Genomic DNA, 57,671 nt, shown 5'->3' on the forward strand with positions numbered 1-57,671 from the left:
GTAAAACTTTTAAATTGCTCAGGAGTCGCTGGGTACATACTGCCATCGTAATGTATGTTGTTAATGTATTCTTCATACAATGAGTAGTAGTTAGGTTTTATTTCATAACTTAAATTTACGGTAAAATGTTGGCAACGTTTTAGTAAACGTTTTTGGCTTTTTGATGGTTTAAATAAAGCATTGATCACTCGAATTGACTGGCACGCTTGACACGATACACAATGAGGGCGATAAATATCATTGCCGCTACGTCGAAAGCCTTGCTGCATTAGCCAACTATAATGTTCACTGTCATGTAATAGTTGGTCAACCGCAACCAGTAAACGCTCTTGCTGGTTTGGTAAATAATTACAAGGAAAAGCTTTAGTAATTCCAAGTTTGTAATTTAAATTCATTTATTACCTTAAGTTTACCATTTCATTATTCAGTATAAATTTAACATTTATTTACATGAAAATTGTCACTATTTGTTATCATTATAGCAAATGACGATTGGTAATTTTTACGTGATTTTTGTGTAATCTAACAGTCAAGATATTGTTATTAATGTATAATTTTGCCAGGAATTGTTTTCTATACTAAAGTTTAATTATGTTAAAATTTATCGCCTCAATCCATCAGTTTAATTTAAACAAGGTATTTATTCATTGAAAGAATCTGCGGAATGGAAGGGATACGCCAATGAAATTCAACACACAGTAAATCGTTCTAGCATTCAATGGATGCTTATCTTAGTTGCCTTCTTTCAAGCTATCGTAACTTTATATCTTGTCCTTGATAATGCAGCTTTAAAACTAGGCACTGCAATTAGTTTTTCGCTTTCTATTGTCTGTCTTATATATTCTGCCCAGTATTTTTTAGAGAAGGCGATAAACCATAAGAAATTTTTTTTAGCGTCAATAATGCTATCTATTGCTTGGATTAATTTAGCTTTTATTATTTTTCATCAATGGGGAGAAATTGAATCTGCATCAGATTTAATTGTTATTGGCTTTATTTGTACCATACTTGGATTTTACTCTCACTTTAGCCTTTTACTTATTTCTTCATCTGTACTCACTACGACGTATTTAGCATTGCAAATGCAAGTTTTAGCTATTTCAGCGTTAGACTTGGTTATAACTGTTATCAAGTTTCCTGTATTACTTGTGCTATTTATGCGCACTATTCGTAAACTGTTACTAAAAGGGCAGTATCATGTCGTTAAAAATGAAATGCTAAAACGACAGTTACAACGTCTTAATATAATTGATGATTTAACCCAGATACAAAACCGAAAAGGTTTTAGAATGGCTATGGCTTCTGCATTAGCGAGTGCACACCGCTTTAAATTGGGCTTTTCTTTACTTATTTTAGATGTCGATTTTTTTAAACAGTTTAATGATAGCCTTGGTCATCCGGAAGGAGACAGATGCCTAACTAAAATAGCACAAATATTGACTGATACTTTTCAAAGAGAAACCGACACTGTAACTCGTTTAGGCGGCGAAGAGTTTGCTATTCTAATTCCTGATGTTGATTGGCAAAGCACCAATAATATTTGTCAGCGAATTCAAAGAAATATTGAAAGGGCAGCTATTGTTCATCCTAATTCTGAGGTTTCTAACCAGTTAACCGTTAGTATTGGTGGCGCAATTTATAAAACCGGAGATGACGAGAAATCTATTTATTCTCGTGCAGACAAAGCGCTTTATGAAGCTAAAGCTAAAGGACGCAATTGCAGTGTCGTTTTCGCCAATGAAATACAGGCAGTATCAGCAATAGATTAGGTTAATTGCCGAGCTTGCCAAAAATCACTTGGTATAGTTAGTTGTTTGGCATGTTGTTGTCGCTGAATAAAATGCTCTCGCGTTACTTCAATACAGCCCATAGATGCTAGAAAAGGGTTTTGCATTTGACAATCTATAAAACTCGCCCCAATAAGTTTTAGCAGCTCAGCAAGGTAGACGAGGGCTATTTTCGATGCGTTACTTTCACTGTAAAACATTGATTCACCTGAAAAGTAACCATTAATCGCAACACCATATAGGCCGCCAACGAGTTTATCTTCAAGCCAAACTTCAATAGAATGTGCGTATCCTAAGCGATGTAACTCCTGATATGCAGTTAACATCGGCTGTACTATCCATGTTTCCTCCTTACGAAAAGGAGCATCTGCACAGTGCTCTATCACCTGTTGAAAGTCTTTATTGACAGAGACTTGATAAGGTAGTTTTTTGATAAACTTTCTCAAGGTCTTATTAACCTTTAGCTGATCAATATTGATAATAGCTCGGGGATCAGGGCTCCACCACATTACGGGCTCGCCGTCACTAAACCACGGAAATATTCCGTTGTGATAGGCTTGGATTACTCTGTTTGGGGTAAGATCATCACCAAATGCTAGTAGACCATTTGGCTCTGTTAAGGCACTTGATAATTTAGGGAAAGCAGAGCTATCCACAGATAACCATGGAAGAGCTCTGCTCATTGCCTAGTGGCTGCCTTTAGCGTCAAGATAACGTTCAGCATCCAACGCTGCCATACAACCAGCGCCTGCAGACGTAATTGCTTGACGATAGATATGATCAGCAACATCACCAGCGGCATAAATGCCTTCAATACTTGTTTGTGTTGCATTTCCGTTAGTGCCACTTTGAATAGTTAAATAACCATCTTTCATATCTAGCTGGCCTTTAAATATATCAGTGTTTGGCTTGTGTCCTATAGCGATAAACACTCCCATAACATCAAACTCTTTGGTGTTATCTGATTGCGTATCTTTTAAACGTACGCCTGTAACACCCATATTGTCACCTAGCACTTCGTCTAAGGTACTGTTTAAATGCAAGACAATATTGCCATTTTCGACTTTGTCCATTAAACGCTTAGTTAATATTTTTTCAGAGCGGAAAGTATCACGACGATGAATTAAATGAACTTCTGACGCGATATTTGATAAATAAAGCGCTTCTTCAACAGCGGTGTTACCACCACCAACTACGGCAACTTTTTGGTTACGGTAAAAGAATCCATCACAAGTTGCACATGCTGATACACCTTTGCCCATAAAGGCTTCTTCAGAAGGTAAACCAAGATATTGTGCTGATGCGCCAGTACAAATAATAAGTGCGTCACATGTATAAGAGCCTGAATCACCTTTTAACTTGTATGGTTTTTCACTAAAGTCAACTTCATTGATGTGATCAAAGATAATTTCAGTATCAAATTTTTCGGCATGTTTTTGCATGCGTTCCATTAGTGCTGGCCCTGTTAGGTCATCAGCGTCACCAGGCCAGTTTTCAACTTCTGTTGTGGTGGTTAATTGGCCACCTTGTTGCATGCCTGTGATCATCACAGGTTTTAAATTTGCTCTTGCTGCATATACAGCGGCTGTGTAACCGGCAGGGCCAGAACCTAAAATGAGTAACGGGCAATGTCTTGCTTCGCTCATGAACTACTCCAAAAGAAAATATATTGATGTTTTAATGGTTGGGATTCTAAGGGAATATCTCAAGAGAGCAACAAAGAAATAATTATAAATAATTACCAATTTCGCCAAACTGCAAGCTTAATGTTACGAATTGTTGTACTGTAAAGCGAAAAGAACAGCCAAGCGTGTGTTGTATATGCTGCTATTAGACACAGTAAATAGCAGTAATAAATAAAAAAGCCGTTATTAAAAATAACGGCTTTAGATAACTTATCGAGCTAATTAAAGTGTCGCGATTGCATCTTCTGCTGCTACATAATCATAGCCAAGAACATCAGCAACAGGTTTGTAGGTAATTTTTCCACCCAAAACGTTTAAACCAGCCATTAAATGTTTATCATCTAGCATAGCTTGTTTGGCACCTTTATTAGCTAAGGTAACAGCAAATGGCATAGTGGCATTAGTGAGCGCCATTGTTGATGTACGAGCTACACCACCTGGCATATTAGCAACACAATAATGTACTACGTCATCAACAACGTACGTTGGCTCTTGGTGGGTTGTCGCTTTTGAAGTTTCGAAACAACCACCTTGGTCAATTGCAACGTCAACTACTACTGCGCCTTTTTTCATCATCTTGATATGTTGAGCAGTAACTAGTTTAGGAGCCGCAGCGCCTGGAATTAATACCGCACCAACGACTAAATCAGCTTCAACAATTAGTTGGTCCATTGCGTCTGCGGTCGAGTAAACCGTTTTTAAGCGGCCATCAAACTCTGTGTCAAGTTGACGAAGACGAGGTAATGAGCGATCTAAAATAGTAACATCAGCGCCCATTCCGACCGCCATACGAGCGGCTTGTGTACCAACTACACCACCACCAACAATTAGTACTTTAGCTGGGGCAACACCTGGTACGCCACCAAGTAATGCACCTAAACCGCCTTGGGCTTTTTCTAATGCGTGTGCGCCGGCTTGAATTGACATACGACCAGCAACTTCTGACATTGGTGCCAGTAATGGTAAGCCACCACCGTTTTGCGTAACTGTTTCATAAGCGATACATGTAGCGCCTGATGCAACAAGTAATTCTGTTTGTTGTGGATCTGGTGCCAAATGTAGGTAAGTGAATAATACTTGCCCTGGGCGAAGCATTTTACATTCATTTGGCTGTGGTTCTTTCACTTTTATAATCATGTCAGCAGTTGCGAAAATTTCTGCTGCAGAATCGATAATTTTTGCACCGGCTGTAATGTATTGTTCATTATCAAAACCGATTGCTGCACCACCATTATTTTCAACGATAACGTCATGGCCATTTACAATTAATTCTTTAACGCCTGCTGGAGTTAAGCCAATGCGGTATTCGTGGTTTTTTATTTCTTTTGGTACACCAATAATCATAGTTCTATCTCTCCTCAAAAATATGAAACTAGTATAGTGAGTTTTTTACGGATTAACCTGTCGTTATTTTTATTTTATTAGGATATAATTCTGTAAATAGTGACTAAACTAGTGAATAATATAAATGTCGTCTTCATCTGTAAAAAAACTTGATCGAATTGATAAAAACATTTTAGTTGAACTACAAAAAAATGGTCGATTATCGAACATAGAATTATCAAAGCGAGTTGGATTAAGTGCAACTCCTTGTTTAGAAAGAGTAAAAAGGTTAGAAACAGACGGTTATATATTAGGCTACCAAGCGCGTTTGAATCCACACAAGCTTGAAGCGGCATTATTGGTTATTGTTGAGATTACCTTAACTAAAACTAGCCCCGATGTTTTTGACGACTTCTCTAAGGCAGTACATGAGCTTGACGTTATTCAAGAGTGTCATTTAGTCTCTGGTGATTTTGACTTCTTATTGAAAACACGTGTTGCTGATATGGCTGCGTATCGTGAATTACTCGGAGATACGTTATTAAGGCTGCCAGCAGTGAGTGAAAGTCGAACCTATGTGGTAATGGAAGAAGTGAAATCCTCTAACGCGCTACCAATTAAACGTTAATAACATTTAATTTTTAACTAATGTTTGGTATTTTACCTTTACTATCATGATAACTTTTTCAAGAGTGTTTATTTGTCTTCTCCAACTCCCAAGTTAAATGGCGTTCAGCGTCTTCTCGAAGCAGGGCTGTTAGTGTCTTGTGTTTTTGCTATGTTTATTATGCTAGCGTTATTTAGTTTTGACCCCGCCGATCCTGGTTGGTCGCAAACAGGTTATCAAACCCCAGTTAGAAACATGGGCGGTGCAATCGGCGCTTATTTCTCTGATTTATTATTAAATTTATTTGGGCTCGTTGCATATAGCCTGCCATTTGTAATAGCAATTACTGGCTGGTTATTATTTCAAAAGTATCACCGATTAATCCAATTAGACTACCTGACACTTGGCTTAAAATTTATCGGCTTTATTTTGTTTTATATTGGCATCACCTCAATTGCCAGTATGAATTTTGATGATGTTTTCTATTTTTCTGCCGGTGGAATTCTTGGCGATGTGCTGAGTAATTCCTTGCTACCTTATTTGTCATTTGTGGGTAGTACTTTATTGTTTGTAACTTTTTGTGGCTCCGGCTTTGTCTTATTGACTGGTATTTCATTGCTTAAAATTATTGATCGTATCGGTGAATATACCATTCTTGCATTGGAGTACCTTATTGCACTACCAGCCTTGCTTAAGCATCACTTGGGTACTGGCGGCGACAAACTTGTCAATGGCGAACAATCTCAATCAATAACTAATCAAAAACCACAGGCAGATATTGCCGGATTGGCAAATAACCTTGACGAAAAAATGTCTATTGAAGATAAGGTTACTGAGCATTACATTCCATTTGATGAAGAGCCTGAAGAAGTGAAAGAAGCTTTAGCGGCACTTAGTGAAGAGGAACATGAAAGTTTATTTGCTAAAAGTGAAGATGACAGTGCTTATAACAGCCGTGAACAAGAGCCATTTGTTGATATTGATGAATTAATGGGTGAGCCACTAGCTATTAATGTACAAGAACATGTGAGTGATGATGAAATAGCTGCGGCATTTGAACCAGTTGAAAAAATTGTTGTTAATGAGCCAACAACTCTACATGATAAAATTTATCAGCAATTAGAAAATGATAAGCCAGCAGAGCCAAATTATGCTGATATGCCGTCACTTGATTTACTTGATCGTGCTGATAAAGTTAAAAATCCTATTGACCAAGAACAGCTAGATAAAGTTTCACGTTTAGTTGAAGCAAAGTTAATTGAATTTGGTATTAAGGCCGATGTGGTTGATGTGTTCCCAGGCCCTGTTATCACTCGCTTTGAATTAAATTTAGCACCAGGTGTAAAGGTTAGTAAAATAACTAATCTTTCAAAAGATTTAGCGCGTTCATTGTCGGCAAAAAGCGTTCGAGTTGTTGAGGTTATTGAAGGTAAGTCAGTTATTGGCATAGAATTACCAAATAAGCACAGAGAAACGGTATTTTTCTCAGAAGTTATTTCTAATGAGAAATTTGCGCAATCAAAGTCTCATTTGGCTATGGCTATTGGTAGCGATATATCAGGTGATCCCGTGATTGCTGATTTAGCTAAAATGCCACATTTGCTAGTAGCTGGTACCACAGGTTCGGGTAAATCTGTTGCGGTTAATACCATGATCGTCAGTATTTTATATAAGTCTTCACCAGAAGATGTTCGTATGATCATGATTGACCCTAAGCAAGTTGAACTCTCGGTTTACGATGGCATTCCACACTTACTTTCAGAAGTTGTAACCGATATGAAAGAAGCAGCTAATGCCTTGCGTTGGTGTGTTGGCGAAATGGAACGCCGTTATCAGTTAATGTCTAAATTAGGTGTGCGAAACCTTAAAGGTTATAACGAGAAAGTAACGCAAGCCATTGCTGATGGCGAGCCTATGATTGACCCATTATGGCAGCCAAGTGACGCTTTTACACAAACACCACCAACATTGGAAAAATTACCGGCAATAGTGATTATTGTTGATGAATTTGCCGATATGATGATGATTGTTGGTAAAAAAGTTGAGGAGCTTATTGCACGTATTGCTCAAAAAGCCCGCGCCGCTGGTATTCATTTAGTACTAGCAACTCAGCGACCTTCTGCTGATGTTATTACCGGCTTAATTAAAGCTAATATTCCAACCCGAATGGCATTACGTGTTCAGTCACGTATTGAATCACGTATTATTCTTGACCAACAAGGTGCAGAACAATTATTAGGCATGGGGGATATGTTTTACTTGCCTCCTGGTGAAGCAGTGCCAATTCGTGTTCATGGTGCGTTTGTTGATGATCATGAAGTTCATGCGGTTGTTAGCGACTGGAAGTCACGCGCAGAGCCAAATTATATCGAGGAGATATTATCTGGCGATACCGAACAAGAAATTTTATTACCAGGTGAACAACCAGAAGGGGGCAGTGAAGAAGAGCTAGATGCACTTTATGATGAAGCCTTAGCTTTTATTACTGAATCACGCAGGGTATCAATCTCCAGTATTCAACGTAAATTTAGAATTGGTTACAATCGCTCAGCGCGCATTGTTGAACAAATGGAATTACAAGGTGTCGTAAGTAGACCGGGTAATAATGGTGCTCGAGAAGTTTTAGCGCCACCGCCAATTAAGGAAAACTAAGGTGCAAAAAAGAATGAATTTGATAAAAAATGGTGTTGTTGTTGCAACATTATTTAATGCCGTATTATCAACACCAAGCCTAGCTACTGAAAATTCAGTTGCGAGTAATGTTGAAGCAAAAAATGCAATGACGACAATTGAAAGTGCAAATGCAAAGCTAGATGCTGTGCAAAATAATAGTTCAGATAGCAAAACGGCATTAATGGCTAAACTGGCAAAAATAGACTTTTTTAGTGCCAAATTTAGCCAAAAAATATTTGATGAAAATGGTACCGAATTACAACAAGGTAGTGGCCAATTGTCAGTCAGTAAACCTAATTTGGTGAACTGGGAAACTAAGTTACCTGATGAGTCTATAATTGTTTCTGACGGCAGCAACTTATGGTTCTATGACCCATTTGTAGAACAAGTTAGTGTTTATACCTTAGAAAACGCAATTGCCAATACCCCGATTTTATTGATCACCAATAACGACCCAAAACTATGGCAAGATTATAATGTTAGCCAATTGGCTGATAATCGCTATTTGATACAAGCAAAGAATGAAAACTCTCGTGTTAAGTCTTTAGAATTAGCGTTCGAAACTGGCAATAACTCAGAGAAACTTATTGCCTTTAATATTCTTGATGCCACAGGGCAGTTAAGTATTATCTCATTATCAGAGCATAACCATAAACCTAATGCTGATTTGTTTAGTTTTTCCGTGCCCGAAGGTGTTTACTTAGATGACCAACGTTAATGGCTCGCTAGATTTAGCATTTGCCGAAAACGACACCTTTAAACCTTTGGCCGCGAAAATGCGGCCAAAATCACTAGAGGAATATGAGGGGCAAGAGCATATTCTTGGCGAAGGTATGCCGCTACCAACGGCAATTAAGCAAGGTAAAGTACATTCCATCATTTTCTGGGGCCCACCAGGCACAGGTAAAACAACTATTGCTGAAATCATTGCTAATCATGCCAATGCTGATATTGAACGTGTTTCTGCTGTTACCTCAGGCATTAAAGAAATTCGTCAAGCCATTGAAAATGCCAAAAGTAGAGCCATTCACCAGCAACGCCGCACAGTATTGTTTGTTGATGAAGTACATCGTTTTAACAAAAGCCAACAAGATGCTTTTCTTCCTCATATAGAAGACGGCACCATTATTTTCATTGGCGCAACAACCGAAAACCCGGCCTTTGAACTTAACCAAGCGATTTTGTCGCGAGCGCGGGTTTACACTTTAAAAAAACTCAGTGAAGACAACCTAAGTAATGTTTTAGCAAGGGCACTCAATTATCAAAAAGAAAGTAATCAAGTTGACGTTGATATTTCTGCTGAAACTAAAAAACAATTAATCGCACTCGCTAATGGTGACGCTAGGCGTTTATTAAACTTGCTGGAAAATTGTTTAGAAATTTCTCCTGTCAACGACAACAAGCAAACGTTAACCAAAGAGCAGTTAATTCAAGTCGCCGGTAACAAAATAGCGCTATATGATAAAGGTGGTGATGCCTTTTACGATCTGATCAGCGCTTTTCATAAATCTGTTCGCGGCTCAAACCCTGACGCTGCCTTGTATTGGTATGCAAGAATACTAACTGGTGGTGGCGATGCTTTGTACGTTGCACGTCGGTTATTAGCGATTGCCAGTGAAGATATCGGTAATGCTGACCCAAGAGCGATGCAATTAGCCATTAATGCTTGGGATACTTTTCAACGCGTTGGCCCTGCTGAAGGGGAACGAGCTATAGCTCAAGCTACAGTTTATATGGCGCTGGCGCCAAAAAGTAATGCCGTATATAGCGCATTTAGCCAAGCAAAGGCTCTAGCTAAAGCCACCAGTGATTTAGATGTACCAATACATTTGAAAAATTCTACCAGTGCAATTACCAAAGAGCTTGGTCATGGTAGCGAGTATCGCTACGCGCATGATGAAGTTGGGGCTTTTGCCGCCGGTGAAAACTATTTTCCTGAAGATATTGCTAATACCGTATTGTATCAGCCAACAGACCGTGGTTTAGAAAAACAATTACGTGAGAAGTTAAATTATTTGAATCAGTTAGACCAACAAAGTAGTAAACGTCGTTATGACTAATCCCGTCAGTAACTTTACCTTGTACTTATTAATTGCCATAGGTGGTGCCAGTGGTGCAAGTTTACGATTTTATTTTTCACAATTAATTTTAAATTGGCTCGGAAAAGGTTTCCCTTTTGCGACGTTGGCGGTTAATATTTCCGGCTCCCTGATCATGGGGGCACTTTATGGGTTAATTGAACAAGGTATCATTGAAGTTGGCGTATATCGAACGCTAATTGGTATTGGCTTTTTAGGCGCATTTACCACTTTTTCAACTTTCTCATTAGACACCTTGTTGTTAATTCAGCAAGGTGATGTAATAAAAGCGTCAGTAAATGTTTTACTAAATGTCAGCTTATGTATATTCGCAGCGGCATTAGGAATGTTTATTGTATCTATTTTTAATAAGTAAATAACAAAGAAAACACGTGACATATCATGCTTGATCCAAAACTACTTAGAACAGACATAGAAAACACAGCAGCTGAACTTGCCAAAATAGGCTACACGTTAGATACCGCCCAACTAGTTGAGTTGGAGGCACAACGTAAAGCTATTCAAATGAAAACGCAAGATTTACAAAATCAGCGTAAAATTCGCTCTAAGTCGATAGGACAAGCTAAAGCGCGTGGTGAAGACATTCAACCTTTACTTGCTGAAGTAAGTAAATTTGGTGATGAATTAGAAGCGGCGAAAGAAGCGCAAAGTGAAATTCTTGCAAAAATTGATAATATCGCTTCAGCTATCCCGAATTTGGTTCATGAATCAGTGCCAGTGGGTGCTAGCGAAGACGACAACGTTGAAGTTAAACGTTGGGGTACGCCTCGTGAATTTGATTTTGAAGTAAAAGATCACGTTGATGTTGCTGGTGCTCTTGATAAAGGTCTTGATTTTGAAAGTGGCGCTAAGCTTGCTGGTACGCGTTTTGCGGTAATGCGTGGCCAAATCGCTAAACTTCATCGTGCACTTGCGCAATTTATGCTTGACGTACACAGTGAAGAGCACGGCTATCAAGAAATGTATGTGCCTTACTTAGTGAATCAAGATTCATTATACGGCACAGGCCAACTACCGAAGTTTGGTGAAGACTTATTTCATACGGATTTAAACAGTAAAAAATTCTCATTGATCCCAACTGCAGAAGTGCCACTTACCAACTTAGTGCGTGACGAAATTGTTGAAGAGCAAGAACTGCCGATTAAGATGTGTGCACACACGCCATGTTTTCGTAGTGAAGCCGGATCATACGGTCGTGATATTCGTGGATTAATTCGCCAACATCAATTTGATAAAGTTGAAATGGTGCAAATCGTTAAGCCAGAAGACTCTTTTAAAGCCTTAGAAGAGTTAACCGGTCATGCTGAAAAAATTCTAGAAAAATTAGAATTACCGTATCGTACCGTTGTACTTTGTACTGGTGATATTGGCTTTAGTGCCACGAAAACTTTCGATATTGAAGTATGGTTACCTGCACAAAATACTTACCGTGAAATCTCATCTTGTTCAAATATGGGTGACTTCCAGGCGCGCAGAATGCAAGCAAGATTCCGCAATAGCGAAACTAACAAGCCAGAACTTGTGCATACCTTAAATGGCTCAGGTTTAGCAGTAGGGCGCACACTTGTTGCGGTATTAGAAAACTACCAACAAGCGGACGGTAGCGTTAATGTACCTACAGTGTTACAACCATACATGAATGGTTGTACTAACATTAGCTAGATTTAATATTAACGGCTAGTTAAAACTTAAAATCCAATACTTAGGTATTGGATTTTTTGTTTAAAGTACCTGAGCTATATTTCATAAACGATTAAATTTTTATTAAGAATAATGAACAAAAAAATCACTAATCAGGTCTTAGTAAATATCGTTTTTATCTTTTAGGATGTATTCGCTTTTGATTCGCAGCATTTTAATTCAAGTTATTGTTTTTTTATTTATTTTTAATGCCGTTGCCATGTTACGTGAAACCAGCATGTTGTCATCGAGTAATGATGTTGTGCCAGTAACACATCAATTAAAAACAATTATGGATAAACCAATCGACTTACAGGCTAATGGTAAAAAAACCATTGTCTATTTTTTTGCTCCTTGGTGCCAAGTATGTAATTTAAGTATTGATAATTTGCAAAATGTTTATCAAAAAACGCCCAACTTAGATGTTATCGCGGTCGCATTAGATTTTGTTGATGTTGAGCAAGTAAAAAAATTTACCATGAATCATCAATTGACCTTTCCTGTGGCATTAGGAAATGAAACGGTAAAAAGTGATTATAAAGTCATGGGTTACCCAAGTTACTATGTTTTAGATGAAGAAAATACAATCATTGCACGTTCTCTTGGCTATTCTTCGGAAATTGGCCTGTATTTAAGGAGTTTTTAGTCTTCTGATCTAATCCGTGTTTGTGTACACTAAGGCTATCAAAATAATAGTGAGCAGAACACCTTATGCAAATTTCAGCAAATTTCGACTCAGGTAATATCGAAGTCATTTCAGCGCAAAACCCTACAGATATTCAACTAGCGATCAAGAAAGATCGTCAATCAGAATTCTACCAATGGTTCCACTTTAAACTGCATAATACCGAGCATACGGAACATGTAATGAAGTTAACCAATGCAGGTAAATCAGCATATGTTGAAGGTTGGAAAAATTATCAAGCGGTTGCTTCTTATGATCGACAAACTTGGTTTCGAGTTCCTACCGAGTTTGACGGTGAAAATTTAACGATTACCTTCACACCTGAGCATGATTCTACCTATTTCGCTTATTTTGCGCCGTATAGTTACGAGCGTCATCAAGATTTAATTCACGGCGCGCAATTAGACATTGATTGTCAGTTACAAGTGTTAGGGCAAACCATAGATGGCCGAGATATTTCGCTATTAAAAGTTGGTGAAGAAGGCGAAGGTAAAAAAGTAATTTGGTTAACTGCCCGTCAACATCCGGGTGAAACTATGGCTGAATGGTTTATGGAAGGCTTTATTGACCGTTTATTGGATGAAGACGACGGCGTTGCGCGTTCTTTACTGAATAATGCTGTATTTTACATGGTTCCAAATATGAACCCAGATGGTTCAGTACGTGGTCACCTTCGTACCAACGCCAATGGCGTAAACTTAAATCGCGAGTGGCAAAATCCTTCTATGGAAAATAGCCCTGAAGTTTATTTAGTTAGAGAAAAAATGCTTGAAACTGGCGTTGATATGCACCTTGATATTCATGGTGATGAAGCATTGCCGTTTAACTTTGTTGCAGGTTGTGAAGGTATTCCATCTTATGACGAGCGTCATAAAGGCTTGGAAGAAAAGTTTAAAAACATATTATTAGCTATCACACCAGAGTTCCAAGATGATAAAGGTTACGACAAAGACGAACCCGGCCAAGCGAACTTAACCGTTTGTTCGAACTGGGTTGGTGAGCAATTTAAATGTTTAGCGTATACCGTAGAAATGCCATTTAAAGATAATGAATTGTTACCTGATTATAGTGTAGGCTGGTCTGATGAACGTAGTAGTTTATTTGGACGTGACTTTTTAACCGCTATTTATCATGTTGTTGACGACTTACGCTAAGGCGTCATTCGATTTAACAACACTTTACAACGCAAATTTAACTTTAGAAAAATAATAATTATCAGGAGTCTAGCGTGCAAGAAATAGTAAATACTTTAAATGGCATAATTTGGAGCCCAGCATTGATTTATCTTTGTTTGGGCACAGGTTTGTTTTTTTCTGTTATAACCCGTTTTGTACAAATTCGTCATTTTCGAGAAATGTGGCGTCTGTTGTTATCTGGAAAAAGCTCTGAACAAGGTATTTCCTCGTTCCAAGCGTTAGCCGTTTCATTATCTGGCCGTGTTGGTACGGGTAATATTGCTGGTGTTGCTGCGGCCATTGGTTTTGGTGGCCCGGGCGCGGTTTTCTGGATGTGGGTGGTAGCATTTTTTGGTGCTGCAACTGCTTATATTGAGTCAACCAATGCGCAAATATACAAAGAAGAGCAAGACGGGTTATACCGTGGTGGTCCAGCTTATTATATTGAAAAAGCCATGGGACAAAAATGGTACGCATGGATATTCGCTATTGCGACTATTTTAGCTTGTGGTGCGTTATTGCCAACTGTGCAGTCAAACAGTATTGGTGAAGCGGTAACTATGGTTTTTGGTACAGGAAACATGCTAGATACAGCACTGGGTCCAATTGCAATGACTAAATTATATACAGCTGTATTTATTGTCATGATTCTTGGTTTTATTATCTTTGGTGGTGTTAAACGTATTGCCAACTTCACCCAGGTTGTTGTACCGTTTATGGCACTTGCATACATTATTATCGCTTGTGTGATGATTTTCCTACATATTGATCGCTTACCTGATATTTTTATGTTGATTATTGGTGATGCGTTCACACCTATGGCTGGTGTAGGTGCTGCTATAGGTTGGGGCGTTAAACGTGGTGTATACTCAAATGAAGCAGGTCAAGGTACAGGTCCACATGCTGCTGCGGCGGCTGAAGTTGCTCACCCGGCACAACAAGGTTTAGTACAAGCGTTTTCAGTATACATTGATACGTTATTTGTTTGTTCAGCAACAGCATTTATGATTTTAATTACCCAGTCATATAATGTGCAATTGGAAGGTGAGGCAAGCTTTATTGTGCAAAATATTGCTGGTGATATTGCGGCTAACAGTCCAGCTTATACACAAATAGCAGTGGAAAGTATGTTATCTGGATTTGGTAAGCCATTTATTGCCGTGGCACTATTTTTCTTTGCCTTTACCACCATTTTAGCTTACTACTTTATCGCTGAAAATAATGTTTCGTACATTAAACGTACCTTTAACTTCCCAGCACTTACCTTTTTATTAAAGGTGTTGATCATGACTGCAACATTCTACGGTACAGTAAAAGCTGCAGATGTTGCTTGGGGTATGGGTGATGTAGGTGTTGGCATGATGGCATGGTTAAACATCATTGGCATTATCGTTATTTTCTTTATGGCTAAGCCAGCAGTGAAAGCGCTAAAGGATTACGAGCGTCAACAAAAAGAAGGGGTGGAAGAATATACTTTTGATCCAAAATCGTTAGAAATTGAAAATGCAGATTTCTGGCAAAAACGATTAGAACAAAAAAATAATAAATAAATACTATTTATTGAAGAAAAACGCCCGCAAGGGCGTTTTTTTTAGGTAAAATAAACTATCGAAATAAAGGTGAATATATGGCCGTAATTAATTGCCCAAGTTGTAAAAAGAAAATTTCTGATAAAGCAAAAACTTGCTCTCACTGTCAACTTGATATGAGTAATTTAGACGCAGATAAAATTGCACAACTTAAAAAAGTCAGTGCGGTAGAAAAGTCGCAACAACTAATGAATCATTCGTTTATCGCTATGTTGTTATTTTGTGGTGGTTTTCTATTTTTGTATTGGCAGAACGCGCAACCCGGCACTTGGCAATATATTGCTTCAATCACCAGTGCTGTGCTTGGTTTTATTTTATACATAGTAACCCGTGTTCGCTTGATATTGATTAAACGAAGTCGTTAGTTATTTTAAATATATAAATTGTAGTTAAAGAGATTCCCATGGATATCATTCAATTAGTCGACAATATGTCAGAAGAAATGTATTTACGTTTGAAATGCGCCGCTGAAACTGGCAAATGGCCTGACGGAACATCAGTAGACAAAGAACAGCAAATGTCAGCCGTACAAATTACCATGGCATACCAGTCGAAGCATTTAAATTCAGATCAAACATTGTCAATTGGTCCGAAAGGCGAAATGATAATAAAAACAAAAAGTGAACTACGTTCAGATTTCCCACAAGCAGAAGATAGCAATAGTATTGCTAGGTTTTCCGATTTATGATTTTTTCCAAGTTTTTAAAAAAGAAGTGGCAACACAAAGACAGTGTTGTAAGAGTTGAAGCGATAAATAATAGTTTGTCGATTAACACACCTGAAGATTATGACATTATTTCGCAATTAGCACTTTATGATGATAGTGAAAATGTAAGACGTGCAGCACTAATTAAACTGGCAAGTTTTCAATCTTGGTTAATGCACAGCCAAGAGAATTCAATGGCAAAAATAAAGCAGTATGCCCAAAAGAAAGTTGAAGCAATTTTAACTGAACAAGATGCCATAAAAGTTACTGAGCAAGAAAAGTTAGATTATATTGCTAACTATAATTATTTCAGTTTTTTCGAAAACTGGCTAAAGATTGCAGAACAAGCAAAGCTGATCATTACGCTATTTGAAAAATTAGCCAGTAAAACATCGGCGAATGAACAAAAAGCAAAAACAAATTTAAAACCACAGCTGCTAATTAGCTTATTCGAACAAAAGCAAAATGTCGAAGTTCAGCAGTATATTCTTGATAAAGTAGATGACTTAGTCACCTTAGAAAAACTTAAGAAAAAAGCAACTAATGAGGCTATTGCTAAGCAAATTGAAGAAAAAGTTTCAGCGCTTCAGTTTGCACTAGAACAGCCGATAATTTTAACAAAAAAAGTAAACTTAGTTTTAGCTAAGTTACAAGCGCTAAAAGATCAAAGTGATTATGTGCTTTATATTAAAAAGCGACAAGCGCTTGAAAGTGAATGGTTTGCTCTTGTTGAAACCTTTGATTGTTTAGCAAATGAGGTAAGTACAGAGTTTATTAATAAACAGCAGGGCATAATTGAAAGTCTAACGAAACTTTTTGCAGTAAAAGCCGAACAATTCGAACAGGCTGAGCTTGTAAGAAAGTTAGAAGCAGATAAACAAAAAAGTCGAATACACTTTGACAAAACGTTAACGATAGTTGATCAAACCCTGACCACTAGCATTTTTGAAAGTGAAGAGATTGATGAGCAACAATATCAAACGGTGTTCGACAAGCTTACCAGTGAAATTATGGCTTCGCCTTTACATAAAGACGAGCAAAACACTTTCATTGCAAAAATTTGTCAACAGCAGCAAAAGCTACAACAATTGCCCGAAATAGCTCAGTCGGTAAGTGATGCAACCCATTTAATATCTAAAGTTTCGCAATTAGCATTACCAAGCAATATTGAAGAAATGAATGAGCGCCTGCCAACGTATCAAGCTTGGTTAGCTGATTGGCAAAACGCGGAAAAACTTTCCGCAGGTAGTTTGCCAGAGTCAATTAAAAATGCCTCGCAAGAAATTCAGCAAAACTGGCGTAAAGCATTAAAACCACTACAACAAGCGCAAAAACAGGAGTTTTCAGTTACCCAAAAGAAATTGCATGACGTAAAGCGCTTAATTGGCGCTGGCAAATATAATGCCGCTTTTGGGGTCTTTAAAAAGGTTAAGCAACTTTTTTCTGCTTTGTCTGAGCAGCAACAACAAAGACTTCAGCGAGAATTTGATAACGTTAGTGAAAAAATTGCTGACTTGGCAGATTGGGAACATTATATTGCTACACCTCGTAAACAGCAGTTATTGGTTGAAATAAAAGCGATTGTCGAAACACCATTGGATAATCCAAATGAGCAAGCTGAAAAAGTAAAGCAATACCGAAAAACCTGGAATAGTTTAGGTCATGCTGATGATGATGCTGAAAAAGAGCTCAATTTTGAATTTAATCAGCTTTGTGAAACCGCATTCGCACCGTGTCGTTTATACTTTGCAGAACAAGAAAAATTACGTGAACAGCATTTACAGGCAAGAAAGTCGTTGTTAGTGCAAGCGCAAAAACTTGTTGATGACTTGCAAAGTCAACAATCAAACATAGCGACAACAATTGACTTTAAGGCTTTTGATACCGAACTAAACAAATTGCTCAGGCAATGGCAAAGTGCTGGGCAAGTTGATCGAAATGTCTATCAAGAGATCAATCAGCAGTTTAATAGTGCTTTACAGCCAATAAAATTAGCTATTAAGCAATTTCACCATGAGAATAAGCAAGCAAAGTTGGCATTAATTGAAAAAGCTGAAGCTTTATTAGCTGAAGATGACATATACTCTGCGGTTTCACAAGTTAAGTTATTACAAACTCAATGGCGCGATACTGGCTATGCCGGTAATAAAGTCGAAAACAAGTTATGGCAAAATTTTAGAAAAATAAATGATGAAATTTTTTCTAAGCGCGAACAGCAAAATGCCCGTGAAAAAGATGCAACCTCAGCAAAACTTGTAGAGTTTAAAGCGCTACTTGAGAAGCTAGAAAAAGAGCTTGCAGTTGCAGATAACGTAGCTCAGTTACAACAAGTTGAGCAATCACTATCTTCATTAAAACAAGATGTGCAACAACAAAAACCGAAAATGTCAGGTTTAGATAAAGCTATAAGCCAAGCGGAAAAGATAACTGCTGAGAAAATTACAGCGTGTAAAATTTCCCTTGAAAAGCAACAGTGGCAAAATGTTTTTCAGGTTATTGAAGAAAGTGTCTCGCAAGCACAAGATTTTTCATGTCATGAGAATTTTTCTGCCTTAAGCCAGGCATGGCAGAAACGGCTATTGGAATTAACTAACTTGAAAAAAGATGCGCACCGAGATGAATTAACTTTAGAGTTAGAAATACTATCTGGCGTAACTTCGCCAGCAGAACTTCAGCAAAAGCGTATGGCTGTGCAAGTAAACCTAATGCAAGAACAAATGTCATCGGGAAATAGCATAGATTTACCTGCTAAGTTTAACCAATGGCTTATGCTAGGCACGTTGAATAAACAAGATATTGAACAATTGCAAAGAGTTAAGTCTATATTTGTTAATTAATTGCTTTTGGAACGCTAAAATAAAAAGCCAGCTGCAATATCGTTTTGCAACTGGCTTTATTATTTGGAAAGCTAAATTTATTTGTTTACGGTTAATTCACCACGTAAATTTGCTTGTAATAGTTGGCAAATTTCGGCGTGTGAATAGTCTTTGCTTAAAAGATAATGCAATTTTGTTAGCGTTGCTTCAAGCGTCATATCGCTACCACTGATCACACCTATGTTATTTAGCGCCGCACCGGTTGCATAACCACTCATATTGACCGTGCCTTTAATGCACTGGCTACAATTTACAATAACGATCCCTTGCTCATTTGCGTTTTTTAAGCAATCTAACAAGGCTTGATCTTGAGGAGCATTGCCAACACCGTAGCTTCTAATAATCAATGCTTTAACTGGTTGCTTAATTATGTTTTTAATAAGTTCCACTGAAATACCAGGATATAAATGAACAACACCTATGGGTTGTGGGGTAATATTGGCTAGTTTTAACGGCTCTGTACTTGCGTATGAAATTGTGCCTTCGAGCAGTTTAATATTAATTCCTGCTTCGAGTAATGGTGTTAAATTTGGTGAATCAAAGGCGTCAAAACCGTCGGCGTAAGCTTTAATGCAGCGGTTACCTCGAAATAATTTGTTGTTGAAATATAAACCAACTTCGGCAATCGGGTAGTTAGCAGCAATATAAAGTGAATTAAGTAAATTCTCTTGGCCGTCAGAGCGCAATTGGCTTAACGGGATTTGTGAGCCGGTAACAATAACAGGTTTAGTTAAGTTTTCTAACATAAAAGACAATGCCGAACTGGTATATGCCATAGTATCGGTACCATGCAAAACTACAAAACCATCATACTCGTTATAATGCTGCTGTATATCATTGGCGATTCGCTGCCAATCTAAAGGCGACATATTTGAAGAGTCAATTAATGGTTGGTATTCATTAATGGTAAACTCTGGCATTTCTTGACGGTGAAAGTCAGGCATGTTCATAATAGCATCAGTTAAATGCTGTTTCTGGGGAATATAGCCATTTTCACTAGGTTTCATGCCAATTGTGCCGCCTGTGTAGGCGATATAAATGCGTTTTCTCATCATTAAAGTCTTTTGGTGAATCACTTAAATTAGTATCTATGCTAAACGAATAATTAAGCGTTAGATAAAGATGTGCCAATTGTACATAAAGCTGCTACCAACAAGCTAGCGAAAGCTAGTAGCAAGGTAAATTATTTTCTATTTATTGGCTAACAATAGCTATAAAAAAGCCCCGAATATTCGAGGCTGAAAAGGTAAGTTTTTTAATTAATAGTAAGGGTAAATATTTATTCAACCTCACAGGCTAAACAAAAAGAATAAATGCCTTGTGGATCATTAAGCTGTGCCATTTGTTTAAGCTCACTAGAAAGCTTGTTAAATACAGTTGTAAAGCTGTTTTCCTGATAGTGAGTAGCAGACGGTTTACCTAATAAAGCGGATGCCTGACCAAACAAATTATCCATAATTTTGGCACGTTCACTACGCTCTTTTTCTATAAGTTTTGTTTCAAAACTATCTAAATTTACAAGTTTCGCGGCAGCATTTACCGCATCATCTAAATCACCTAATTCATCGACAAGGCCTAATTCTTGCGCTTTTCGGCCTGACCAAACTCGGCCTTGTGCTATGGCATCAACTTGTGCTGGATTCATATTACGATTTTCTGCAACCAATTCGATAAAGTCGCGATAGCCGCGTTCAATATTCAATTGCACAATATTGGCCATACCGGGTGTTAACTCGCGTGTTAGGCCAAAGCCTGCAATGTCTGTGGTACCAACACCATCAGTAAATACGCCGAGTTTACTTAGAGTATTCTCAAAGGTCATGAAAAAACCAAATATACCGATCGAACCTGTAATGGTTGTTGGTGCTGCGTAAATCTTGTCGGCCGGAGCAGAAATCCAATAACCACCTGAAGCTGCATAGGTGCCCATTGATGCTATTACAGGTTTACCTGCTTTTTTAATTAACTCTACTTCTTGGCGTATCACTTCAGAGGCATAAGCACTGCCGCCTGGGCTGTCTACACGTAAGACTACAGCTTTTACTGAGTTATCTTCTCGTGCCTGACGTAATAAATTAGCGGTACTTCGACCGCCAATAAGTCCAGGTTTTTGATTACCGTTTAATATCGTACCTTTGGCAACAATTACCGCGACCTTATCTTGGCCTAAACTTCCTGTTGTTGTTTTAGGAGCTATTTCCGTTAGGTATTCTTTAAATGAAATTCGTTTATAACTGTCTTCACCATCGCTACCAACAAGTTTAACTAAGTCACTGGTAATTTCTGCGCGAGTTTTTAATTGGTCAACCCATTTATTTTGTAAAGCGTATTCTGCAACATTACCATCTGCGGCTTTTAATTTTGCAACAAGGACATCAACATTTTCATCGAAGTTACTGACATCAAAGCCACGCTGCTTAGCTACATCCGTTTTATATTGTTGCCACAAGTCGTTTAGCCATAATTGATTAGCTTCTTTGGCAGCATCTGACATGTCATCACGCAAATAAGGCTCAACCGCCGATTTATAAGTACCAACACGGAATACATGCTGACTAATTGATAATTTTTCTAGCGCAGATTTAAAGTAGAGTTGGTAGCGGCCATAGCCGTCTAATAACATCCAGCCCTTTGGATTTAACCAAACTTCATCTGCATGGCTGGCAAGATAATATTGGTTTTGGCTGTACTGCTCACCAAAAGCGATAACTTTTTTCTCACTGGCTTTAAAATCAATAAGGGCGTCAGCAATATCTCTGAGTTTAGTGATGCCAGAGCCACGCATATTTTTAAGATCTAGCACTAATGTTGAAATTCGATCATCATCTTTAGCGCGAGCAATGACAGCTAGAATATCTGACAGCAATACTTCTGGTGCTTTCTCAGGGCGTTCAAGTGCTTCGTTGATAAAAGTATCCATTGGATCAATTTCATACTTTTGTTCAACAATATCACCGCGAAAATCTAGCACTAACGCAGAGCCATTTTCAATATTGATGCGTTCTTCTTCGCTTGTCATAGCAATAAAAATGACCAATAGCAGGGTAAAGAAAACCAAATTGATAATAATTTTCCGCGATGTATTCAATAAACTGAATAAACCAAATATTATGCGGGCGAAAGTACCTCTATTTTCTTTCATACAATTTCATCGATAAGTTGTTTTAAATTTAGATAGCTATATGCTACTTAAAATTCCCTTGCTTAAGTAGTCGTAAATGTAAATATTTTTGTCGTGAAGGGGGTTGAAAGCAAAATAGGTTAAATTGGTTCTACTTTAGTATGCAGTATTGAGTGCAATTTTATTTTTTATAAGCTAGTTTGAAAATTTTTATAAAAGCCTGTGATTTTTATCATGAAAAGATGATATTGTAGCGACAAGCTAATACTCCTAAGTTACAAATAAGGTGTTAGTTAGATAACAGGGCGTTACATAATAGTTTAACGCTATTAGTTTGAATTTAAGGAAGTTATTTTTTTATGAATGTCTTAGAGTTTTTACATACTCGCCAATCAAATCCTCATTTACAAGGAAGCGCGCCCGAAGAGGCGGTTATCAATAGTATTCTTCAAGCAGGCATGCGAGTACCCGATCATGCAGGGCTAACTCCTTGGCACTTTACGGTTGTTAAAGGAGCTGGTTTAGAAAAATTAAGTAAGGCGTTTAAATCTGCGGTTATTAGCGACGGTGCTGATAATGCAAAAATAGAAAAAGCTGCAAAAATGCCATTTCGTGCGCCATTAATTATTGTAATAAGCACAAAATACCAACAGCATCCAAAAGTACCGAAGCAAGAACAATTAATAACGGCAGGTTGCTCTGCCCACGCCATGCAAATGGCAGCGACAAGTTTAGGGCTTGGCGCTATGTGGCGCACGGGTGAAATGAGTTATCATCCACTGGTAAAAGAGCGTTTAAATATTGCCTTACATGAAGACATAGTTGGCTTTTTGTATATAGGTGATAAAGCGAAAGAGCTGCCATTAAAGCTTAGCAAACCAGTAACCGATTTTACTAGCCAGTTTTAATGTTTAATCATCGTAGCTATTAGATTAAAAAAGCCCTCAAATGAGGGCTTTTTTAATGACGATTTAAGCTAAAATTAAAACGCTGCGTTATTTGGCGTTCTTGGGAATGGGATAACATCACGAACATTTTGCATACCGGTTGCATAAGCAACTAAGCGCTCAAAACCTAAGCCAAATCCTGAGTGAGGTACAGTACCGTAACGACGAAGATCGCGATACCAACTGTAATCAGCTGGATCTAAGTTCATTTCCGCTAATCGCTTATCTAATACATCTAATCTTTCTTCACGTTGGCTACCACCAATAATCTCACCAATTCCTGGTGCTAAAATATCCATCGCAGCAACGGTTTTTTCATCTTCATTTAGACGCATGTAGAACGACTTAATATCTTTTGGATAGTTTTGTAAGACAACAGGGCCGTTAAAATGTTCTTCTGCTAAATAACGTTCGTGCTCTGAGTTTAGATCAACACCCCAAGATACTTTATTTTCAAACTTTTTATCACAGTTTTCTAAAATAGTAATCGCATCGGTGTAATCTAAACGAACAAAGTCATTATTAATTACTGAGTTTAAACGATCGATAACAGTTTTATCGACGCGTTGTTGGAAAAAGGCCATGTCGTCAGCACGCTCTTCCAGTACGGCCTTAAATACATATTTCAGCATTTCTTCAGCTAAGTCGGCAGCATCAGCTAAATCAGCAAAGGCGATTTCTGGTTCTATCATCCAAAATTCAGCTAAATGACGTGTTGTATTTGAATTCTCAGCACGGAACGTTGGACCAAAAGTATAAACTTTTGACATTGCACAACAGTAGGTTTCAACGTTTAATTGTCCCGATACAGTCAGAAAAGTCTCTTTGCCAAAAAAGTCTTGGTTATAATCAACAGAGCCTTGTTCGTTGCGCGGCAAATTTTCCATATCTAGGGTACTAACGCGGAACATTTCTCCAGCACCTTCACAATCGCTACCAGTAATTAATGGCGTACTGATCCAAAAATATCCTTTGCTATGTAAAAAGCGATGAACCGCTTGTGCCAAGGTATTACGAACACGAGTCACAGCACCACCAATATTTGTCCGTGGACGTAAATGTGCTTGTTCTCGTAAAAACTCAATACTATGGCGCTTAGCAGCCATAGGGTAAGTGTCAGGATCTTCAACTAAACCAAGGACCTCAACTTGCTCAGCTTGTAATTCGAAAGACTGACCTTTACCTGGAGATTCAACTAAAATACCCGTTACTTTTACTGCCGCACCTGTGGTTAGTTTTAATACATCAGTCTGATAATTTTCTAAATTATTCGGAGCAATTGCTTGAATAGCGTCAAAACATGAACCGTCATGTATTGCTAAAAATGAAATACCGGCTTTAGAATCACGACGTGTGCGGATCCAACCATGGATAGTAATTGATTCATTAACAGGGTATTTTCCTGCCAAGATATCAGTAATTGCTATAACTGACATTTACAAACCTCTTTTCTGTCAAAATGTGCTGAAATTTTAAGGATTGATATGTTACCTTGCTGGTAAGGTTTAACAAGTAAAAGTTGATAAATCCGGTCTATATGAAAAGAAAAATTTAAATTTTGCTAGAAAAGGCTGTATTAACGATGAAAATTGAGTACAAAGAGCGAAGGAATGCAGCTGATGTATGGACATACGTGGTAAGAACATTAGCCATTGTTGGTTGGGGGTTATTCGTGTTTGCCTTGGTTATGTCGTATTATGCTGCACCTGATCATGATTATGGCATTTTACGTTATCATAACATTGAAATTCGAAAATTTTGGCTAACACCGCTAACAGGCTATTTATATATCGTATTATGGCTAAGCGCATTAAGTAGCTATTTTTGTTTGATATTAGATAAATACCGTAATCGACGTAAAAGCGATGGCGGCCATTTCAATATGATTTTATTGTTGGTGATCACCATCGCTTGGGTAAGTTTTATCTTAGTACAAATATCTGAAGCTAATGTTGGTTAATCTGTAAAACAGTCATCTTCGTTAAGCACGGTGGAAATGGCTGTTATTAGTTGTTTGATATCTTCTGGCTGACTAACAAAGGGCGGCATTATATATATAAGCTTTCCAAAAGGGCGTATCCACGCGCCCATTTCCACAAAGCGTTTTTGGATGTTCGCCATATTAACGTTTTGCTTAGTTTCAACAACACCTATGCCGCCTAACACACGACTACTATAAACACGTTGGTGTTGTTTAAGTGGTAACAGCAACTCAATCAATAACTGTTCTATATCAGCAATTTGTTGTTGCCATTGATTACGTTTTAAAATCGCTAGACTTGCATTGGCAACAGCGCAAGCTAAAGGGTTACCCATAAAGGTAGGGCCGTGCATAAAACATCCGGCTTCACCATTACTGATAGCATTGGCAATTTCATCTGTGCACAAGGTTGCAGCAAGCGTCATATATCCACCAGTTAATGTTTTACCTAAACAAATAATATCAGGGCTGATATCAGCCCATTCACAAGCAAACAATTTACCGGTTCGACCTAGCCCAGTCGCAATTTCATCCGCTATCATTAATACATGGTATTTATCGCATAATTCTCTACAGGCCTTTAAATAATTAGGGTGGTAAAAACGCATACCACCGGTACCTTGCACAATAGGCTCAATAATAAACGCTGCTATTTCTTGGTGATGCTGTTTAAATAGCGATGATAGCTCTTCTAATTCGCTTGCATCCCACTCTTCATCAATTGCGGTTTTTGGTGCAGGAGCAAAAAAGTTTTTCATTAACACCGGCTCAAAAAGCTGATGCATGCCGTTAATTGGATCACAAACTGACATGGCAGCAAAGGTATCGCCATGATAGCCGTTTCTTACGGTTAAAATTTTGTGCTTTTCTGGCTTATTTTTACTGTGCCAATATTGAATTGACATTTTCAGTGCAACTTCAACAGCAACTGAGCCGCTGTCACTCAGAAAAACTTTATTTAAACCAACAGGGGTTATATCAATTAAGGTTTTTGATAATTCAACGGCGGGTGTATGGGTTAAACCGCCAAACATGACATGAGAAAACTGCTTTGCTTGATTAACCAATGCTGCATTTAACTCTGGGTGATTATAACCATGTAAAACTGACCACCAAGATGACATGCCATCAACAAGACGCTCACCTGACGCCAAAGTAATATGTACACCTTTAGCAGATGCGACTAAATAGGAAGGTAAAGGTTTTGACATGGAAGTATAAGGGTGCCAAACGTGTTTTTTGTCAAAACTTAAAATATCTGATTGTTTTTTGTTCATATGTAAAGCTTGCTTTGGTAAATTAGTTGACATCTTTGAGCTGGCGCATAGACTACCCGTTAAATAATCTAGATGCAATTTTCCTAACGAGCAAAATACCATGACACAACCTACCTTAAACCACAGTGAAATTCGTCATAATTGGCAGGCCCATGAAGTGAAGGCATTATTTGATATGCCATTTAATGACTTAATGTTTAAGGCGCAGTTAGTACATAGAGAGAACTTTAACCCAAATGAAGTACAAGTTAGCACATTGCTTTCAATCAAAACTGGCGCATGCCCGGAAGATTGTAAATATTGTTCGCAAAGCTCTCGCTATAAAACTGATATCGACAAAGAACGATTAATGGAAATTGAAAAAGTACTCGAAGCAGCAAAAATTGCTAAAGAGCAAGGTTCAACGCGCTTTTGTATGGGCGCTGGCTGGCGTAACCCAAAAGCTCGTGATATGCCACATGTTGTTGAAATGGTGAAGGGCGTTAAGGCCATGGGGTTAGAAACCTGTATGACCTTAGGTATGTTGTCATCTGAACAAGCTGATGAGCTACAAGAGGCAGGATTAGATTACTATAATCACAACTTAGACACCTCACCAGAGCACTATAATCAAATTATTACTACCCGTACTTACCAAGATAGGTTAGACACACTTTCTAATGTTAGAAATTCAGGTATGAAAGTATGTAGTGGTGGTATTGTTGGCTTAGGTGAAGAAAGTAAAGACCGTGCCTCGTTATTAGCACAACTTGCTAACCTTTCTCCTCAGCCTGAAAGTGTACCAATTAACATGTTGGTTAAAATTGAAGGTACGCCATTATCTGATGTTGCTGATTTAGATCATTTTGAGTTTATTCGTTGTATTGCTGTGGCGCGTATTATGATGCCGAAAAGTCATGTACGTTTATCGGCGGGGCGTGATGCCATGAACGAACAAATGCAATCAATGTGCTTTTTAGCTGGCGCAAATTCAATATTTTACGGTTGCAAACTGTTAACTACCGGCAACCCTGAGGCAAATAAAGACATGATGTTGTTCGAACGCCTTGGTATTAATACCGAAACCATCGCCAACTCAGGTGATGAAGAGCAGCGTTTAAGAACTGCGGTGGTGGATCAGCAAAATAGCGACCTGTTTTATAATGCAGTTAACTAATTCCTGATGGCGTTTGAGTTTCTCGCAGAAAGAATTGACTCGCAGCATGCACAGGCGCGCTATCGGATGCGCCAATGTGTTGCCGAGCAAAATGGCCGAGAAGTCATTATAGATGATAAAAAATACTTAAATTTTTCATCTAATGATTACTTAGGCTTAAACCATCACAGTGAAATTAATAAAGCATTACAACAAGGTGCTGAAAAATTTGGTACTTGTGCAAGTGGTTCAAGTTTAATAACAGGCTACTCGTATGCACATCAAGCACTAGAGCATGATATTTGTGACTGGCTTAATAAGCCTAGGTGCTTATTATTCGCCAGTGGCTTTTCTGCTAATAACGCCATGATGCAGGCTTTAGGTGATAAAAATTGTCATTTATACTTAGACAAATTAAGCCATGCCTCATTAATTGATGGTGCATTAGATAGTAAGGCAACGGTTAAACGCTTTTTACATAATGATACTCAACAACTTGAACGTTTATTGGTAACAGCCCAACTTAAGCAAAATATCTGCCCTAATAAGGTTATTGTTTCTGAGGGCGTATTTAGCATGGATGGAGACCAAGCAAAAATTAAAGAGTTATCCGCTGTTGCCCGTACGCATCAAGCGCTTCTTTATATAGATGACGCTCATAGCATTGGTGTGATTGGTAATAAAGGTCAAGGCAGCATCGCTAATGCAAATATCGATATTGTAATGGCGACGTTTGGTAAAGCTTTGGCAACTAGCGGGGCATTTGTTGCATGTGATGAATTGTTAGCAGAATATCTAGTTAATTTTTCTCGTCACTACATTTACTCAACGGCAATTTCTCCAGCATTAGCATGGGCCACGAGAAAAAGCATAGCAATAGCCCAAAGTGAGTCGTGGCGCCGTGAAAAAATTGTTGAGCTTAGTGAACTATTATCGTCAAAACTTAGCAATAGAGTAAGCTTAATAGAAAATTCATCGTCTATACATGCCATTGTTATTGGCGATGAAACTTCAACGCTAGATGTTTGTCAAAAGTTGCGAGCGAAAGGAATTTGGTTAACTGCCATACGTCCACCAACCGTTCCAAATAACAGTTCAAGGTTACGCGTTACTATAACATCAAAGCATAATTATAATGATATCAATTACTTAGCAAATTGTATCAATGAGGTTATAAATTAATGTCCGAATTAAATAATCGGTACAAAATAGCAAGATCGTTTGGCTCAGCTAGCGATTCATATGACATTTCGGCACGTTTGCAGCGTTATTGCGGTAAGCATTTAATGCCATGGTTACCAAACCGGAATGATCTAACTGTGGTTGATTTGGGCTCAGGAACTGGTTTTTTCACTGACCTATTAGCAAGTCGGTATCAGCAAGTTATTGGCTTAGATATTTCAACTAAAATGTTGCGCTTTGCGAAAGAAAACCGTAATTCTACAATCTATTGGCTTGAAGCCGATGCTTATAAATTGCCACTTCAGGATAATAGCATAGATTTTATTTATTCAAATTTAATGATCCAGTGGTGTGATCCGCTAAACACTGTACTTGATGAAATAATGCGAGTTTTAAAACCCGGCGGTTTGTTTGTTTTTAGCACATTAATTGAAGGGACGCTATACGAGTTAAAGTCGTCTTGGGCTCAAGTTGACAACGACAAACATGTAATAGATTTTAAGCCAGAAAATGAAATACGTGAGCTTTTAGAAGGGACAGATAGAAAGCTATTAAATGCAAAAGAGCAAGATATCATTTTAGAGTATGAAAATGTTCTGCATTTAGCACATGAATTAAAAGGCTTAGGTGCTAATCATGTGCCTAAAAAACAAGGTAAAGGCTTAGCTGGTAAAGAAAAATGGCAAAAAATGACTGAAAGCTATCAAGACTTTCAAGAGCCTGGCGGTGTTTATCCTGCAACCTATAAAGTTTTTTCTGGTTTGGTAGTAAAATTAAGCGATTAATTTGTTAGTTAACTACCCCCTATAATGAAAGAAAAATTACATGCTTAAAATATTTATAACTGCAACAGATACTGATGCAGGTAAAACGCATATTGCCCAGGCAATAGTTCACGCCTTAGTTGCAAGCAATAAAAAGGTCGCAGTATATAAGCCGATATCTGCTGGTTGCGAAATAGAAGGTGACAATTTAATAAATGAAGACGCTAAGTTACTACTTGCGCAATCTAATTGTCAGCAATCTATAAAGCAAGTGAATCCTACTGCATTCGAACCAGCTATTGCACCACATATTGCAGCAGCAAAGGAAGAAAAGGCTATTTCGCTACAAGAAGTAGAACAGTGCTTTTTGCAACTTACTAAATTAAAGCCGGATGTAATCGTGACAGAAGGCGCTGGAGGTTGGCGACTGCCCATAGGCAACGGTCAGTTTTTATCTGAATTTGTCCAACTAACAAAGCAAAAAGTTATTTTAGTGGTAAATATGAAACTTGGTTGTTTAAACCATGCGATACTTACTTACCAGGCGATTATTTCTGACGGCTTAGAATGTATAGGTTGGATAGCTAACTGTCAGGAAGAAATGCCGTACTTACAGGAAAATATAAATGAACTTTGTGCATTATTGCCAGTGCCTAAGTTGGCACGATTGACTTTTGAGCCTGTCATCAAAAAAGCAGCACAGGAAATAGATATATCACCATTAACTGTGCTGCTTTAAGTAAAACTATGAAGGTTTTATTTTATATGCTTTACAGTAAATAACTTAAATCATCATCGGTTGTTATTGTTGATTTATCACCCGCTTTAAAGATATATCCGGTATTGCTACCGCCATCACAAGTTAAATGTAACGTGTTGTTTTTAACATCTAATGCTGTACCTTCAACGATAGCAACAATTGCTGTAGTTGGATTTAATACCATAAATTCTGCTAAGCGTTGTGCGCGTGTTTCACCGTTATGCCCTGGAGGGTTAAAGTCGGTGTAATGTGGATTTAGTTGAAAATCAACGAAGTTTAAAGCTGTAAAGCTTTTAGGTTCGATAATAGGCATATCATTTGTGGTTCTAATTGTCATTCCTGCGATATTCGAGCCAGCACTCCAACCAATGTAAGGCGCACCAGTAGAAACCTTATTCTGAATTGCCGAAATTAAACCTTGCTGATATAACTGGTGTAACAAGTGAAAAGTATTGCCACCACCAACGGCAATAGCTTGTGCGTTATTAACGGCAGCAACAGGATCATCAAACTGATGAATCCCAACAACTTTCACACCAATTGTATTTAATGCTTGCTGCACCATTTCGGTGTATTCATCATAATTAACCGTAACGCCGGCGTAGGGCACAAATAATAGTTCTGTAATGCCGTTCAACTTTGCTTTGATCATATTTAAAGCGTGCGCCAAATACTTGGTTTCACCAACTCGTGAGCTACTAAGTAGTAGCAGGTTTGCATTTTTTATGGTCACTTTTATACCTCACGTCGATTTGCAATAAGACGATATTTTACCTGATATTCGATTTTTATGGCGAAATTATTTCACCAACTCCGCAATACATGCGTCAGCAATAAAACCCGAGCGTGTAGTGTATTGTGAAGATTTACTAACCCGATCATCAATTTTTTTTATCAATAATTCAGGTAAGGTTACATTTATCTTATGGCTCTTGCCCATGTAGGGAATAATATCAAACTCCAATAATGCCCAAATAGCAGACGAGTCTGACGATTCTTTCATATGATATTCAATCGATTTTGCTTGCGGAACCGACTCTCCATACTCTACTAAAATTTCTAAATGTGAAGCCATAGCTGCATCAAGTTTGCTTAATCCTTCGTCTATAGTTTCCGCTTTTACCTGACAACCAGGTAAGTCCATTACTGAAAAAACGTAGTTAATTTCTAAATTATTTTTTATTACTTGTATTGGGTATTTCATTTTTATTTCTTAGAAAAATTGGCCTTTACAGAGTGTAACCCTAATAACCCTATGAGTAAAGTGATATATAACCCTAAGAGTTATTGTCCTTTGGGTTACTATAACCCTGGCAACCCTATCTTTACCCGTACACATAACTCTGATAACCCCACTGGTTGCGGTGTGTAAATGTTCACTATCTTTTAGCGTACTTTTTAAGAAAGGTTTAACGTTTTGCAATTGCAAACGTACTGAGTTCACTTAGTAAGGACTTACTAAATAAATTTGCATCGAATAAGGTGGAGGTCTGAGAGTCTATTTTAAGGTGTGTATATAGTTGTTTTAGGTATTGCTTGCTGTAACTTGCTGCTTATTCTTAGCCGAAATTAAGCGTTAAAAATTAGAAAATGAAGGAAAGTTCGGCATTAAAGTTTAATAAAATTAATCTTTCAGTGCCCAAAGATACACTTAAACTTGTCTAATGAATGGGCACGTATTGTTACCAATAATTCTCTGAACTGAAATGGCCTGCGGTACGCCTTAAGTGTTTGCTAAAGCCTAATGTTGTTAAAACAACTTTAGTATCGCGAACCATGTCAGGATTGCCGCATAAATAAAAAAAGCTTTTCTCTGTTGACGGTTTAATATTAGTGGCCGTAAATAATTCATCACTTAGCAATAATGAAGGAATTCTGCCGGAAAGTGCTCCGTTAATTTTTTCACGAGAAACGATCGGTACATAGCGGAGTCGTCCTTGATAGGTATTTACGAATTTTTGAATGAGCTGCTGATAAACTAATTCTTGTTGTGTTCTAACGGCATGAACTAAAACAATATCAGCAAAGCGTTTTTGCGTGCTAGACTCGGCCAGAATTGAAAGAAAAGGACCTATTGCGGTTCCAGTTGAAAGTAACCATAGGTTTTCGACTGTTTTAGGTATTTCATTTAAAGTCATAAAGCCACTTGCTTGTTCACCAACATAAACTGGATCTCCTATTGTTAAGCGGGCGAGTTTCGGGCTTAGATTTCCTCTTTCAACATCAATTAACAGAAATTCCATCTCGGTGTGGCCAGCATCATGGTTAGGCGAATTTACAAAAGAGTATGCTCGGCGTAGCCATTCTCCACTTTCACTTTTCAACGCAAGCTTGGTGAATTGACCGGCTAAATAGGGCTGTATGTTTGCGTGTACTCGTATAGAAAACTCAGTTTTTGTCCAAGGTATCACATCACGTACTTTTCCTTTGACAAAACCTTTTAAATCATCTTTCATCATGGTTATGTTATTTTTTTGGCTAATATAATGATTATAGTTGTTTTTTTATAATTGATTATTCGATTATAGGATAAATTATTATTGCTATATAAATCTTTGTTGGCTTTTTTCAATTGCGGTGCTAAGTTTATTTTCCTTTTTGTTTAGCGAGTTAAATTTGATGAAAATATACGGTGATAAGCGGTCAGGTAATTGTTATAAAATACAACTAACATGTGCATTTCTTAGTATTAACTATGACTGGGTAGACATTGATATTTTAAAAGGGGATACCAATCGTGCTGAGTTTTTAGATAAAAACCCGAATGGCAAAATTCCAATGTTAGAGCTTGACGACCAGCGAATTCTTGTTGAATCCAATGCTATTATCAATTACCTCGCTTTCAATTCTAATTTATTACCTCAAAACGCATACGATCTGGCCAAAGTACAGCAGTGGCAGTTTTTCGAGCAGTACAGTCATGAACCCAATATAGCGGTAGCGCGTTTTATTGAAAAATATCTTGGTATGCCTAAAGAAAGGTTATCTGAATATCAAGCAAAACATCAAGGTGGCTATAAAGCGTTAATGGTCATGGAGCAGCAATTACAACACAGTGAATTCATTGCAGGGGATGTATTAACTGTTGCTGACATTTCTTTGTATGCGTACACCCATGTTGCCCATGAAGGAGGATTTGATTTAGCACAGTATCCTCATGTAATTAGCTGGATGAAGCGTATAGCAGCCCAACCTAACTATCTTTCTATGCTATAACTTTTTGTAATTATATAATTTGATGTAAGCTTTAGGTTGTTGGATGCAGATTGTTAGTTTTTAATTGACTTTATGCTTTTCAATCTCATTTAGATTAACAACATAGGCATTTCTACCAATACCGTGAAACTCCTCGTCGGTGAAAACTATATAGTCTTCATTATAGAAAGTTATTGCTTCTTTTTGTGTCACTATACCGAGCTCTATTCGATAAGCGTCACCAGAGAAAAAATTATCTCCTTGCCAGTTTTCAAACAACCAAATGCGTTGCGAGTCTAACAACGCCAACCGTTTTCGGCTAGGGCTCAGTGCAGCAGAGGTTATCCAGCACAATTTCTCAGCTAACGTGCAGGTTTTAAATGTGCTGAGCTTTTCAGCATCAAAATTGGCAGCGTGATCGCCAATTTTATATAAAGTCGTTATGCCATTAAACGGGCTAGTTCTATTTTTGGTAAATAGATAAAGGTGTTTTTGGTAATAAACAAAAGCTTCAACATCAAATTCTTTATTGGTGGCAGTAGGTGGAAATACTTTATGTTCAGGATAGTTAAACTTTATTATCTCAGCTTGTGTTGTTTCTCCTTTAATATCAATTGGGTTTTCAATTTTATAAATAGTTAACCATTTGCGTAAATTTTCATTATTACCAAAATCACCTAAAAAGAAATGGCCAAAATCATCTTGTGTCATATCTTCCCAATCAATGTTCTTTGCGTTGGTTACCGTTATCGTTTTCTCAACCGCGCCATTTTTATCTAGCTGGTATAACTTTGCATCGTCTCCGCCATCATTAATAGCCCACAATTTCATGTTTTTATCAAATTCTATACCTGATATTTCTTTCAATGCCTTGTCTATCGTCACGTATTTGTATTGGTATAATTGATAGCTCGCCGCCACTATAATAATGCAAGTTGCAATTGCGCACCCAAGTAAAAAGCCAGCAATACTTTTTTTCATTTAAAAATCCCTAATTTATACTCGATACACGACGTTGACAAAATGCTTAATAATTCATTTTAATTTAACAGTACATAGATTTATGCATATTAAACGTTTCAATTTGTAGCTATCTAAATGATTTATTGAGTATAACTATTATCTAAATTGTAATTGTTTATTAATAAACACTAAAAACTTAATTAAAATCTCAAAGTTAAATTATGCTTAAAGAACAGCAAGTATGCGTTTTATGGAGTTGCTATGAGATTTTGTTCAGTCATTGTTTCTTTAAGTTTAATGTTAAGTCTTTTAACTGCCTGTCAATCGCCGCCTAGTTTTCAACAAAATAGCCAATACTTAAATTCTTCACTGTATTTAGATGAACAATTTGAAAACTATCATTTAGCTAATATTGAAAGCGAAGAAGAAATATTTGCATTAGATGAAAGCATGCAAGCTATGGTAAATGAAAAGCTGTTGAAAGAGCGCAATAACAAACGCAAAGCTACCAAGTTATTAAGGCATTTTTTTAACCCGGAACAAGTCAGATTAGCCTATAGGTCCGGTGCAAATGTTATTGCATCTGAAGCATTTAAAAACAACGAAGCCAATTGTTTATCCTTAACTATAATGGCCTATTCGCTAGCAAAGGCGTCGGGGTTAGACGTCGTGTTTCAGAGTGTAAAAGTGCCTGAGTATTGGGTGCGTAATGGTCGTGTTAACATGTTAACGGGTCATATAAATTTAAAAATTGTTGATAAAAAATCACCAAGTAAATTGGTATTTTTGGATAGAGGGGTACTAGAGATTGATTTTGACCCGTTTGTCGTCAAGAAAACCTTCCCAAAAAAGGTGATCAGTAAAAACACAGTCATTGCCATGTTTTATAATAACAAAGGCGCCAATGCGATGATTAATGGAAATTACACAAATGCATATGCGTATCTAAAAGCTGCTACTACAGTTGATCCAACGTTTTCTGCTGCTTGGGGGAATTTGGGTATACTGTATCGCTTTAATAACCTTGAGCAAGAGGCGATTGATACTTACCAATACGCAATTAATTTAAATCGCGATAATTTAACCGCTATGTCTAATCTAAGTATGCTTTTGCATGTTAATGGACAATACGAGAATGCAAAAAAACTAGATAACTTTATTATGCGCCAACGAGCCAATAATCCTTACTATTATGCATTGCTTGCGGATGAAAAGTTTTATATTGGCGATTATGACCAAGCAATTCGACATTATCGTAAAGCGATAAAACTTAATGAAAATATCCATGAGTTTTATTTTGGCCTAGCAAAAATTTACTATATGCTAGACGATATTGGAAAAGCACAAAGTTATTTGAAAAAAGCCATCGCAAAAAATAAAAGTCGCCAATTAGATGAGCAATATATTGCAAAATTAGACATTTTACGACAAGCAAAAGGATAAGCTTAAATAGTGAAATTTAAACCTCTGTTATCTTCATTAATGGTACTGCTTACAGCTTGCTCGCAGCAGTACCAGCAACAAAATCAACAAGCACACGTCCCTAATTCTCGTTTACTACAAGACTTGCATTATTTATCTTCCGATGAATTAAAAGGCCGTAAGGTGGGTACGGATGGCAGTGCTCGTACGCAAGAATATCTGATTAAGCAGCTATCAAAAGCACATATTGAACCTTTCGGGCAACAATATTTAGCACCATTTGTTATTGATGGCATGTTTAAGTCAATTCAAGGAAATAATGTAATCGCTCTAGTTCCGGGCAGGGAAGTTCCCGATAAATTTATTGTTTTATCAGCGCATTTTGACCATATTGGCGGGCATGGCGGTCGTATTTATAATGGTGCCGATGATAATGCCTCGGGCACGTCTGCATTGCTACACTATGCATCAAAGCTAAAGCAGTCGCCTTTGCGCTATAGCGTTATTTTACTTTTTACTGACGGTGAGGAAGTAAACTTAAAAGGCGCAAATGCTTTTGTAGAGCAAAATAGTGAATTAATGACAAATATCATGCTTAATATCAATATTGATATGATAGCGGGTAATAGTAAAACCAAAAGGCTGCGCTATATTAGTCGCGGGCTTGACACCCTTTTATCTGAGCAAGCATTAAATAAACTTGCTTCGCAGCGCCAGCAAGCACCAATCCCAATTAAGAAGGGCTTTCGTCAATTAGGCTACGATAAGCAAAATAATAACGTTAAATGGGAGGTTGCTAGTGATCATGGCGTGTTTTACCGACAAAAAATTCCATTCATTTATTTTGGCGTTGGTACACACAGTAATTATCATCAAACGTCAGACACTTATAATAATGTTAATCATACTTTTTTTGAACATGCGGTTGATACTATCTATCAACAACTGGCCTTTATTGATCAAAATCTATAAAAAAGTAAGCTTTGCTACTCTGTTAAAAGAAAAACACGTTATAATAGCCAATACTTAAAACATTAATTAACTGAGGTTTTCTCATCAATGGAAAAGCGATATATTACAGCGCAAGAATTGCTTGAAGATTCGTTTCGTGTCGCTGCGAAAGTATATGAAGATGGTTTTAGACCACAATTTATCGTTGGTATATGGCGAGGTGGTGCACCAATTGGTATCGCAGTTCAAGAATATTTTGATTTTAAAAAAGTAGAAACCGATCACATCGCGGTTCGCACATCTTCTTACTATGGTATTAATCAGCAAAGCAAAGAAATCAAAGTTCATGGTTTACATTACATTATCGAAAATGCCAACGCAGATGACGGCTTATTAATTGTTGATGACGTGTTTGACTCTGGTCGTAGCATTGAAGCGTTAATTACACAGTTGAAAAAACTAACCCGTAATAACATGCCTAAAGACGTACGTATTGCATGCCCATGGTATAAACCTCAAAACTCAAAAGTAGATTTAGTTCCAGACTACTACGTACATGAGTCTGCAGAGTGGTTAGTATTCCCGCATGAATTATCAGGTTTAACTCACGATGAAATAGCCACAGGTAAAAAAGATCTCGTCAATATTTTAGATTTATTTGAATAATTTTATCTTTCTATCATAAATTAACGTAGTAAGTGATTGCGTTAATTTATGATAATATCAACTTTGCTTACATTTCTTTTCCCTTCCATACTCGCCTTGTATATTTGCACTTAATACATTAAGTTAGCCATTTACATGTCATTGCAGTAAGTTATGAAGCTAAAATTAAGCCTACTATTTTGTGGATTTATATCGACAGTCACTTTTGCGAAAACGCCGTTAGTTTTGCTATCAATAGACGGTTTTGCACAACGATATATAGAGCAATATAAACCAAAAGCACTAATTGAATTAAGCAAGCAAGGTACAAGTGCTAAAGCATTGTTACCCGTTTTCCCAAGCAAAACCTTCCCAAATCACCTCAGTATAATTACGGGTCAGTACCCAATTAATCATGGCATTGTGCATAACGACTTTTTTCATCGAGATATTAATAAAGAATATCAATTGGGAGATGGAAAAAACGATCCTCGTTGGTTAACGGCAGAGCCTTTGTGGTATATCAACGAAATGCAGGGTAATCGTTCGGCTGTGTATTTTTGGCCGGAATCAGAAACGCCAATTAATAACCGAACAGCAAGCTATTATTATCCTTATAAACATTTTACGCCTAATAAAGACAGGTTGGAGCAAATAATCAATTGGCTGCGGTTACCAGAAGCTAAAAGGCCAAATTTTATAGCCGGTTATTTTGCTAGTGTTGATGATGCTGGCCATGATTATGGTGAAAACTCGGTGCAATTGATTAACGCGATCGCAGAACTAGACCATTTGCTGGCTAGCTTTGTTGAAACCATTAATACTGAATTTGCAGGGCAAGTTAATTTAGTGATTGTATCCGATCATGGCATGACGAAAATTGGCCGTAAAAATATAATCAAGTGGCAAAATATGCAAACTGATAACGTAAAGATAGTTAATGGTTCGACACAGCTTTACCTGTATAGTGACGATAAATCGGCGATAAAACAAAGCATTAAAAAGTTTAAAGACCAGCAGAGAACAGGTGGCAATACGGGCTATAAAATTTTTCAGTCACCGAATTTTCCAAAACATTGGCAGCTTAATAACATCACAGCTGCGACACCTGATGCCATTATTGACGCGGAAACTTCTTATATTTTCGATAAGGGTGATAAACACATTGATCCTGAAACACATGGCTATGATCCTAAACATCAACGTGATTTAGATGCGATTTTTATTGCAACTGGGCCTGCTTTTAGCAAAGGGCTAAAAATTGAGGCGTTCGAAAATGTAAATATTTTACCTATTCTAACCAGGGCTTTAGGGTTAAAGGATGTACAAAATATTGATGGTAGTTATGAAATTGCCACTAAAGTAGTTAAGTCACTTGTAAGCGAATAAAGTAAGCTTAATCAATGAAAAAGTACCCATTTATCGTAACTAAAGGCCACCAGGTTGCTTCAGGAAATGCTGGTGACCTAAGGTTTCCTATTGGCACAATAGCAGCGCAAAAACCTTATTTTAAAAAGCTCGGTTTAGACTTAGCAGATTATTTCTGTGCAACATTAAATGCCCAATTTGCTTGTGATAAAGTTGTGTTAACGCAAGCGAATTACTCTTTTAGTCAGGTTAAATGGCATAGAGAATTGGCCGCTGAAGACTTTAAATTTTACGATTGTCAGGTTATTAGGCAGCATCAAGTATATTCTGGCCTTATTTACCAACCGCAAGTTGAAACTAAAAAAGAGCATTTTCAACCAGAAAATTTAATTGAAATTTTGCTGCCGTATATCAAGAATATACATTACGGTGACGAGCTACACATAATTAGCCGTCATTTGACTTTGCAATAAATGTTAAGCGTTTACCATTCAAACAAGCTAAGGCCAACAAATCAAAAAATTTTCTTAAATAACTTTTCATTAACATGCATAATAGGGTATGTTTTAAATCACACAATTAATAATAATTTTTCTCTATGGAAATAAGCTACATCGCCCGTCAGGCAATACTCGATCGAAATAATAAAACTATTGGTTATGAACTATTGTTTAGGGATAGTCCTGACAATAAATTTCCTGAAATAGATCAAGATATTGCAAGTTCTAAATTGGTTATTCAAAACCATTTTCAAGGTGATATTAAATCTATTAGTTTAGGTAAACTGGCATTTATAAACTTTACCGAAAAATGTTTGATCAATAAATATCCATTAATGTTTGATAAATCAGCGATTGTTATAGAGTTGGTTGGTCACAAGTCTGCTACAGAGCGATTATTAAAAATTGTTAAGTACTATCATGAAAAAGGTTATCAAATCGCATTAACTGAATATGATTTAGATAGTAAATGGGATGTTTTATTTCCATATATTTCAATGATCAAAGTTGATATAGAAGTAATAAATGCTAAACGATTACGTCCGGTATTAGAGCGATTAAAACCTTTTGATGTTAAGTTAATTGCTGAAAAAGTTGAAACTAATTACCAATTACAATCTTTGGCGGAAGTTGGCTTTAATTATTATCAGGGCTTTTTCTATCATGAACCTGAAATTGTTGAAGGACAGACCCTAGCGCCAATTAAATCGCAAATGTTGCATCTTATTAGTGAAACCTTCAACAAGCCATTAGATTTTGACCATATTGCTGAAATTATTAGTCATGACGTTAACTTAACCGTTGGCTTACTTAAGTTGGTGAATAATGTCTCTACCGGTACTCGTGTTGAAATTACCTCTTTAAAACAAGCGGCAGCCTACTTAGGTGAAGACAAGTTAAAGCAATTTGTCACTATTTTAGCGTTATCTAAGTTAACGTCAGATAAAACCAGCGAAGTTTCTCGGCAGTCACTTATTACGGCTAAGTTAATGTCAACATTAGCAACAGAAAGTGCCTTTGTTGAAATTAGCGACTTTGCCTTTATAACCGGTTTACTTAGTGCAATAGAAGTGATTATGAGCATGCCAATGAGCGAAATCATTAAAACTATGCCATTAGCAAAACCTATTGAAGATGCTTTGGTAAGCCATACTGGTATTCTAGGGCAGCTATTAGAATTAACAACCAATTACATCACAGGTGACGGTGGAAATATTCAGCAACTTATTGATATTTATGGTTTAGATGCAAACTTTATTCATAAAGAGTTCGTAAATGCCAGTAATTGGTGTAAATCTTTAGGTATTTAGCATAATAAAAATAAGTTTTAAAATGAAAGAGCATTTATTTTTTGTTAGAAGTAAATGCTCTTTTTCAATTTAAGCGCTTAAATTTCCGCTTCTAGTTTATCTTGTGTGCGCTCAGTAAAATCACTTGCGTTATGGCGTTCATGAAGCTGGCTAGATAACTCGCCCCAAGTTTTATTTACCATAACACCACGTTTAACCGCCGGACGCTGATCAATATTTTCAGCCCAACGTTTGAGGTTTTTATAAGAGGCAACATCTAAAAACTCACCAGCATCATAAAGTCGATTTAATACCAAAGCACCGTACCATGGCCATATCGCAATATCGGCAATACTGTAGTCATCACCACAAATAAATGTATTGTCTGCTAATTGTTTATCTAAAACATCTAATTGACGCTTTACCTCCATAGAAAATCGGTCAATACAATACTCGATTTTTTCAGGTGCATAAGCGTAAAAATGCCCGAAACCGCCTCCTAAATAGGGGGCACTGCCCATTTGCCAGAATAACCACGACATACATTCTGCGCGTTTTTCATTGTTTGGAATTAACACATTAAATTTTTCTGCCAGGTAGAGAAGAATAGAGCCAGACTCAAACAAACGTGTTGGCTGTTTGCTGCTGTTGTCTATCAAGGCTGGAATTTTTGAATTTGGGTTTATATCAACAAATTCACTGCCAAATTGATCACCTTCACCAATGTTAATCAAGTAAGCGTCGTATTCAGCTTCTTTTATGCCAAGGGCAAGTAGTTCTTCAAACATAATAGTCACCTTGACACCATTTGGTGTTGCAAGTGAATACAGTTGAAAAGGATGTTTACCTTTGCGTAATGTTTTATCGTGAGTCGGCCCTGAAACAGGGCGATTAATATTGGCCCAATTACCACCATTTTCTGTATTCCATTGCCATACTTTCGGCGGAACATATACATTATCGTTACTCATGCCGTCTCCAATTTTTATTAGCATTTAGTGTTAATACGTTATGCCTTATTGTCAGAAAACTCCAGTAGTTATAGCCGACTTTTAATAGTTGCTAGCTATCAGTTAGAAGATAAACATATGAAAGGTTACGAATAACGCCTATATTAGGACAAATAATAAAGCTTATAACTCGGTATTAAATGTGGACTTAAAAAAAGTTATTCAAAGCTCGTTAATATGTTTAACAAGCATGACTGTATTAGGCTGTGCCAATGTTAAACATCAGTCGCAGGTGTATACTGGCGAGAATTTAATCACACCTTATTCAGGCTATTTAGCCGGCTGGAAAGTATATACCGAAAATAAGCCACATTATCATTCTAGAATGTGGCAACACCCAGAATTGGGCTTTAAAAATGCTTATGTCGTAAGTGTTACACCACGTGAAAAAAACAATCTTGCCCATTTTCGAACTGTTATTGATGAGCCTGGAATTCAATCTTGTGACAATTTTACTAGCAATACAATTCGTTCTAATCTACAAGCTAATTACCCAGTTGAAATATGGCAAACAAACTGTATACGTAAAAATACCAGCCAAGCCAAAATTTTGCATTTGCTAGTTCGTGGCAAAGACAGCTTATATCACGTGCAAAAAATTTGGCAGGGCAACGTTAACTCAACAGAATTAGTGGCGTGGCAAAGTCGTTTCAAGCAAATTTATGTTTGCGATACCCGATCACAAAAATTTCCTTGTCCTGAAATAACTCAGTGAATTTAATTACTGTTTACATAACCTATCAAGGGGCGACTTTGGTTGATATAAAATCAATAACTTTCAATAAATTAATCTGTCTATAACTTAAATTAAATTTGACACCGCCACCTTATGTGCCAACCTTATTTATACTATATCTGACACTAGACAGATTGATTTCATTAATAAAAATGTAGGTATTGATATGAAAATAGTATTGTTTGCAATGGTCGCGAGTTTATTATTAGGTGCATGTACCAGTCAGCATAAAATAAATGTCGAAGGAATGAAGTTTAGTGGTTATTTAACTCACTATGAAAAACTAAAACCACTGGCTGATGAAACCGCCATGCGTTGGCTCGACAGTGACTTAAAGCAATACGAAAAAATGTACATTGAACCGATAAATTTATTACCCGGTTTTAATGTTAACGATCAGGTCAGTACAAAAGAAGCAGAAAAAATTGCTGATTATTTAAACCAAGGATTTCGTGTTCGGTTATCAAAAATAGGGCGGCTTGCTACTGCACCTGGTGATAATATATTAACCATTAAACCCGCTATTACCGCCATCACTTCAGAAACAGAAGAATTAAAAGCACATCAATATGTTTTACCAATCGCTATTGCTCGTACCATGATTAAATCAGCTACCGATAGACGTGACGCCATAGCAGCAATTTATTTAGAAGCGCAACTCTTCGACGGTAAAACGAATAACCTCAAAGGTGAAGTGTTAAGAAAGGGTATTAGTGAACAGTCTGACAATAAAGAAGTCACTCAAGAAGATGTACAAGCATTACTCGATAGCTGGTTAGAATTTTTCGACCAACAACTCAAAGCGATTTACGGATAACCTTTAAAATTCGAACATGAGCATTTTTTTTATGAAATTGAAAAGGTAGTAATAACGACTACCTTTTTAATTTAAAAACCTAGCAAGCAATAACCTTAATTATTTTCTTGGCAATTCTCACCTTGACAAGTGTTAAGCTTTTTAAATTCTGCGCTATCTTTTGCTAATACCTGTTGTAAGTCTGCTTTACGTTGTTTAACTGCAACACCATAGCTGTCATCATCACCCCAAAGATCGGCAAGCAATTTCATCGACTCATGGTCATGCTCTGAAAATATTTTTCCGGCTCGGCTTGCTACTTTTTCATCATTTCCCAACAATTTTAACGCATCAATGCCTAAGTTTAAGGCGGAATCAAAAGATTCACGCCTAAATACTTCAATTCCTATGCTCATTAATTCGTAGGCATGGCGTCTATCTCGTGCTCGTGCGGCAATTTTCAAGTTAGGAAAATGCTTCTGGGCAAGTTGTGCTAATTCAATGATCTTATCGGCATCATCAATAGCAATAACTAAAAGTCGCGCTTCATGCGCTCCAGCCGCTTCAAGTAAATCTTGTCTTGAAGCGTCACCATAGTAAATTTTATTACCAAAGCGTTTTAATAATTCTATTTGGCTTGGGCTATGGTCAAGAATGGATAAGTGATAACCTTGCGCGGTTAATAACCGTCCGACAATTTGGCCGAAACGGCCATAACCAGCAATGATCACTTGTGTCGTTGCTTCTATTTCATCACCGCCATCGTAGTCGTTATCAGCGTTAGTGTCTTTATCAATCACCTTGTCATAAAAAATGAGTAATAGTGGTGCGAGTAACATCGACATAGCAACCACGAGTGTTGTAAATTTACTTTCAGTGCCATCAAGAATTTGTAGGGACGATGTTAACGACAATAAAACAAAAGCAAATTCCCCGCCTTGTGCTAACGCCAAAGCAAATAAATATTTTTGTCGTCCTGGTAATTTGAACAACTTTGCTAAAACATATAATACCGCGGCTTTAATAAGAATTAAGCCCACAACTAACATAACAATATTACTGAATTGCTCAGCAAATAATTTAAAGTCAATTGAAGCGCCAACGGTAATAAAAAATAGGCCCAGTAACAACCCTTTAAATGGCTCAATATCTGCTTCTAGTTCATGCCTAAAATCACTTTCTGCTAATACAACTCCAGCTAAAAAAGTACCTAAAGCAGGGGACAAACCTATTTTTTGCATTAACACTGCAATGGTAATTACAAGAAATAACGCAAACACAGTAAATAATTCCCGCAATCGCGTATTGGCTATGTACCTAAATACAGGTGCAGACACATACTTACCGGCAAAAATAATAGCGGCAATAACCGCGATAGAAATTAGTACTTGCCCGTAAACTGGCAGATGTTCTATTAAATTACCGTGGTTTTGTTCTGTGGCAATAGCTGATAAATCAGCAAAAGCGAGTAAAGGTAACAAGGCTAAGATAGGAATAACCGCGATATCTTGAAAAAGTAATACTGAAAAAGCATTTTGCCCAGCCTCTTGTTTTATCCAACCTTTTTCAGTCAAGGTTTGTAAAACAATGGCGGTAGAAGAAAGTGCCAGCATTAAACCAATAGCCATCGCAGTTTGCCAACGTAAATCAAGGAGATAAAAGCACGCCGCAAATAAAATTAATGTGGAAAGGGTAACTTGCAGCCCGCCTAAACCAATAATTGAATGCCTTAGTTTCCATAGTCTTGATGGGTGTAGTTCTAATCCTACTAAAAACAACATCATTACCACACCAAACTCAGCAAAATGCATTACATCCGTTTGGTCGCCAACCAAGCCTAGTAAAAATGGCCCGATTAATATTCCTGCCAACAGGTAACCTAATACCGAACCTAGGCCTAAACGTTTGGCAATAGGTACAGCAATAATCGCCGCAGCCAAGTAAATTAGCGCATTTTCTAACATAAATAATCCCAATTATTGTTTTTACGAACCATAAACTAGCTCGTTTAGGTACTTAGTATAGTACTGAAACTAATCCACTTTTCGACGTTTACCACTTTTTGCACGTTTTTTGTTTTCACTTTGCACATAAACCGTATCGGTTGTTGCCATACTGGCATGGCCAAGATCTTCAGAAATATCTTTAAGAGGGCGGCCACGTTCAATTTCCATACTGGCACCTGTGTGTCTTAACCAATGTGAAGATGCTTCTTTTAACTTTAACGCCTTATTTGCACCTTCAGATTGCCGCATGTTTTCATAGGCTTGGTCAAAAACACTTTGCACTAAACGTCGCAAATGGCGTGATGTCATGCCACCTTGACCGCGTACTTTTTCCACTAAAATCGAGTTTTCATTACTCGATGGTAAACCCATTAAGCCGCGTGATGTACGGTAGCGTTCTAAAAACGGTAAAAAATCAATAGGCACCGTGATATCACGTAATTTTCGGCTTTTACCGAATACTTTAAGCCACCAGTTTTCATCTTCATCTTGCCAAAAATGACTCATAACCGGAGACCAATTAGGCCGTTCAGAAAGCTCTGAAATACGTAAAAATAAGGTTTTTAGCGCGGCAATCACAAATAAATTTCGTTCAAAAACAGGATTTCCATCAGCCATTTCTACAGCAGTATCTAAAACAAATTGCCATTGGCTACTGGTTAACCGTTTAATTTCTTTAACTTGTGAATCAATAATAAAGTGCCGACAATCTTTTTTGGCAATTTGCGCGGGGTTACCAATAACAAAATCTTCAGCCATTAAGTAATTGTAAAACGCGATAATTGCTGTAAACATTGATGTCAGCGTTTGTTGAGATGGACGATACTTTTTCTTATCAACAACAAAATTAGCTTTTTGACTTTTAGGCGATTGAATTTTAAATGGAAACCAATGTTCGTTAGCCGACGAATAACCATTGGTGATTCTAAATCGTTCTTGGTTTGACGTACCAATCCAGCTAACTGGTGGCTGCCAACAAAAGTCAGCATATTCTAGAAAGTCAGATTTACGTAATTGGTCGATGGGCTTTTTCTTTTCTATAAACGACCATAACAGAAAGCGCTCAACATCATTTCTAAATCTGTCATAAGTGTGCTCAGATTTATTTCTGCCGATATAAACCAGAAAAACTTTTCCCCAGTTAAATTGCTCAAGCCACCAAGCTTCATTTGTTGAGAACAATTCATTTAGCTCAGGATAATCTTCTAAGTCGAAATCACATAAATCTAGATATGGCGGAAATAAAGGTACAGGCTTATTTAGTAACATATTATTTTAAATTCTGAGTAACAATATTGGTATGAACTCAGTTTAATGCATTATATATACTATGTCCAATACTGAAGAGTATCGGACATAGTAGGGTGTGTTCATGGGGAGTGTGCTTACCTTGTCATCATGACTAGAATTTAAATCTTTAAAACACTCGGATTTAGTTTGAAATACTTATAGCCTGTTAAGCCTATAGGTATTGCTCTAGCTTGAATATCTTTCTTCGTCTGGAAAATGGCAATGCCATTAGCAAGTAAAATACTTGCGATATCGTTATCTTCCATTTTTATTATTTTTGAACCGTATCCATAAATATCTTCTTCATATGCGAGCCCATCAAGCTGACAAAACTCTTTTTTATCGAAGTTATAAAACTTTAAATCATTGGTCATGCTAATGATTGCCCACATAGAATTCATCCTTAAGTAACCGATATCCGATCACCAAATTATGTCACAGAAAATTAACCTGGTCAGTCACATTTGAAAACCTTTACATCAATCAAGTTAATGTGTGGCAGCACTTCGAATAATGTTTTAACTTAATATAGGTTTTAGCCGCCAAATTGAAAACGAATGCCCGCATTAACGGTAAAACCATCATTTCTTGACCAAATATCTGTTGTCCATCTGCCGCTAGCTGCTTGTTCAGGCAACACTAAAGAATCTTCTTTAGTTTGTCGCACATTTAACAAGTTTTCGGCATTAACAAAATAACTGATTTTTCCTATGGTAATTTGACCTAACAACCCCAAGTGCCAATAAGGATCGCTTCGTTCGCGATACGGGTTATTCTCAAGGCGTTGCGTCCCGGTATAATAAGCTTCAAAGCCTAATAAATGACTACCATGCTCTTCCCACATTACCACAATGCCAGCAGAATGTTGCGGCGTCAGTGCTAAAGGGACTCGGCCAAAACCTGAATCCCCCTCTTTAGTGGCGTCAGTATATAAATAGCTACCTGTAAATTTAATATCTTGCCAGCGATAGCGTAACAATAATTCAGCACCGCTAATTTCACTTTCGCCAGTTGCATTAACGATGCGCACTTGCTTGCCTGAAGCTTCATCAACACCGTTAATGGTTGCTAATTCAGTAACATTATCAATTTCTGACGCAAATAATGTCAGGCTAGTTTCTACGCTACCCAACACATAACTGATGTCTATAGAAGCCGTAGATGCTTGTTCTTCAACAAGGTTTTCTAGTGGAGCAAGGCGAGATAAACCCGCCTCATCAATGTCTTCAATAAAGGGACTCGGCGCGAAAAAACCTTGTCCATATGCTGCCCTAACCGTCCAGTTTTCTGGGCTGTACAATAATGAAATACGTGGGCTGAACTGCGTACCGTACTCACTATGCCAATCTGTGCGTGCACTAAGCGACGTGGAAATATCATCACTTACTTCATACTCAAGTTGGGAAAATAGCCCCGGCGTTTGATAAGAATAATTAAATGCTGGGAAAGTATCAGACTCAAACTTTTCAGATTGATGCGCTAAGCCAATTACCCATGCCGTTTGATCAGAATATCCTGATAAGCTCGACTCAATCAGGTAACTTTCGTGGTTATCATCCTCTTTAACAGCACCAAATTCATGTTCGTGATCTTGCTTCATTGCCGAGCCACGGACATTTATATTCATAACCTCGCCTAATGGTTGGTCGTATATAAAGCCCAAATCACTTCTAAGGGTGTCCTGTGTTTGCGGAAACTGATTACCATCTGGTAATGTCGCATCGCCTAAAGTGCCGCCGTTTCTTTGTTCTTTCATTGCTCCTAAGGTAACGTAAAGGTTGGCACCATTATCGTCTTGCCAATAAAAGCGAGGTCGCACACTAGCCCTTTCGTAGCCTGCCATATCGGCCCAGCCATCGTCATCTAAATCTTGCTCTGCTTGGTGATGAATACCAGCTGTCATTGACGCGCTTAAGTCGCTCGTTAACGGAGATGCAAAATAGGAGGTAATATCTTGACCATTTTTAGAGGTCGCATTTATCAACACTTCTCCTTCATATTCATCAGAGGGCGTGCGTGAAATTAAGTTTATTACCCCTCCAAGTGCAGAGCCACCATAAAGAGAGGAAGCTGAGCCTTTAATTATTTCCACATTGGCAAGATCGGTCGGTGGAATTTGCAATAAACCAATTGAAGCGGTTTGCCCGCCGTATAAAGGTAAACCATCGCTTAATAACTGTGTATAGCGACCATAAAGTCCTTGCAATCTGATGTTAGCACTTCCTAAAGCCGGCGATGTAGTTTGCACTCTAACACCACCTGTTTCAGCCACTAACATAGAAATATTACCAGGGCGCATCAGAGCTTTTTCTTGTATTTCTTCACCGTTAATTATTTCGGTTCGTGTTGCCGATTGAGTAACAATACGACCTAAACGAGAAGCCCTTACTTGAATTTTTTCAATATTGTTATCGCTATGTTCATGATGGTCGTTTTTTTCATGGTGATCATGTTCGTTCTTATGTTCATCGTTATTTTCATTCGCGTATGCAAACGCGGGTATTAGCAGTAATGCTACTGCCACTTTTAAAGACTTTTTAAACATTTTTACCTCAGGTATTACTTGGAATTATTATGGGTATTGAATTTCAGGCGTACTAAGTTCTTATGAGGTAAAGATGGGAGGACGATAGAGTAATGCAGAAATATCTTTAGGTTGCGCAGACTGTTGGTTATTAATGGCTTCACTTAAAGTGCCTATTTTAGTGGCATAAACTTCAGTATTAAAATAGACAAATGACGAACATGCATTGGCAATACAAGTACAACCAAGGTCGCAACATTCAATACCACAGCAATCTTCTAAGCTGTCTGTATCTATTTGGTTTGAATCTAAATATTTATCTAGTTCTTTAACATCGAGGGAAATAGCGTCTACTGAGGTTTCGCAAGACATAGCGGAATTAAAAGCTAACGCTTGCCCAACAAAAGCAACAAGCATTACCGCTATAACTAACACTTTTGAAGCAGCTTTAAACATATAAACCTCTAAATACAATCCGCGCGGTATTATAAGAGTTTCTATATGGGATGTGAACAATCCTTGGTAGGTTAATAGTCATTTTATTTTACCCTTTACTTCAAACAGTTAAGAAAGTTGTTAACTATAATATCTGCTTTGTTGAAAGTATTGTTACCTATAACCTTGTCACCATCTGTAGTTGTCAGTTTAATAACGGGTCGGGCTTACCCTTAACAGGTGTTTTTACCTTATTGATATAAATTAACCTGCATTCAAAATACTTATTATGCAGAGTTTCCGTTAGAAGAGAGCGCCTGAAAACCGCCGTACACCATGCGCTCAGCATTAAACCCTGAATTCGATGAATTCATCAAATCCACCATTCTTGGATCAGCCGCGACCTTCTCATTTGCCAGATCACGTGCCTCACGAGAATCAAAAACTACCCAACCAAACACGACGACTTCATTCTTCTGTGCTTTTACGGCCTTAGTGAACGAGCGTGTACCGTCAAGCTCCATATCGTCACCGACGTATTCATGGTATGCAAGTGCACCATGCTGCTTCCAAATCTCGGCAACCGCTTCAGAAAGGTGCCGGTATTCGTTTAGGTGATCGCGAGAAATAGGAAAGGCGAATCCATCAATGTAATTAGTCATAGCTTCTCCTTATAGCATTATTGAATAAAGCTTCAGCCATATAACGGCCAATTAATAGCTCGCTGTGTATCAAAGCAAAACCGAGCAAACTGTAGCCGCCTCGCTTTAAATCATAGTTAAGTGCAGTTGAAATAACTTGTATAACGGTGAAATTAGTGTAGTTTAAATAACTCATTTGTTTCGTCATTTATAGCAATAAAGGTGACTTAGCTTTGCTAATTTACCTAGGATATACATGACAGCCCCGTTACGCCTACGCTATCGTACCATCGAAATTGGTAACAACGATATACACTTATGCACTCTACGTGATAAACAACAATTTTCTGATCCTAAAAATACAGCACTTAACCTAGGTATTTCGTCAGCTACTTGGCCAATTTTTGGTATTATTTGGCCGTCTAGTCTTGTTCTAGCTCATCACATGATGGACTTTGATATAAAAGATAAACGAATTTTAGAAATTGGCTGTGGCATGGCTCTTACAAGCCTATTATTAAATGAACGGAAAGCTGATATTACAGCTACCGATTACCACCCAGAAGTTAAATTATTTTTAGACCGAAACATACAACTCAACAGTGGAAGAAACATTGAGTTTGAACGTGTTGATTGGGCTGATGACACTAGCGAACTAGGTTTGTTTGATTTGATCATTGGCAGTGATTTATTGTATGAAGATTTGCATGTTTCATTATTAGCCCAATTTATACAAAAACATACCCTACCGAAAAGTGAAATTATAATCGTTGACCCAGGAAGAGGTAGAAAAAATAAACTGAGCTCAAAAATGACGGAACAAGGCTTTAAAAGTGATCATAATAAACCTGAACATACCGATTATTTGAAGGAAAGTTTCAAGGGGCATATTTTAAGATATTATCGAGATCCAAAAAACATTTAAAACCCTGTTAAGAGCGTTAAATGTCGTTGGCTAAAATGTGTTACGAAGCGAAACCTAGCAAACTGTTAGCAGTCCCGCTTGAAGTTCTTGCTAGGTGTACTTGCCACTCTTAAACCACTTTGAAGACAAAAATTCTTCTGGAATATCTTGCTCACTAGGATTATCAAAACCTCGCTTTTCGAGTTCATCGAACCATGAATCCCGTTTAGATTCCGGAAGTTTTGAACCGCACCAAGGGCAAAAGCTAATTTCAATAAATGAGCTACCGCCATCATGGATTATTAATCCGTATTCATCAAACTTTGGAATATAGTTTACAAGTACATCGGGACACTGAAATCCATTATTGTACTCTTCACATTCCAGCGTTAATCGCTGATTCATTTGATTGCAACAATGTTCCATATTGAAATACACCTAACGCCCTATTAACGGACTTTACTCATACTCTTGTTGTTGAGGTAAGTTATCAGATATATCATGCCAAGCGGCTTTGCTACCAACATAAATATGACGCGTTGGTTTAACTTTAGGGTCCGTATCTAAAGTACCTAAAGGAAAACCTAATATATCTGGATATTCATCAAATTTAGTAAATAAGCTAGAACCACACTCAGAACAAAAACCTTTATGCTCACCTGGAGAAGATTCATAGAATTTAATAAATTTATCACCTTGGATCGTTTTCCAACTTTCAGTGGTAATTTTTGCTCTAGTTCTAAACGCTGAAGCGTGTAATTTACGACACATACTACAATGACAATTTAGTACATCTTCAAATTCACCATCAATTTCATATTGAACTTGATTACACAAGCAACTCCCTTTGTTTATCACAATACTCTCCTTATGTTTCAACGCCTCTTTATGAGGCAAATAATTGTTGGCTGAAATAAGCGACGCAGGAGCAAAAGCCAACAGTTTTTTGTCCCCCTTGAACAACTTGTTATTTGTATTCAATCACTTGCATGTATTGCGCAACGATAAGCTGAACCAAAGCACACTACAACAAGTGAAGCTAAAGTTATATATAAATTATGTTCAGCAAGAGGCTCAGGGTTATTAATACGCACATAATAAGCAATAGGAGCACTTATAACCAATGAAACTGAAATAAGTGAACCCAACCCAATAACTATACATTTCTTCGTAGTGGGATTATATTTTTCACAGTATGCTTCAGCGATTTTCATGGTAAGCAAAGTAATGCCAACTAAAATTATTTCCATATACTCTCAACTCGACAATACACATAACAGCTTATTATGTATGCGTCTGACTAATAACGGCCACTGCGATATTCAATAAGTTACCAGATATTATATGAAACTCAATCTCTTAAATGTTTCTGTCATGATATTTGTCGAGCAATGAATGTAATTACTGAGAAGTCTCACTAATATACAATGTAGATTTCGATATATCGCTAAGTAAAACGTATTGAACCACTTAAATTGCTTAGCTAGGCTTTTTCGCTAGCATAGTTGCAAACTGTAGTTTTGCGCCGTTGTGCATAGTACCAACATCTTCATTATATTTGATCATTTCCCAGCCTTGATACGCTTCGCGCAGCTGCCCTACTTTTAAGGTAAATGGGAATGGTGCTGGGCATGGATGCTGCTCAGTATTCATAGCACAAACAATGAGGTTATAACCACCAGGTAAAGTAGAATTCTGCATGTCAGCAATAACGGCTTCAACGCGAGACGGCTCAATAAACATTAGGGTGACGGTACAAGAAATAAAGCCGTAATTTTCGCTAAGATTGGCATTGTTAATATCGTATATTTTCGCTTTAACATTGTTAAAACCTTGCTCATTAATAATGCTTTTTAGCATATCAATAGCGCTAGGGTTAGCGTCTATGCCTGTAACATTATAACCGTGTTGACCAAGGTAGATGGCATTACGACCGTTTGAGCAGCCCATATCTAGGGTATCGCACGGTTTTATAATTTTGCAGGCTTCAACAACTTCGCTGTGGGCAGGATTTAAGCCGTAACGGCTATTTAGATCAACTATCATGGTGGCTACTTAGGTTTTGGTAAAAGGACAATTATATTACTACTAACCTTGCCTTTTTGAATCTGAATAGGCCCACTAGTTGACCTTAGTCAACTAGAACTATATAGAACTATAGTTAGCATTATTGGTAACCTATTTAATAAGGGCTTTTAAGCCTCACCATAACCTTTATTTAAAATGAACGAGTATTGCCTTTTCTAGTTTGAACTCTCGCACAACCACATATTTTACCAAAAACAACTTATGAATTATTCAACCAAATATCGGCATTTATTGTGGTTTTATTTTTACCTTTTTTCTTGCCTGTGCCCGCAGGTTTTGCTTTTGGTTTGCTTGCCTCTATATGCGCCTGGGTGATAATTTCATCAACCTCAAACCCAACAACTTGTTCGCGTTCAAGTCTTATTTTGTTTTTCTTTTCGATAACTTTAAAGTGGTGATAATCTTTATAATCGATAAGTGATATAGCTAAACCCACTTCACCGGCACGACCGCTTCGGCCAATGCGGTGCATGTAGTCTGCAGGGCTTCTTGGTAAGTCGAAATTTATTACCACTGGCAGTTTTTCAATATCAAGCCCGCGAGCGGCAATGTCTGTGGCAATTAGTACATCTATTTCACCTGATTTAAATCCATCGAGCACTCTGTTACGAGCGCCCTGTCCTTTGTCACCATGAAATACTTCTGCAATAATACCGCGCTTTGACAGCTTTTTAGCTAAATGATTGCAGTTGTTTTTTGCGTTAACAAAAACAAGTGCTTGTCGCCATTGCTGTTGCTTGATCATATCTGCAAGTACCGCGGTTTTCTCACCTTTATTAACAGTAAAAACACGCTGTACTAAGGTACTAGCTTCAGCACTTTGTAATTGTATTTCAACAGGCTCGTTCAGTAGTTCTTGCGTTAATACTTGTACTTGCTCAGGGAAAGTTGCCGAAAACAATAAAGTTTGTTTTTGCTTAGGTAATAACGACAATATTTCTGATAATTCTTCTGTGAAACCCAAGCTTAGCATGCGGTCGGCTTCGTCAAGTACTAAGGTTTTCACCTTGTTAAGTTTAATGGCGTTACTAGAAACTAAATCAAGTAACCGACCCGGTGTTGCCACTAAAATATCAGTGCCGCCGCGTAATGCCAGCATTTGCGTATTAGCCGAAACGCCACCAAATACAACGGTGGTTTTTATTTCACCGTTAAAATGTACTGCATAAGATTTTATGCTATCTGCCACTTGTTTCGCGAGTTCTCGTGTTGGTACTAAAATTAAACCCGATACAAAGTTGCCTTGTTGATTATTGCTTTTTGTTAGCGTGCTTTTTGCTAGCTGCTGTAACATTGGCAAGGCAAAAGCGGCTGTTTTACCTGAGCCAGTATTTGCCCCCGCAATTAAATCTTCACCTTGCAATATACTTGGAATGGCTTGTGCCTGAATTGGAGTTGGCGTTTTGTATTCTAATTCAGCTAGTCGATCCAATATCGGGGAAATAAGGCAAAGCTGTTCAAAGTTAGTTGGCATAGTAGCAGAAGTCATTAATATTAAGGTTCAAAGCAGATACAAATAGCCAACTATTTTAGCCTATTTGTGGTTAGTTGGGTTAGTAAAATCTATTGGCAGTAGCGCCATTATTAAGATCTTAAGGTTAACGTTACGCTAACAATACCATGGTCGGTGCTTTCACCATCACGATCAAAAATAGGGTTAATAAGGTGGCGATCGTAGGTTTGGTGCTCACTCACTTGATAAAGACTGTCGTGATAGCTAGCATCAAATTCACAAGACAATAAAATGTAATCGAGAATCGAGTTTGTTGAGCCAAAATAGTGGCTTGGTGTACGTTCAAGGGCTTCTCGCTGGCTTATTTTTCCTTCATTTATTTGCCCTGTAACAAATAAATCCCACGCATCGTGCAAACAGTATTTGGCAAGATAGGCATCGCGATCAATACTTGAAACAAAGCGTAGGGTATTAGTCAGTAAGTGGCTTAATACACCGTCTGTTAAGCTATTGTTGAAGTCGCCCATTAATACTATTGGGTTGTTGGTAGTTTCTCGCCGAGAAATCATTTCTATCATTAGTAGCGTAGCTTCACTGCCTCGTTGAATACTAGAGCCCCACCCCCCTGCAACTTGTGCTTTTAAGCATTCAACAATAGTTTTTTCAGCTGATTGGCCTTTTGGTTCAAGATGTTCAAGCATTGAGCGTTTTGATTTAAAGTGCACCACATAACAATCGCAATGGCCAATATGAGGCACATCAACGGTTGCTCTTAATACCTGTCGACTAAAGGCAAAATTACTGTTTAACCCTAAGGTTTGTGCTAGCTCTATATTTGGCTTTACCGCTGCCGTTTCAATAATAGGATAACGAGAAGCTATGGCAACTACTGGCTTTTTATAAATAAAGTCGTCAATTACTTGTGGCTTGTCAACTACCGAAAAATATTGATAACTTTGCTCAGCAACGAGTTTTTGTAGAGATTTGGCACTAAACACTTCTTGAAAGCCAACAATGTCAGGCTGATGCTTTTGTAAATAATCAGCAATCCAATTTTGCTTTTTTTGCCATTGCTCGGCACTATAAATTCGTTCGAATTCGTAAAAAGCGTTTGGAGGCTCAAGGTAGTTAAATAAATTGAAGGTGGCAATTTTTAATTGGCTGTTTGTAACTTGTGCGGTTACTAAAGGTGATTGATGACTAATTTCTTTTTGTCTCTTTAATTGAAAAGGCGAATTGTTTTATAAGGATTATAACAGAAGGCGCATTAGAATTATTAAATTTACGTCATTTTTAAATTACATAAAATCTTCTAGAAACCATGCGGCAAATTCGTATCGGCCTTCAACATTTGCTTTGCCATATATAATAGATGCTTGCTGACGTCCCGTTTTTTCTTTGGTATTACGTACACTGCCAATTTCTTTGAAACTTAAGCCTTTAAGTAAAAGCATAGCAACTTGCTGCTCACTTGGTGTTAGTTGACATTGTTCACATTGCTCACAAATAACTTCACTATATTCATGACGTGCATTTTTCATTTCAGCCGATATATTTTTAATTTATCATCAGAAATAAGCAGTTTTTGCTGCAAGCTTGCAAAATTTTCTGTTCGTTGATGTATATCTCTCAGTAGAAAAAATGCCCCTACTCCAGAAAATATGGCGATTGATAAAAATAATGTTGGCGTTATTAAACCTTATTCAAAAGTAAATGTAGATGAAAGCGCCTATCAAAATATGCGAGCATTACGTAAACCTTTTATTACTGCGCATGTTTATGGTTTCTATGCCTTAATTTTTCTTATCCCGTTACATATATTAGGTGTGATTTTTGCGGAAAAAAAAGACGGCCTTAATATCGGCGATGGTAACGGGCTTTAAATACTTGCCATAGAAAGGAGTTCAGTAAATTTAACTAGGTTTAACTAGACCGTGTCATTTTTTGTATGCTTTCAGCAGTTTAAGAGACAATTTTACAAAACAGTGCTTAATAATGCTTTAGCTTTAGTCTTACTTTAGTTGGCTCCATTTATTGATTATGCGGTTAAGCTTGCCAGATTGTTTTAAATCACTGATCGCATTATCGATAGCTTTTATAATTTCGGGGTTGACTGCTTTTTTGCTAAACATTAAATGAATATCTGATTGATAAATATTAAGTGGGTGCTGCTCGAACTCGCCATTCATTTGATATTTATTTGCAAACGATTTTATGGTTGCAGGGTCAACCAAAAATCCATCAATATGGCCCTTTAAAAGCAAGGTAACGTTTTCTTCAATATCAACAACTTCAATAATATGCTCTTGAAATTCCAAAGTCTTCATTAATGCTTTGTATTCGTCGCCATAGTAATAGCCACTTTCGATGCCGATCATATAATTACTATGCGCTAAATCGGCAAGCGTATTTAAACTTATGTTTTGTGCTTGGCCTTTTCGAACAAATAATTTGATGGTTTCTGTGCGATACGGTTGAGTAAACGTTGCGTAACGTTTTCTTTCTTCGCTTAACGATGCCCCCATAGCAACATCCATTTCACCGGTTTTTATATAATGTAAGTGACGTTTCCAGGGTAATTCAGTGTATTGAGAGGTGTAACCTGCTTGGGTAATTATGGCATTGAAAATTTCAAAATCTAAGCCGAGTAATTCTTGCTGACTATTTCGATACTGATATGGATACCAAAGCTCCCAACCTACTTGGAGATCTTCGGCATTACTTATAGTGCTTAACGTTAATAAGCATAAGGCGATAAGGATATTTTTCATTGACTACCTATCATCGCCTTTGGTAAATGTTAACTATTTCAAAGGCTTAAGTTTCAACACTAACGCGGGGTCTAACCTCATGCTAAACCAATTAATACGCCAATCTAAATGTGGTCCGGTCGCTCTTCCGCTTGATCCTACGGCTGCAACAAGCTGTCCTTTGCTTACTTTATCACCAACTTTGACATAAGAATCGCTTAAATGCAAAAATGTTGAACTTACACCGTGGCCATGATCGATGATCATAGTACCGCCTGAATAAAACATATCGGGTACGTACATCAGTACCTTACCATCAGCAGGTGCCTTAACTGGGTCACCCGTTTTACCAGCATAATCTAAACCATAATGTGGAGTTTTAGGAACACCATTATAGTAACGCTGGCTACCGTAAACACCGGTAATGGTACCGTCAATTGGCGCAATAAAACCTTCGGCAAACGCTGTTAAATCACTGTCAATTGCTCGGGCTGCTCTAATTTTTTTATTATCCTCACCAACGCGTGCAATTGCTTTTTTGTTGGGATTCATAATTTTTTTAGAAATGCCGGTTACTTTTTGAATGTTATATTCGCGCTTTAGCGGTTTTAACAGGCGTTTTTCTTGTGAGCCGTCAGGTTTAACAATTATGA

Annotated in this window: 58 protein-coding genes (2 of these 58 only partly in view); 30 read left to right on the top strand and 28 right to left on the bottom strand. The window is 37.5% G+C overall.

What is annotated here, in order from left to right:
• Nucleotides 1–395, bottom strand: partial view of an arginyltransferase gene (locus AC27HL_RS14990; protein ID WP_487081852.1) — the 5' portion only. 307 nt of this gene lie to the left of the window's left edge; 395 of the gene's 702 nt are visible here — the first part of the coding sequence; its start codon is at nucleotides 393–395; its stop codon lies off the left edge, out of view.
• 252 nt (nucleotides 396–647) lie between these two features.
• On the opposite strand from AC27HL_RS14990, the gene AC27HL_RS14995 reads away from it, so the two are divergent.
• Nucleotides 648–1,769, top strand: a complete 1,122-nt coding sequence (locus AC27HL_RS14995) for a GGDEF domain-containing protein (protein ID WP_487081853.1) — start codon at nucleotides 648–650, stop codon at nucleotides 1,767–1,769.
• Here AC27HL_RS14995 and aat read toward each other — a convergent pair.
• The 3 genes from aat to ald all read right to left on the bottom strand — a co-directional run bounded on the left by aat (nucleotide 1,766) and on the right by ald (nucleotide 4,816).
• On the bottom strand, nucleotides 1,766–2,470 hold the full coding sequence (aat, locus tag AC27HL_RS15000; RefSeq protein WP_487081854.1) for a leucyl/phenylalanyl-tRNA--protein transferase: 705 nt from the start codon (nucleotides 2,468–2,470) through the stop codon (nucleotides 1,766–1,768). The genes AC27HL_RS14995 and aat overlap by 4 nt on opposite strands.
• 3 nt (nucleotides 2,471–2,473) lie before the next feature.
• Entirely contained in the window at nucleotides 2,474–3,433 is a 960-nt protein-coding gene (gene trxB / locus AC27HL_RS15005; protein ID WP_487081855.1) for a thioredoxin-disulfide reductase, read from the bottom strand.
• A 261-nt stretch (nucleotides 3,434–3,694) separates the two neighbouring features.
• On the bottom strand, nucleotides 3,695–4,816 hold the full coding sequence (ald, locus tag AC27HL_RS15010) for an alanine dehydrogenase (RefSeq protein WP_487081856.1): 1,122 nt from the start codon (nucleotides 4,814–4,816) through the stop codon (nucleotides 3,695–3,697).
• Nucleotides 4,817–4,940: 124 nt separating this feature from the next.
• On the opposite strand from ald, the gene lrp reads away from it, so the two are divergent.
• The 12 genes from lrp to AC27HL_RS15070 all read left to right on the top strand — a co-directional run bounded on the left by lrp (nucleotide 4,941) and on the right by AC27HL_RS15070 (nucleotide 18,846).
• Nucleotides 4,941–5,423 carry a leucine-responsive transcriptional regulator Lrp gene (lrp, locus tag AC27HL_RS15015; RefSeq protein WP_487081857.1) on the top strand — a complete coding sequence of 161 codons (483 nt, stop codon included), beginning with the start codon at nucleotides 4,941–4,943 and terminating at the stop codon, nucleotides 5,421–5,423.
• Between the two features lie 150 nt (nucleotides 5,424–5,573).
• Nucleotides 5,574–8,054: a DNA translocase FtsK gene (locus AC27HL_RS15020; RefSeq protein ID WP_487081950.1), complete on the top strand. Its 2,481-nt coding sequence runs from the start codon at nucleotides 5,574–5,576 to the stop codon at nucleotides 8,052–8,054.
• A 13-nt stretch (nucleotides 8,055–8,067) separates the two neighbouring features.
• Nucleotides 8,068–8,793 carry an outer membrane lipoprotein periplasmic chaperone LolA gene (gene lolA, locus AC27HL_RS15025; protein WP_487081858.1) on the top strand — a complete coding sequence of 242 codons (726 nt, stop codon included), beginning with the start codon at nucleotides 8,068–8,070 and terminating at the stop codon, nucleotides 8,791–8,793.
• Nucleotides 8,780–10,135, top strand: coding sequence for a replication-associated recombination protein A (locus AC27HL_RS15030; protein WP_487081859.1), 1,356 nt, complete (start codon nucleotides 8,780–8,782; stop codon nucleotides 10,133–10,135). Before lolA ends, AC27HL_RS15030 begins: the two co-directional genes overlap by 14 nt.
• Nucleotides 10,128–10,529 carry a fluoride efflux transporter CrcB gene (gene crcB / locus AC27HL_RS15035; RefSeq protein WP_487081860.1) on the top strand — a complete coding sequence of 134 codons (402 nt, stop codon included), beginning with the start codon at nucleotides 10,128–10,130 and terminating at the stop codon, nucleotides 10,527–10,529. Before AC27HL_RS15030 ends, crcB begins: the two co-directional genes overlap by 8 nt.
• A 26-nt stretch (nucleotides 10,530–10,555) precedes the next feature.
• A complete protein-coding gene (gene serS / locus AC27HL_RS15040; RefSeq protein WP_487081861.1) occupies nucleotides 10,556–11,836 on the top strand; it encodes a serine--tRNA ligase in 1,281 nt (426 codons plus the stop codon).
• A 178-nt stretch (nucleotides 11,837–12,014) separates the two neighbouring features.
• Nucleotides 12,015–12,500, top strand: a complete 486-nt coding sequence (locus AC27HL_RS15045; protein ID WP_487081862.1) for a TlpA family protein disulfide reductase — start codon at nucleotides 12,015–12,017, stop codon at nucleotides 12,498–12,500.
• 65 nt (nucleotides 12,501–12,565) lie between these two features.
• On the top strand, nucleotides 12,566–13,693 hold the full coding sequence (locus tag AC27HL_RS15050) for a M14 family metallopeptidase (RefSeq protein WP_487081863.1): 1,128 nt from the start codon (nucleotides 12,566–12,568) through the stop codon (nucleotides 13,691–13,693).
• A 74-nt stretch (nucleotides 13,694–13,767) separates the two neighbouring features.
• Nucleotides 13,768–15,264: an alanine/glycine:cation symporter family protein gene (locus tag AC27HL_RS15055; RefSeq protein WP_487081864.1), complete on the top strand. Its 1,497-nt coding sequence runs from the start codon at nucleotides 13,768–13,770 to the stop codon at nucleotides 15,262–15,264.
• A gap of 77 nt (nucleotides 15,265–15,341) precedes the next feature.
• Nucleotides 15,342–15,668, top strand: a complete 327-nt coding sequence (locus AC27HL_RS15060; RefSeq protein ID WP_487081865.1) for a zinc ribbon domain-containing protein — start codon at nucleotides 15,342–15,344, stop codon at nucleotides 15,666–15,668.
• Nucleotides 15,669–15,706: 38 nt separating this feature from the next.
• Nucleotides 15,707–15,991 (top strand): YeaC family protein, encoded by a 285-nt coding sequence (locus AC27HL_RS15065; RefSeq protein WP_487081866.1) that lies wholly within the window; start codon nucleotides 15,707–15,709, stop codon nucleotides 15,989–15,991.
• On the top strand, nucleotides 15,988–18,846 hold the full coding sequence (locus AC27HL_RS15070; protein WP_487081867.1) for a DUF349 domain-containing protein: 2,859 nt from the start codon (nucleotides 15,988–15,990) through the stop codon (nucleotides 18,844–18,846). The genes AC27HL_RS15065 and AC27HL_RS15070 overlap by 4 nt, the downstream gene beginning before the upstream one ends.
• A 77-nt stretch (nucleotides 18,847–18,923) precedes the next feature.
• Here the strand turns inward: AC27HL_RS15070 and ansA are convergent, their stop codons facing one another.
• Nucleotides 18,924–19,940: an asparaginase gene (gene ansA / locus AC27HL_RS15075; RefSeq protein WP_487081868.1), complete on the bottom strand. Its 1,017-nt coding sequence runs from the start codon at nucleotides 19,938–19,940 to the stop codon at nucleotides 18,924–18,926.
• A gap of 224 nt (nucleotides 19,941–20,164) precedes the next feature.
• Nucleotides 20,165–22,027 (bottom strand): signal peptide peptidase SppA, encoded by a 1,863-nt coding sequence (gene sppA / locus AC27HL_RS15080; protein WP_487081869.1) that lies wholly within the window; start codon nucleotides 22,025–22,027, stop codon nucleotides 20,165–20,167.
• A gap of 338 nt (nucleotides 22,028–22,365) precedes the next feature.
• Here sppA and AC27HL_RS15085 point away from each other — a divergent pair, with 338 nt between their 5' ends.
• Entirely contained in the window at nucleotides 22,366–22,914 is a 549-nt protein-coding gene (locus tag AC27HL_RS15085) for a nitroreductase family protein (protein ID WP_487081870.1), read from the top strand.
• Between the two features lie 74 nt (nucleotides 22,915–22,988).
• On the opposite strand, the gene asnS is transcribed toward AC27HL_RS15085, so the two are convergent.
• Nucleotides 22,989–24,389 carry an asparagine--tRNA ligase gene (gene asnS, locus AC27HL_RS15090; RefSeq protein ID WP_487081871.1) on the bottom strand — a complete coding sequence of 467 codons (1,401 nt, stop codon included), beginning with the start codon at nucleotides 24,387–24,389 and terminating at the stop codon, nucleotides 22,989–22,991.
• A gap of 146 nt (nucleotides 24,390–24,535) precedes the next feature.
• Between asnS and AC27HL_RS15095 the strand changes: the two genes are divergently transcribed.
• Nucleotides 24,536–24,913 (top strand): hypothetical protein, encoded by a 378-nt coding sequence (locus AC27HL_RS15095; RefSeq protein WP_487081872.1) that lies wholly within the window; start codon nucleotides 24,536–24,538, stop codon nucleotides 24,911–24,913.
• Here AC27HL_RS15095 and bioA read toward each other — a convergent pair.
• Nucleotides 24,910–26,211: an adenosylmethionine--8-amino-7-oxononanoate transaminase gene (gene bioA / locus AC27HL_RS15100; RefSeq protein ID WP_487081873.1), complete on the bottom strand. Its 1,302-nt coding sequence runs from the start codon at nucleotides 26,209–26,211 to the stop codon at nucleotides 24,910–24,912. The two genes, AC27HL_RS15095 and bioA, sit on opposite strands and share 4 nt — an antisense overlap.
• A gap of 100 nt (nucleotides 26,212–26,311) precedes the next feature.
• Between bioA and bioB the strand changes: the two genes are divergently transcribed.
• From bioB to bioD, 4 genes are read left to right on the top strand one after another with little or no spacing between them, the layout of a single operon-like run.
• Nucleotides 26,312–27,367 carry a biotin synthase BioB gene (bioB, locus tag AC27HL_RS15105; protein WP_487081874.1) on the top strand — a complete coding sequence of 352 codons (1,056 nt, stop codon included), beginning with the start codon at nucleotides 26,312–26,314 and terminating at the stop codon, nucleotides 27,365–27,367.
• A 6-nt stretch (nucleotides 27,368–27,373) separates the two neighbouring features.
• On the top strand, nucleotides 27,374–28,528 hold the full coding sequence (locus AC27HL_RS15110) for an aminotransferase class I/II-fold pyridoxal phosphate-dependent enzyme (RefSeq protein ID WP_487081875.1): 1,155 nt from the start codon (nucleotides 27,374–27,376) through the stop codon (nucleotides 28,526–28,528).
• Nucleotides 28,528–29,313, top strand: coding sequence for a malonyl-ACP O-methyltransferase BioC (gene bioC / locus AC27HL_RS15115; protein WP_487081876.1), 786 nt, complete (start codon nucleotides 28,528–28,530; stop codon nucleotides 29,311–29,313). Before AC27HL_RS15110 ends, bioC begins: the two co-directional genes overlap by 1 nt.
• Nucleotides 29,314–29,353: 40 nt before the next feature.
• A complete protein-coding gene (gene bioD / locus AC27HL_RS15120) occupies nucleotides 29,354–30,031 on the top strand; it encodes a dethiobiotin synthase (protein WP_487081877.1) in 678 nt (225 codons plus the stop codon).
• Nucleotides 30,032–30,062: 31 nt separating this feature from the next.
• Here bioD and pepE read toward each other — a convergent pair whose 3' ends face one another.
• From pepE to AC27HL_RS15135, 3 genes are all read right to left on the bottom strand, one after another.
• Nucleotides 30,063–30,785 carry a dipeptidase PepE gene (pepE, locus tag AC27HL_RS15125; RefSeq protein WP_487081878.1) on the bottom strand — a complete coding sequence of 241 codons (723 nt, stop codon included), beginning with the start codon at nucleotides 30,783–30,785 and terminating at the stop codon, nucleotides 30,063–30,065.
• A 66-nt stretch (nucleotides 30,786–30,851) separates the two neighbouring features.
• Entirely contained in the window at nucleotides 30,852–31,256 is a 405-nt protein-coding gene (locus AC27HL_RS15130; protein WP_487081879.1) for a type II toxin-antitoxin system HicB family antitoxin, read from the bottom strand.
• A 478-nt stretch (nucleotides 31,257–31,734) separates the two neighbouring features.
• Nucleotides 31,735–32,511, bottom strand: a complete 777-nt coding sequence (locus AC27HL_RS15135; protein ID WP_487081880.1) for a ferredoxin--NADP reductase — start codon at nucleotides 32,509–32,511, stop codon at nucleotides 31,735–31,737.
• A gap of 160 nt (nucleotides 32,512–32,671) precedes the next feature.
• On the opposite strand from AC27HL_RS15135, the gene AC27HL_RS15140 reads away from it, so the two are divergent.
• A complete protein-coding gene (locus AC27HL_RS15140) occupies nucleotides 32,672–33,268 on the top strand; it encodes a glutathione S-transferase family protein (protein WP_487081881.1) in 597 nt (198 codons plus the stop codon).
• Between the two features lie 60 nt (nucleotides 33,269–33,328).
• On the opposite strand, the gene AC27HL_RS15145 is transcribed toward AC27HL_RS15140, so the two are convergent.
• On the bottom strand, nucleotides 33,329–34,228 hold the full coding sequence (locus AC27HL_RS15145; protein WP_487081882.1) for a hypothetical protein: 900 nt from the start codon (nucleotides 34,226–34,228) through the stop codon (nucleotides 33,329–33,331).
• 243 nt (nucleotides 34,229–34,471) lie between these two features.
• Between AC27HL_RS15145 and AC27HL_RS15150 the strand changes: the two genes are divergently transcribed.
• From AC27HL_RS15150 to AC27HL_RS15175, 6 genes are all read left to right on the top strand, one after another.
• Nucleotides 34,472–35,653, top strand: coding sequence for a tetratricopeptide repeat protein (locus tag AC27HL_RS15150; protein WP_487081883.1), 1,182 nt, complete (start codon nucleotides 34,472–34,474; stop codon nucleotides 35,651–35,653).
• A 9-nt stretch (nucleotides 35,654–35,662) separates the two neighbouring features.
• A complete protein-coding gene (locus AC27HL_RS15155; RefSeq protein ID WP_487081884.1) occupies nucleotides 35,663–36,604 on the top strand; it encodes a M28 family peptidase in 942 nt (313 codons plus the stop codon).
• An 87-nt stretch (nucleotides 36,605–36,691) separates the two neighbouring features.
• Nucleotides 36,692–37,249, top strand: a complete 558-nt coding sequence (locus AC27HL_RS15160; protein ID WP_487081885.1) for a phosphoribosyltransferase — start codon at nucleotides 36,692–36,694, stop codon at nucleotides 37,247–37,249.
• Nucleotides 37,250–37,402: 153 nt separating this feature from the next.
• Nucleotides 37,403–38,617: an alkaline phosphatase family protein gene (locus AC27HL_RS15165; protein WP_487081886.1), complete on the top strand. Its 1,215-nt coding sequence runs from the start codon at nucleotides 37,403–37,405 to the stop codon at nucleotides 38,615–38,617.
• Nucleotides 38,618–38,631: 14 nt separating this feature from the next.
• Nucleotides 38,632–39,069 carry a hypothetical protein gene (locus AC27HL_RS15170; RefSeq protein ID WP_487081887.1) on the top strand — a complete coding sequence of 146 codons (438 nt, stop codon included), beginning with the start codon at nucleotides 38,632–38,634 and terminating at the stop codon, nucleotides 39,067–39,069.
• A 125-nt stretch (nucleotides 39,070–39,194) separates the two neighbouring features.
• Entirely contained in the window at nucleotides 39,195–40,406 is a 1,212-nt protein-coding gene (locus AC27HL_RS15175; protein WP_487081888.1) for an EAL and HDOD domain-containing protein, read from the top strand.
• Nucleotides 40,407–40,483: 77 nt separating this feature from the next.
• Here the strand turns inward: AC27HL_RS15175 and yghU are convergent, their stop codons facing one another.
• Nucleotides 40,484–41,356: a glutathione-dependent disulfide-bond oxidoreductase gene (yghU, locus tag AC27HL_RS15180; RefSeq protein WP_487081889.1), complete on the bottom strand. Its 873-nt coding sequence runs from the start codon at nucleotides 41,354–41,356 to the stop codon at nucleotides 40,484–40,486.
• 181 nt (nucleotides 41,357–41,537) lie between these two features.
• Here yghU and AC27HL_RS15185 point away from each other — a divergent pair, with 181 nt between their 5' ends.
• The gene (locus AC27HL_RS15185) at nucleotides 41,538–42,110 is read left to right on the top strand and encodes a hypothetical protein (RefSeq protein ID WP_487081890.1); all 573 of its coding nucleotides are present in this window, start codon (nucleotides 41,538–41,540) and stop codon (nucleotides 42,108–42,110) included.
• Between the two features lie 187 nt (nucleotides 42,111–42,297).
• A complete protein-coding gene (locus AC27HL_RS15190) occupies nucleotides 42,298–42,948 on the top strand; it encodes a DUF3313 domain-containing protein (protein WP_487081891.1) in 651 nt (216 codons plus the stop codon).
• A gap of 95 nt (nucleotides 42,949–43,043) precedes the next feature.
• On the opposite strand, the gene AC27HL_RS15195 is transcribed toward AC27HL_RS15190, so the two are convergent.
• The 6 genes from AC27HL_RS15195 to AC27HL_RS15220 all read right to left on the bottom strand — a co-directional run bounded on the left by AC27HL_RS15195 (nucleotide 43,044) and on the right by AC27HL_RS15220 (nucleotide 49,844).
• Nucleotides 43,044–44,891: a monovalent cation:proton antiporter-2 (CPA2) family protein gene (locus AC27HL_RS15195; protein ID WP_487081892.1), complete on the bottom strand. Its 1,848-nt coding sequence runs from the start codon at nucleotides 44,889–44,891 to the stop codon at nucleotides 43,044–43,046.
• A gap of 69 nt (nucleotides 44,892–44,960) precedes the next feature.
• Complete coding sequence (locus AC27HL_RS15200) at nucleotides 44,961–46,202, bottom strand: tyrosine-type recombinase/integrase (RefSeq protein ID WP_487081893.1); 1,242 nt, start codon at nucleotides 46,200–46,202, stop codon at nucleotides 44,961–44,963.
• A gap of 140 nt (nucleotides 46,203–46,342) precedes the next feature.
• Nucleotides 46,343–46,615 (bottom strand): hypothetical protein, encoded by a 273-nt coding sequence (locus tag AC27HL_RS15205; protein WP_487081894.1) that lies wholly within the window; start codon nucleotides 46,613–46,615, stop codon nucleotides 46,343–46,345.
• A 143-nt stretch (nucleotides 46,616–46,758) separates the two neighbouring features.
• The gene (locus AC27HL_RS15210; RefSeq protein ID WP_487081895.1) at nucleotides 46,759–48,768 is read right to left on the bottom strand and encodes a TonB-dependent receptor plug domain-containing protein; all 2,010 of its coding nucleotides are present in this window, start codon (nucleotides 48,766–48,768) and stop codon (nucleotides 46,759–46,761) included.
• A gap of 60 nt (nucleotides 48,769–48,828) precedes the next feature.
• Complete coding sequence (locus AC27HL_RS15215; protein WP_487081896.1) at nucleotides 48,829–49,203, bottom strand: hypothetical protein; 375 nt, start codon at nucleotides 49,201–49,203, stop codon at nucleotides 48,829–48,831.
• Nucleotides 49,204–49,469: 266 nt separating this feature from the next.
• Nucleotides 49,470–49,844 (bottom strand): DUF1428 domain-containing protein, encoded by a 375-nt coding sequence (locus tag AC27HL_RS15220; protein WP_487081897.1) that lies wholly within the window; start codon nucleotides 49,842–49,844, stop codon nucleotides 49,470–49,472.
• 235 nt (nucleotides 49,845–50,079) lie between these two features.
• Between AC27HL_RS15220 and AC27HL_RS15225 the strand changes: the two genes are divergently transcribed.
• Nucleotides 50,080–50,748: a class I SAM-dependent methyltransferase gene (locus AC27HL_RS15225; protein WP_487081898.1), complete on the top strand. Its 669-nt coding sequence runs from the start codon at nucleotides 50,080–50,082 to the stop codon at nucleotides 50,746–50,748.
• 90 nt (nucleotides 50,749–50,838) lie between these two features.
• Here the strand turns inward: AC27HL_RS15225 and AC27HL_RS15230 are convergent, their stop codons facing one another.
• The 7 genes from AC27HL_RS15230 to AC27HL_RS15260 form a co-directional block, all read right to left on the bottom strand.
• On the bottom strand, nucleotides 50,839–51,153 hold the full coding sequence (locus AC27HL_RS15230; protein WP_487081899.1) for a DUF6980 family protein: 315 nt from the start codon (nucleotides 51,151–51,153) through the stop codon (nucleotides 50,839–50,841).
• A 33-nt stretch (nucleotides 51,154–51,186) separates the two neighbouring features.
• Nucleotides 51,187–51,564 carry a GFA family protein gene (locus AC27HL_RS15235; protein ID WP_487081900.1) on the bottom strand — a complete coding sequence of 126 codons (378 nt, stop codon included), beginning with the start codon at nucleotides 51,562–51,564 and terminating at the stop codon, nucleotides 51,187–51,189.
• A 140-nt stretch (nucleotides 51,565–51,704) separates the two neighbouring features.
• Nucleotides 51,705–51,977: a hypothetical protein gene (locus AC27HL_RS15240; protein ID WP_487081901.1), complete on the bottom strand. Its 273-nt coding sequence runs from the start codon at nucleotides 51,975–51,977 to the stop codon at nucleotides 51,705–51,707.
• 229 nt (nucleotides 51,978–52,206) lie between these two features.
• A complete protein-coding gene (gene tehB / locus AC27HL_RS15245; protein ID WP_487081902.1) occupies nucleotides 52,207–52,773 on the bottom strand; it encodes a tellurite resistance methyltransferase TehB in 567 nt (188 codons plus the stop codon).
• Nucleotides 52,774–53,014: 241 nt separating this feature from the next.
• A complete protein-coding gene (locus AC27HL_RS15250) occupies nucleotides 53,015–54,304 on the bottom strand; it encodes a DEAD/DEAH box helicase (protein ID WP_487081903.1) in 1,290 nt (429 codons plus the stop codon).
• A gap of 95 nt (nucleotides 54,305–54,399) precedes the next feature.
• The gene (locus AC27HL_RS15255) at nucleotides 54,400–55,473 is read right to left on the bottom strand and encodes an endonuclease/exonuclease/phosphatase family protein (RefSeq protein WP_487081951.1); all 1,074 of its coding nucleotides are present in this window, start codon (nucleotides 55,471–55,473) and stop codon (nucleotides 54,400–54,402) included.
• Nucleotides 55,474–55,566: 93 nt separating this feature from the next.
• Nucleotides 55,567–55,809: a helix-turn-helix transcriptional regulator gene (locus AC27HL_RS15260; protein WP_487081904.1), complete on the bottom strand. Its 243-nt coding sequence runs from the start codon at nucleotides 55,807–55,809 to the stop codon at nucleotides 55,567–55,569.
• Nucleotides 55,810–55,929: 120 nt separating this feature from the next.
• Here AC27HL_RS15260 and AC27HL_RS15265 point away from each other — a divergent pair, with 120 nt between their 5' ends.
• A complete protein-coding gene (locus AC27HL_RS15265) occupies nucleotides 55,930–56,151 on the top strand; it encodes a hypothetical protein (protein WP_487081905.1) in 222 nt (73 codons plus the stop codon).
• A 129-nt stretch (nucleotides 56,152–56,280) separates the two neighbouring features.
• On the opposite strand, the gene AC27HL_RS15270 is transcribed toward AC27HL_RS15265, so the two are convergent.
• On the bottom strand, nucleotides 56,281–57,039 hold the full coding sequence (locus tag AC27HL_RS15270) for a substrate-binding periplasmic protein (protein WP_487081906.1): 759 nt from the start codon (nucleotides 57,037–57,039) through the stop codon (nucleotides 56,281–56,283).
• A gap of 33 nt (nucleotides 57,040–57,072) precedes the next feature.
• Nucleotides 57,073–57,671: the 3' portion of a M23 family metallopeptidase gene (locus AC27HL_RS15275; protein ID WP_487081907.1), read on the bottom strand. The gene runs 232 nt beyond the window's last position; the window shows 599 of its 831 coding nt (coding positions 233–831); its start codon lies off the right edge, out of view; the stop codon is at nucleotides 57,073–57,075.

It is taken from the genome of Colwellia aquaemaris, assembly GCF_057548755.1.

What these genes read in the sequence shown, in the direction of transcription:
- aat (WP_487081854.1), bottom strand. Translation starts at nt 2,470, where the DNA reads ATGAGCAGAGCTCTTCCATGGTTATCTGTGGATAGCTCTGCTTTCCCT.
- trxB (WP_487081855.1), bottom strand. Translation starts at nt 3,433, where the DNA reads ATGAGCGAAGCAAGACATTGCCCGTTACTCATTTTAGGTTCTGGCCCT.
- ald (WP_487081856.1), bottom strand. Translation starts at nt 4,816, where the DNA reads ATGATTATTGGTGTACCAAAAGAAATAAAAAACCACGAATACCGCATT.
- lrp (WP_487081857.1), top strand. Translation starts at nt 4,941, where the DNA reads ATGTCGTCTTCATCTGTAAAAAAACTTGATCGAATTGATAAAAACATT.
- AC27HL_RS15020 (WP_487081950.1), top strand. Translation starts at nt 5,574, where the DNA reads ATGTTTATTATGCTAGCGTTATTTAGTTTTGACCCCGCCGATCCTGGT.
- lolA (WP_487081858.1), top strand. Translation starts at nt 8,068, where the DNA reads ATGAATTTGATAAAAAATGGTGTTGTTGTTGCAACATTATTTAATGCC.
- AC27HL_RS15030 (WP_487081859.1), top strand. Translation starts at nt 8,780, where the DNA reads ATGACCAACGTTAATGGCTCGCTAGATTTAGCATTTGCCGAAAACGAC.
- crcB (WP_487081860.1), top strand. Translation starts at nt 10,128, where the DNA reads ATGACTAATCCCGTCAGTAACTTTACCTTGTACTTATTAATTGCCATA.
- serS (WP_487081861.1), top strand. Translation starts at nt 10,556, where the DNA reads ATGCTTGATCCAAAACTACTTAGAACAGACATAGAAAACACAGCAGCT.
- AC27HL_RS15050 (WP_487081863.1), top strand. Translation starts at nt 12,566, where the DNA reads ATGCAAATTTCAGCAAATTTCGACTCAGGTAATATCGAAGTCATTTCA.
- AC27HL_RS15060 (WP_487081865.1), top strand. Translation starts at nt 15,342, where the DNA reads ATGGCCGTAATTAATTGCCCAAGTTGTAAAAAGAAAATTTCTGATAAA.
- AC27HL_RS15065 (WP_487081866.1), top strand. Translation starts at nt 15,707, where the DNA reads ATGGATATCATTCAATTAGTCGACAATATGTCAGAAGAAATGTATTTA.
- AC27HL_RS15070 (WP_487081867.1), top strand. Translation starts at nt 15,988, where the DNA reads ATGATTTTTTCCAAGTTTTTAAAAAAGAAGTGGCAACACAAAGACAGT.
- ansA (WP_487081868.1), bottom strand. Translation starts at nt 19,940, where the DNA reads ATGATGAGAAAACGCATTTATATCGCCTACACAGGCGGCACAATTGGC.
- sppA (WP_487081869.1), bottom strand. Translation starts at nt 22,027, where the DNA reads ATGAAAGAAAATAGAGGTACTTTCGCCCGCATAATATTTGGTTTATTC.
- AC27HL_RS15085 (WP_487081870.1), top strand. Translation starts at nt 22,366, where the DNA reads ATGAATGTCTTAGAGTTTTTACATACTCGCCAATCAAATCCTCATTTA.
- asnS (WP_487081871.1), bottom strand. Translation starts at nt 24,389, where the DNA reads ATGTCAGTTATAGCAATTACTGATATCTTGGCAGGAAAATACCCTGTT.
- AC27HL_RS15095 (WP_487081872.1), top strand. Translation starts at nt 24,536, where the DNA reads ATGAAAATTGAGTACAAAGAGCGAAGGAATGCAGCTGATGTATGGACA.
- bioA (WP_487081873.1), bottom strand. Translation starts at nt 26,211, where the DNA reads ATGAACAAAAAACAATCAGATATTTTAAGTTTTGACAAAAAACACGTT.
- bioB (WP_487081874.1), top strand. Translation starts at nt 26,312, where the DNA reads ATGACACAACCTACCTTAAACCACAGTGAAATTCGTCATAATTGGCAG.
- AC27HL_RS15110 (WP_487081875.1), top strand. Translation starts at nt 27,374, where the DNA reads ATGGCGTTTGAGTTTCTCGCAGAAAGAATTGACTCGCAGCATGCACAG.
- bioC (WP_487081876.1), top strand. Translation starts at nt 28,528, where the DNA reads ATGTCCGAATTAAATAATCGGTACAAAATAGCAAGATCGTTTGGCTCA.
- bioD (WP_487081877.1), top strand. Translation starts at nt 29,354, where the DNA reads ATGCTTAAAATATTTATAACTGCAACAGATACTGATGCAGGTAAAACG.
- AC27HL_RS15130 (WP_487081879.1), bottom strand. Translation starts at nt 31,256, where the DNA reads ATGAAATACCCAATACAAGTAATAAAAAATAATTTAGAAATTAACTAC.
- AC27HL_RS15135 (WP_487081880.1), bottom strand. Translation starts at nt 32,511, where the DNA reads ATGATGAAAGATGATTTAAAAGGTTTTGTCAAAGGAAAAGTACGTGAT.
- AC27HL_RS15140 (WP_487081881.1), top strand. Translation starts at nt 32,672, where the DNA reads ATGAAAATATACGGTGATAAGCGGTCAGGTAATTGTTATAAAATACAA.
- AC27HL_RS15145 (WP_487081882.1), bottom strand. Translation starts at nt 34,228, where the DNA reads ATGAAAAAAAGTATTGCTGGCTTTTTACTTGGGTGCGCAATTGCAACT.
- AC27HL_RS15150 (WP_487081883.1), top strand. Translation starts at nt 34,472, where the DNA reads ATGAGATTTTGTTCAGTCATTGTTTCTTTAAGTTTAATGTTAAGTCTT.
- AC27HL_RS15160 (WP_487081885.1), top strand. Translation starts at nt 36,692, where the DNA reads ATGGAAAAGCGATATATTACAGCGCAAGAATTGCTTGAAGATTCGTTT.
- AC27HL_RS15165 (WP_487081886.1), top strand. Translation starts at nt 37,403, where the DNA reads ATGAAGCTAAAATTAAGCCTACTATTTTGTGGATTTATATCGACAGTC.
- AC27HL_RS15170 (WP_487081887.1), top strand. Translation starts at nt 38,632, where the DNA reads ATGAAAAAGTACCCATTTATCGTAACTAAAGGCCACCAGGTTGCTTCA.
- AC27HL_RS15175 (WP_487081888.1), top strand. Translation starts at nt 39,195, where the DNA reads ATGGAAATAAGCTACATCGCCCGTCAGGCAATACTCGATCGAAATAAT.
- yghU (WP_487081889.1), bottom strand. Translation starts at nt 41,356, where the DNA reads ATGAGTAACGATAATGTATATGTTCCGCCGAAAGTATGGCAATGGAAT.
- AC27HL_RS15190 (WP_487081891.1), top strand. Translation starts at nt 42,298, where the DNA reads ATGAAAATAGTATTGTTTGCAATGGTCGCGAGTTTATTATTAGGTGCA.
- AC27HL_RS15195 (WP_487081892.1), bottom strand. Translation starts at nt 44,891, where the DNA reads ATGTTAGAAAATGCGCTAATTTACTTGGCTGCGGCGATTATTGCTGTA.
- AC27HL_RS15200 (WP_487081893.1), bottom strand. Translation starts at nt 46,202, where the DNA reads ATGTTACTAAATAAGCCTGTACCTTTATTTCCGCCATATCTAGATTTA.
- AC27HL_RS15205 (WP_487081894.1), bottom strand. Translation starts at nt 46,615, where the DNA reads ATGTGGGCAATCATTAGCATGACCAATGATTTAAAGTTTTATAACTTC.
- AC27HL_RS15210 (WP_487081895.1), bottom strand. Translation starts at nt 48,768, where the DNA reads ATGTTTAAAAAGTCTTTAAAAGTGGCAGTAGCATTACTGCTAATACCC.
- AC27HL_RS15215 (WP_487081896.1), bottom strand. Translation starts at nt 49,203, where the DNA reads ATGTTTAAAGCTGCTTCAAAAGTGTTAGTTATAGCGGTAATGCTTGTT.
- AC27HL_RS15220 (WP_487081897.1), bottom strand. Translation starts at nt 49,844, where the DNA reads ATGACTAATTACATTGATGGATTCGCCTTTCCTATTTCTCGCGATCAC.
- AC27HL_RS15225 (WP_487081898.1), top strand. Translation starts at nt 50,080, where the DNA reads ATGACAGCCCCGTTACGCCTACGCTATCGTACCATCGAAATTGGTAAC.
- AC27HL_RS15230 (WP_487081899.1), bottom strand. Translation starts at nt 51,153, where the DNA reads ATGGAACATTGTTGCAATCAAATGAATCAGCGATTAACGCTGGAATGT.
- AC27HL_RS15240 (WP_487081901.1), bottom strand. Translation starts at nt 51,977, where the DNA reads ATGGAAATAATTTTAGTTGGCATTACTTTGCTTACCATGAAAATCGCT.
- tehB (WP_487081902.1), bottom strand. Translation starts at nt 52,773, where the DNA reads ATGATAGTTGATCTAAATAGCCGTTACGGCTTAAATCCTGCCCACAGC.
- AC27HL_RS15250 (WP_487081903.1), bottom strand. Translation starts at nt 54,304, where the DNA reads ATGACTTCTGCTACTATGCCAACTAACTTTGAACAGCTTTGCCTTATT.
- AC27HL_RS15260 (WP_487081904.1), bottom strand. Translation starts at nt 55,809, where the DNA reads ATGAAAAATGCACGTCATGAATATAGTGAAGTTATTTGTGAGCAATGT.
- AC27HL_RS15265 (WP_487081905.1), top strand. Translation starts at nt 55,930, where the DNA reads ATGGCGATTGATAAAAATAATGTTGGCGTTATTAAACCTTATTCAAAA.
- AC27HL_RS15270 (WP_487081906.1), bottom strand. Translation starts at nt 57,039, where the DNA reads ATGAAAAATATCCTTATCGCCTTATGCTTATTAACGTTAAGCACTATA.